This window comes from Rhizomicrobium sp. (assembly GCA_037200045.1).
Lineage (GTDB): Bacteria > Pseudomonadota > Alphaproteobacteria > Micropepsales > Micropepsaceae > Rhizomicrobium.
This window is the reverse complement of record JBBCHM010000002.1, coordinates 340,332-398,002: the sequence shown is the minus strand read 5'-3', so window position 1 is coordinate 398,002 and position 57,671 is coordinate 340,332. Positions and strand designations below refer to the sequence as shown.

The 57,671-nt window shown below is 64.4% G+C and carries 34 protein-coding genes, 1 tRNA gene and 1 pseudogene (1 of these 36 only partly in view); 18 read left to right on the top strand and 18 right to left on the bottom strand.

Annotated elements, in window-relative coordinates:
- Positions 1 to 10: 10 nt before the first annotated feature.
- From WDM86_17040 to WDM86_17015, 6 genes are all read right to left on the bottom strand, one after another.
- Positions 11 to 868 carry a sulfotransferase domain-containing protein gene (locus WDM86_17040; protein ID MEI9991732.1) on the bottom strand — a complete coding sequence of 286 codons (858 nt, stop codon included), beginning with the start codon at positions 866 to 868 and terminating at the stop codon, positions 11 to 13.
- Entirely contained in the window at positions 865 to 1,767 is a 903-nt protein-coding gene (locus tag WDM86_17035) for a hypothetical protein (protein MEI9991731.1), read from the bottom strand. Before WDM86_17035 ends, WDM86_17040 begins: the two co-directional genes overlap by 4 nt.
- Before the next feature lie 6 nt (positions 1,768 to 1,773).
- Entirely contained in the window at positions 1,774 to 2,199 is a 426-nt protein-coding gene (locus WDM86_17030; GenBank protein MEI9991730.1) for a lasso peptide biosynthesis B2 protein, read from the bottom strand.
- On the bottom strand, positions 2,183 to 2,470 hold the full coding sequence (locus tag WDM86_17025; GenBank protein MEI9991729.1) for a PqqD family protein: 288 nt from the start codon (positions 2,468 to 2,470) through the stop codon (positions 2,183 to 2,185). Before WDM86_17025 ends, WDM86_17030 begins: the two co-directional genes overlap by 17 nt.
- A 545-nt stretch (positions 2,471 to 3,015) precedes the next feature.
- Positions 3,016 to 4,923, bottom strand: a complete 1,908-nt coding sequence (locus WDM86_17020) for an asparagine synthase-related protein (protein ID MEI9991728.1) — start codon at positions 4,921 to 4,923, stop codon at positions 3,016 to 3,018.
- Positions 4,924 to 6,207: 1,284 nt separating this feature from the next.
- A complete protein-coding gene (locus WDM86_17015) occupies positions 6,208 to 7,113 on the bottom strand; it encodes a hypothetical protein (protein MEI9991727.1) in 906 nt (301 codons plus the stop codon).
- Between the two features lie 471 nt (positions 7,114 to 7,584).
- Between WDM86_17015 and WDM86_17010 the strand changes: the two genes are divergently transcribed.
- Together WDM86_17010 and WDM86_17005 are read left to right on the top strand one after the other, a co-directional pair.
- Positions 7,585 to 21,747 carry an MBG domain-containing protein gene (locus WDM86_17010; protein ID MEI9991726.1) on the top strand — a complete coding sequence of 4,721 codons (14,163 nt, stop codon included), beginning with the start codon at positions 7,585 to 7,587 and terminating at the stop codon, positions 21,745 to 21,747.
- Between the two features lie 5 nt (positions 21,748 to 21,752).
- Positions 21,753 to 23,525, top strand: coding sequence for a ShlB/FhaC/HecB family hemolysin secretion/activation protein (locus WDM86_17005; GenBank protein ID MEI9991725.1), 1,773 nt, complete (start codon positions 21,753 to 21,755; stop codon positions 23,523 to 23,525).
- A gap of 13 nt (positions 23,526 to 23,538) precedes the next feature.
- Here the strand turns inward: WDM86_17005 and WDM86_17000 are convergent.
- Both WDM86_17000 and WDM86_16995 read right to left on the bottom strand, forming a co-directional pair.
- A pseudogene (locus WDM86_17000) lies at positions 23,539 to 24,293 on the bottom strand (IS5 family transposase).
- A 123-nt stretch (positions 24,294 to 24,416) separates the two neighbouring features.
- The gene (locus WDM86_16995) at positions 24,417 to 25,034 is read right to left on the bottom strand and encodes a helix-turn-helix domain-containing protein (protein ID MEI9991724.1); all 618 of its coding nucleotides are present in this window, start codon (positions 25,032 to 25,034) and stop codon (positions 24,417 to 24,419) included.
- A gap of 435 nt (positions 25,035 to 25,469) precedes the next feature.
- Here WDM86_16995 and WDM86_16990 point away from each other — a divergent pair.
- Positions 25,470 to 25,544 (top strand) — tRNA-Val (locus WDM86_16990).
- 10 nt (positions 25,545 to 25,554) lie between these two features.
- On the opposite strand, the gene WDM86_16985 is transcribed toward WDM86_16990, so the two are convergent.
- The 3 genes from WDM86_16985 to WDM86_16975 form a co-directional block, all read right to left on the bottom strand.
- Positions 25,555 to 26,022 (bottom strand): hypothetical protein, encoded by a 468-nt coding sequence (locus WDM86_16985; protein MEI9991723.1) that lies wholly within the window; start codon positions 26,020 to 26,022, stop codon positions 25,555 to 25,557.
- A 422-nt stretch (positions 26,023 to 26,444) separates the two neighbouring features.
- Entirely contained in the window at positions 26,445 to 27,218 is a 774-nt protein-coding gene (locus WDM86_16980; protein MEI9991722.1) for a DUF6065 family protein, read from the bottom strand.
- Positions 27,193 to 34,947 carry an autotransporter outer membrane beta-barrel domain-containing protein gene (locus WDM86_16975; GenBank protein ID MEI9991721.1) on the bottom strand — a complete coding sequence of 2,585 codons (7,755 nt, stop codon included), beginning with the start codon at positions 34,945 to 34,947 and terminating at the stop codon, positions 27,193 to 27,195. The genes WDM86_16980 and WDM86_16975 overlap by 26 nt, the downstream gene beginning before the upstream one ends.
- A gap of 287 nt (positions 34,948 to 35,234) precedes the next feature.
- Between WDM86_16975 and WDM86_16970 the strand changes: the two genes are divergently transcribed.
- The gene (locus WDM86_16970) at positions 35,235 to 35,927 is read left to right on the top strand and encodes a 2OG-Fe(II) oxygenase (GenBank protein ID MEI9991720.1); all 693 of its coding nucleotides are present in this window, start codon (positions 35,235 to 35,237) and stop codon (positions 35,925 to 35,927) included.
- 47 nt (positions 35,928 to 35,974) lie between these two features.
- Here WDM86_16970 and WDM86_16965 read toward each other — a convergent pair whose 3' ends face one another.
- From WDM86_16965 to WDM86_16940, 6 genes are all read right to left on the bottom strand, one after another.
- A complete protein-coding gene (locus WDM86_16965; protein ID MEI9991719.1) occupies positions 35,975 to 36,277 on the bottom strand; it encodes a hypothetical protein in 303 nt (100 codons plus the stop codon).
- A gap of 14 nt (positions 36,278 to 36,291) precedes the next feature.
- Positions 36,292 to 37,359: an OmpA family protein gene (locus tag WDM86_16960; protein MEI9991718.1), complete on the bottom strand. Its 1,068-nt coding sequence runs from the start codon at positions 37,357 to 37,359 to the stop codon at positions 36,292 to 36,294.
- A 232-nt stretch (positions 37,360 to 37,591) separates the two neighbouring features.
- A protein-coding gene (locus tag WDM86_16955; protein MEI9991717.1) for an IS5 family transposase occupies positions 37,592 to 38,433 on the bottom strand; the annotation gives its coding sequence in 2 pieces (ribosomal slippage) (positions 37,592 to 38,046 and positions 38,046 to 38,433; 843 coding nt in all).
- Between the two features lie 249 nt (positions 38,434 to 38,682).
- The gene (locus WDM86_16950; GenBank protein ID MEI9991716.1) at positions 38,683 to 39,189 is read right to left on the bottom strand and encodes a response regulator; all 507 of its coding nucleotides are present in this window, start codon (positions 39,187 to 39,189) and stop codon (positions 38,683 to 38,685) included.
- Positions 39,189 to 39,836, bottom strand: a complete 648-nt coding sequence (locus WDM86_16945; protein MEI9991715.1) for a response regulator — start codon at positions 39,834 to 39,836, stop codon at positions 39,189 to 39,191. Before WDM86_16945 ends, WDM86_16950 begins: the two co-directional genes overlap by 1 nt.
- Positions 39,833 to 41,311, bottom strand: coding sequence for an ATP-binding protein (locus WDM86_16940; protein ID MEI9991714.1), 1,479 nt, complete (start codon positions 41,309 to 41,311; stop codon positions 39,833 to 39,835). Before WDM86_16940 ends, WDM86_16945 begins: the two co-directional genes overlap by 4 nt.
- 264 nt (positions 41,312 to 41,575) lie before the next feature.
- Here WDM86_16940 and WDM86_16935 point away from each other — a divergent pair, with 264 nt between their 5' ends.
- The 13 genes from WDM86_16935 (at position 41,576) to WDM86_16875 (ending at position 56,081) form a co-directional block, all read left to right on the top strand.
- Positions 41,576 to 42,697: a BamA/TamA family outer membrane protein gene (locus tag WDM86_16935; GenBank protein MEI9991713.1), complete on the top strand. Its 1,122-nt coding sequence runs from the start codon at positions 41,576 to 41,578 to the stop codon at positions 42,695 to 42,697.
- Between the two features lie 78 nt (positions 42,698 to 42,775).
- Positions 42,776 to 43,573 carry a hypothetical protein gene (locus WDM86_16930; GenBank protein ID MEI9991712.1) on the top strand — a complete coding sequence of 266 codons (798 nt, stop codon included), beginning with the start codon at positions 42,776 to 42,778 and terminating at the stop codon, positions 43,571 to 43,573.
- On the top strand, positions 43,570 to 44,496 hold the full coding sequence (locus WDM86_16925) for a transporter (GenBank protein ID MEI9991711.1): 927 nt from the start codon (positions 43,570 to 43,572) through the stop codon (positions 44,494 to 44,496). Before WDM86_16930 ends, WDM86_16925 begins: the two co-directional genes overlap by 4 nt.
- 70 nt (positions 44,497 to 44,566) lie before the next feature.
- Complete coding sequence (locus tag WDM86_16920) at positions 44,567 to 45,013, top strand: hypothetical protein (GenBank protein MEI9991710.1); 447 nt, start codon at positions 44,567 to 44,569, stop codon at positions 45,011 to 45,013.
- A 246-nt stretch (positions 45,014 to 45,259) separates the two neighbouring features.
- Complete coding sequence (locus tag WDM86_16915; protein ID MEI9991709.1) at positions 45,260 to 46,501, top strand: hypothetical protein; 1,242 nt, start codon at positions 45,260 to 45,262, stop codon at positions 46,499 to 46,501.
- Positions 46,498 to 46,941, top strand: a complete 444-nt coding sequence (locus WDM86_16910; protein ID MEI9991708.1) for a DUF202 domain-containing protein — start codon at positions 46,498 to 46,500, stop codon at positions 46,939 to 46,941. The genes WDM86_16915 and WDM86_16910 overlap by 4 nt, the downstream gene beginning before the upstream one ends.
- Positions 46,942 to 46,988: 47 nt before the next feature.
- Positions 46,989 to 47,558, top strand: a complete 570-nt coding sequence (locus WDM86_16905; protein MEI9991707.1) for a DUF202 domain-containing protein — start codon at positions 46,989 to 46,991, stop codon at positions 47,556 to 47,558.
- Between the two features lie 8 nt (positions 47,559 to 47,566).
- Positions 47,567 to 48,436: a hypothetical protein gene (locus WDM86_16900; GenBank protein MEI9991706.1), complete on the top strand. Its 870-nt coding sequence runs from the start codon at positions 47,567 to 47,569 to the stop codon at positions 48,434 to 48,436.
- Between the two features lie 147 nt (positions 48,437 to 48,583).
- Positions 48,584 to 49,567, top strand: coding sequence for an HAD family hydrolase (locus WDM86_16895; protein ID MEI9991705.1), 984 nt, complete (start codon positions 48,584 to 48,586; stop codon positions 49,565 to 49,567).
- A 74-nt stretch (positions 49,568 to 49,641) separates the two neighbouring features.
- Entirely contained in the window at positions 49,642 to 52,158 is a 2,517-nt protein-coding gene (locus tag WDM86_16890; GenBank protein ID MEI9991704.1) for a hypothetical protein, read from the top strand.
- A 67-nt stretch (positions 52,159 to 52,225) separates the two neighbouring features.
- Complete coding sequence (locus WDM86_16885; GenBank protein MEI9991703.1) at positions 52,226 to 53,629, top strand: DUF1254 domain-containing protein; 1,404 nt, start codon at positions 52,226 to 52,228, stop codon at positions 53,627 to 53,629.
- Positions 53,630 to 53,634: 5 nt separating this feature from the next.
- On the top strand, positions 53,635 to 55,083 hold the full coding sequence (locus WDM86_16880; protein ID MEI9991702.1) for a DUF1254 domain-containing protein: 1,449 nt from the start codon (positions 53,635 to 53,637) through the stop codon (positions 55,081 to 55,083).
- 11 nt (positions 55,084 to 55,094) lie between these two features.
- Complete coding sequence (locus tag WDM86_16875) at positions 55,095 to 56,081, top strand: DUF1254 domain-containing protein (protein MEI9991701.1); 987 nt, start codon at positions 55,095 to 55,097, stop codon at positions 56,079 to 56,081.
- A gap of 8 nt (positions 56,082 to 56,089) precedes the next feature.
- Here the strand turns inward: WDM86_16875 and WDM86_16870 are convergent, their stop codons facing one another.
- Entirely contained in the window at positions 56,090 to 56,692 is a 603-nt protein-coding gene (locus tag WDM86_16870) for a hypothetical protein (protein MEI9991700.1), read from the bottom strand.
- 683 nt (positions 56,693 to 57,375) lie between these two features.
- On the opposite strand from WDM86_16870, the gene WDM86_16865 reads away from it, so the two are divergent.
- Positions 57,376 to 57,671: the start of a sulfatase-like hydrolase/transferase gene (locus WDM86_16865; protein MEI9991699.1), read on the top strand. The gene runs 907 nt beyond the window's last position; the window shows 296 of its 1,203 coding nt (coding positions 1-296); the start codon lies at positions 57,376 to 57,378; its stop codon lies off the right edge, out of view.

Genomic DNA, 57,671 nt, shown 5'->3' with positions numbered 1-57,671 from the left:
TGCACTGTGATCACCTTCCGAGCATCGAATAACCCAACCGGTGCATCAGCGGTGCATGCGCCTCCTCTATACGGGCTACCTGTTCGGTGCTGAGAACGTCCTGCCAGCCGCCGACACGACCGGAGCGGAAGAAGGGCGCGCTGCGCGACTGGCGTTCGGCAAAACCTTTCTCGCTTTCCTGGCGCTGTAGTTCAGAGAAATCCGCATGGCGGATGGCACACGCGATGTCGTCGGCGGCGGCGGGGCGCTCCGCAAAGGCCAGCGCGGCGCTGAAATGCGTCATCGGATCGGCACGCAGCGCCTCATACCGCACGACATGCACGGGCACGTCCGTCTGGTCGATCCAGCTTGCGGCATGGCCGCTCCAGCCCAGCAGCTTCTGGCGCAATTGCTGCGGCAGGCCCTTGGACTTTCGGCTGAAGGCGCTGCTGGAATCGTTCATCATGGCGATGGCGCCGTCGATGTCGGTGTTGTTGTGATGCGACAGCGACACCGCCACATCGCGGGGATCGCGCACCAGATAGATCGCGGCGCGCGCGCTGCGTCCCAGCATCGGCTCGCCATCCGGCAGCGCGGTATAGGCATCATGCACCTTGATCCAGCGCTGCTCCTTGGCTTCGCTGGCGATGCGCTCATAGACATGCGGCCGCAAGCCGTCGATATCGTCATGCGACAGCAGGCCAGAATCCAGCATGGTGGCGGCTTCGAATTCATGGCGGCTGCTGGCGATGCCGCCGCGCTCGTCCAGGTTGTTGATGTCGGCGGGGCCGTTCTCGCCGGCGGCGAGGTTGGCCAGGAAAATCCGAAACCAGGTGTTGCCGGATTTGGGAAAGGAGGCCAGCCAGACGATCCCCGCGGGCGCGGTCACAGCGCGTCCCAATGGCGCAGCAGCGCGTCCACCGTCTCGCCCATGCGCGCAAAGCCCAGCGGCCGCGCCAGCCGGAAGACCCGCGTATGGCCGAACATCGCGCCCGCCTGCGCCAGCATCCGCGGCGCCGAGCCCAGCTTGCGCCGCAGGCCGGGACGATAGGCTTCGTATTCCAGCATGCGCATGGCGTCGGGCAGGTCCAGTTCCTCGATGCCGTCCCTCAGCGGCGGCCGGCTTTCGCGCAGCGCGTAGATCGCCGACAGGCGTGGCGCCTCGACGGCCACATCCTCGGGCGCGATGAAATACTTCTCCAGGTCTTCGCGCACCGCCTCTCCCTGGCGGCCGTCCAAGTCCAGTCTCTCGATCGACTGGCGCCACAGCTTCAACTGCCGGCCATCGGGCAGCACGACGGGCTGGCGCGCGCTGTTCAATCCCACCACGCAAATATCGTCGGTGACGAAGCTGCTGCCGGCTTGGCACAGCGCCGCGGCCAGGGTGGATTTGCCGGCGCCGGAATGGCCGCAGATGGCGATGGCGCGTCCCTCCCGCGCGACGGCGGAGCCATGCAGCACCAGCGCCCCGCGCTGATGCAGCAGAATGCCCAGCGCGCTGCCCAGTACGAAGGCGCTGGCATCGCGCGGCGTCGCGCCGTCCTCCAGCGCCACCGAGATGGACCTGCCGGCGGACATCAGGAAGCGGCCCACGCGCGGCACGTGCAGCAGAAACGCCGCGCCATCCATCTGCCAGTTCGGTCCCGTGGTGGAGGCGCCCGCCAGTTCCATCGGCAATGGCGCCAACTGCACCGTCACGTCCGGCTCCAGCGCCGGCGCGGCGGGAATGGCGCCGGGCAACTCCGTCTCCGAAGCGACGGAGAGCCCGCTGATCCTGTAGTGAAACATGATGCTCTAACCGAACTGCGCCATATGCGACATGCCCGGCAAGCCCTTGGCGCCCACGACCACCACGGCGCCGGTCGTCAGCCAGGCGTGGGCGCTGACCTTCTCATTCTCGATGGTCGCGCCGAGGTGAAACGCCGAGCCATGGCCGCGCCGCGCCAGCATCGCCTTGGCGGCCATCGCCTGGGGCAAGCAGACGGCATTCCACGGCACATTGCGCGCCGCGATGGTGACGGCGCGGCGCACGCGGCGGATCAGCAAGGCGTCGGCGCTGCCGCTATCGGGCGAACGTGACAGCCAGGGCACCAGGGCGCGGAAGGGTCGCGTCAGCACAAGCACCCGTGCGATGCCCAGAATCACCGCCGCCTCGCAGACCATCATCCGGTCGCGGCCGGGAAGGCGGCGGAAGGATGCGAGCTTACGCCGGATCGACATGCAGAATTCCACGATCCATGAGCTGGCCGACGAATTCCGTCATCGCCGTCCGGCAGGTTGCGGCATCAACATCGAATTCGTCCGTGATGCGTTCGCAAAGCTGGGCCACGGTCTGCGGCGTCTCCAGCAATTCCCAGGCCCGCGCGCCCACCGCGTTGAGGCTGTGATAGCGGTTGGCCTTCATGTTCAGGAAGACACCGCGGTCGCTGCCGACCGGCGTGTACAGAACGTCGTCACTGCGGCGCAGCGGCGTATCCAATGTGACTGCCATGCCCTTTGTGCCTTATGCCCTTCATGTTCCGCATCGCTTATCACGGTACAATTTTTCGCCGGAAAGAACAGGCCGGATCGCCGGAGTTCGGCCGGGCCGCGCGAGATTGCGGGCCCGTAACGGAACGCCATGCCGCGAACCGTGCCACAACTCCAGCGAGCGGTGCGCAACACCCTGGCAGCCGCGTGCCTGCGCATTATCCCCGCGGAACACGCGGCAATATGCGTCGCCGGATGGATATGCCGATGGATATTTTGTACTGTAAGTAATGCGAATAGGATTGATGGGATGCGTCGCATGACTGACGAACCGATTGCACAGGACGGACTCAGGTCGAAGCGCCCGTGGGCCGCGCCCGCTATCGCGGACGAGACGCCGGATGCCGGGCGTGGGACAAACAAGACGTCCAACAGCCAAGCTTTCGATGGCCATTTTACAGTGACGATCAACTTCGCCACCGTCTCATAACCCCGAGCCTTTTGCCCGCTGGCTGCCGCCATCTCCAGGCGGTGGACAAGGATAGCCGTCAAGCACACCGCCCAAGATCACGAGCCTCGGCGGTTGTCGCCGCGGAACCATTCGATATAGCGCGCCGCGATGAAGGCCAGTTGCGCTTGGCGCGTGTCGAACTCGCTGCCTGAGTTGTGGTCGTCCGCCGTGCGCCGGGTCAGCATGGCGCGCATGCGCGGGAAATCGAAATAGCGGTTCAGATATCCCGCCTGCTCCATGCGGTCGATCTCCGCCAGCACAAGCGGCTCGACCCGCTTGGCCTGGATCAGGAAATCCGGCCCCATGTCGTCGTTGCCGGGCAACCGGTCCTGGTATTCCGGCGGATACAGGTCTTTCAGCGCCTGGCGCGCCAGCCAGCGCGTCTTGCCGTCCTTCACGTACAGGTCTTCCGGAATCGCCAGGCCGAATTCCACCACCCGCTTGTCGTGGAAGGGCTGGGTGAATTCCAGCCCGTGCTGGGCGCCGGCGATGGAATAGCCTTGGGCCGGGAAGTTCTGCTGGCTGCACAGGGTGCGCACCATGCTCTTGCCTTGCGGCGCGGACGGGCGATATCCGGCGCCGTGGCGGGCCTTGGCGTTGTGGGTGGCCTTCACGGCCCGCGACAGCGGCAAGGTCGGGCCGAACAGCGCCAGACCGTGGCGCCAGCGCGTGCGCAGCCGCATCACCCAATGCGGTATGGCGCGGTCGGCGACGTTGCGCTTGAAGTTTCGCAGCGGCCCCAGCCGCATGTGCCGGCCGGTGGCGCGGAATTCCGATACGAAGCGGCGCAACCGCCCCTTCGCCAGCAGGCGCAGCAGTGCATTCTGGCCGCGTGGATTGACGGTATAGTCGCCGCCATGCCCGTCCATCACGATGCGGCCGCCGGCGTTGCGGATCTCCTGGAACAGGGCGTGGGTGACATAGCGGTTGGGGCTGTGGCGGCCGTCGAAGCTGAGAAAGCCGTCTTCCATGAAGCTGAAGATATCGAGCCCGTCGCGGGTGACGTAGCGCACCTCCAGATGCGGCATGACGCGGCGGCACATCTCCACCCATCTGCGGGCATGGTGGATGGTGCCGCGGTAGTCCTCCGGCATCACCGAGCAGGCGGAAACGAATTTCAGCCCGTTGGGCACCACCGCGGCGCCCGACAGGGCGCAGATGGCGCTGGAATCGAAGCCGCCGCCATTGAACAGCCCGCCGGCATGGGTGGCGCGGCGCAGGCGACACTGCACCGCTTCCGCCAGCACCTTGCGATAGGTGGCGATGTAATAGGCTTCGTCCTTGGCCAGATGTTCGGGGCCGGCATGCGGCAGCCAATAGCGGCGCGTGGCGATGGTACCGTCGGCGGCAAGCTTCAGGATCGAACCGCCGGGCAGGGCGCGAATGTTGTCATAGTCGGTGGTGCCGGGCTCTTTCTCTTCCATCAACAGGCCACGCATCACGCTTTGTTCGTTCAGTTCGCGCGGCACGTCGGGCAGCGCCCACAGGCCCTTGATCTCGGCGGCGAAGGCGAAGAAGCCGGCGCCCTGAGTATAGAAGACATGCCGCTGGCCCATATGGTCGCGCACCAGCGTCAGCGTGCGGGCGTGTGCGTCCCACACCGCGAAAGCGAAATCGCCGATCAGATGTTCGGTGCAGGCCTCGCCCCATCTGCGCCAGGCCGCCAGCACCAATTCGCTGTCGGGCATGTCCTTGATGTCGAGAGCCAGCAACGCCGTCAGTTCTTCGCGGTTGTCCAGCCGCACATCGGCGACCAGGCTGAGATCGCCGTGATGCAAAGGCTGGGCATCCCGTCGGTCTTCGCGCGTGATGCGCATCATCAGATGCGCCAGCGCCGCGGGGCCTTCCACCGAGACGCCGATCCGGTCGGGCCCAAGATGGGCCATGCGCCGGGTCTGGCGCTCCAGGTCGGCGGACGCCGCGTCGCGCCCGTCCAGCCGGATGATCCCGCAAATGCCGCTCATATGACGTCCCTCCAATACGCGGCCTCTGCCAGAAGGCGCTCTGGCGTACAAGCCGACCAAGGAAGGGGCTTATTTCGTCCAAATGCCGCTCTGCACGGGGGGGCATGCTTTCGTCGGTGCCATGCGGAGCCCTGATGAACCGAGCTTGCGCAGTCTCGGTTGTCGCCAGGCCGCCTGGCGCGTTCGATGTCCTAGATCTTGGAGAACAGCAAATTGCGCTCGTCGCGACGGCTCACATATCCCGTGACGCGACCGCTTGCGTCGCGCTGAAAGGCGATGCTCCTGCGCGGCGAGCCTGGCGTGAAAGACATCCCGGACCTCCGCGGCCAGCCGAGCGATCGGTTCGCCGGACGTCGACGCGGCGAATTCGTCTCCCTGCCGGAAGATGGTGACGGTCCGGTCGGAGCCCGCGGAATAAACGCCCGCATAGCCGTCCAATTCCTTGGGCGAGAGGCTCGCCACCGGCGGATCCGCCGGCAACTGCCGTCCCTGGCTCGCGATCATCTTCCGCGCCGCGCCGCGCCGCGTTTGACCCATGTCTCGATCGAGCGATATATCTGATGCAGGATTTGCCCGTAATAGGGCGTATCTCGATCGTGCAGAAATGTCGCGACGGCGACGTCGCCCGAATGATGGACCATGAAATCCCGTGGTCTGAGCGGCGCCGGCCAGTTGGGTATGGCGCTCAGCCCTATAACCGAACGCGGCTCGAGGCCCGAGAACAGGCGTTCTGGTGGCACGCAAGTGTAACGCAACTGGGGCAAAAACCAGCCTTTTCCAGCCCGCTCGTGCACACGATAGCCAGCGTACGCCATTGGAATCGTTGAATGGCCTCTTCGTTGACATGTTAGGGGTCACAGGTTCGATCCCTGTCGCGCCCACCATTTCAATCACTTAGTCAACTTTTTGCACCGACAGACACCAGCTGCGGCTGGCTCGGCAGGGACGATTTTGCGCTTCGTCATTTTCGCGTCGATGTCCGCCATAATCCGGTCAACGGCGATCCGCACCGCGCTCAGATAGCTCGGATCGTATTTGGCGTAGATCTCGGTCGTCCGCAGACCGGGGTGTTTGTCGCGCTTTCCTGTCGTACTAGGTCCTTTGCCGGCCGCCTTTGCTGTCTGGCCGTTCGGAGATCCACTGCTCTCCGATTTCGAAGAGACGGTCTCCAAATCCGCGCCTGCTTGGCAGCTTGCATCGGAAACGGCTCAATGTCCGCGATCACCTGTTCCGGCTCCCGCGGTGCATCGATGATATCGGCGATAAAGGCGGTCCACTGGCTGCCTAGTCCGTCGCGCGATCATTCGCGTCGTTCATTGCCTGATAGGCGCCTGCGGCGATCGAGAGAAATACGCTCGCGTGAAACAGGAGCAGGGCTTCGCGCAGCTTCTCCTCAAAATGCCCCGTCATCTCGTCGGCATCGCGCCGGAGCAGCTTCTGCTTCTCCGCGTCGCGCAGCAGACGAAGCACATGCGAGCGGGACACGCCGAATTTGCGCGCCAGCGGCGCCACGGCCATGCGGACGGGGCCTTTGGGCGGATAGGCGTCGTCTTCGGCGCCGGAAAGCGCGATCTCGTGCAGGATCGCGGTGCCGAGGTCGCGCGTCGCGAACAGATGCAGCGGGCCCGGTTCGGCTCTTTTGACGATGCGCGAAAGGCCGCGGCCGCCATTGAGTACGAGGTAACGGAACACCACGGGATCCTTTATTGCTTCGGCAGCCGCAACCGCTTCCGGTTCGATGATCCCAAAGGCGAGCAATTCGTTGCCCAGCAATTCGGTGAAGGCCGTTTTCATCATGGGGCTGGGAACGTAACGCCGCGTCCGTCTGTCGGTGGCGTTGGCGTCGCGCGTGACGAAGCCCAATACGCGCAGCCGCAAGAGGATGGCGGCTGCATATCCCGGACTGGCCAAGCCGAGTTCGACACACACATCGCGGATGGCTTTCAAGGTCAACCCGCCGCGCGCGTCGAGATAGAGTACGAACACGCCATACATCAGCCGGCGGATGTCCTTGACCGTGCGCGATATCAGGGGATTGCCGGTGTGGCGTGCAACCGCGGTGCGCGCGGATTGCCGCGTCGCTTCGATGAATTTGGAATGGCTCGAAAGCCGCGCATAGGCGGCGGGCTCTATGTCATCCCTGTTCAGGATGGCGGCCGCCCAATAGGCTAGTCCCGATAAACCCGACACCTATATACGGGGCCCCGAATCTCCTGATCGCCGACCGGCACACGCATTCGTCATAGGGACATCATACTGACGATTGGCGACCGGGGAAACACGGCGCGCCGGCCCGGAAATTTAATGTTTGCAGAGGCTTGGCGTCGCCGTCGCCGTGCGAACGATCACGCGCGGAAAATTTCTACCAAAGTTGGCCATCGCGCCCGGAAAACTCTCGCGGGTAATATGGAGTGTTTTTTCCAGAGGGAGCGTCGGCGGACGGACCGGGCAGTTTCGAGTGCGCGGCAAAACGCACGGCATCGCCCGACCGGAATCGACGATGCGGCCGAGCCGTGTTTCGACACGAGCTGCTCCGGCCGCGACCGTCGAAAAGGGAAAATCCTATTTGCGCAGATTTCTCGTATATGAGAAAACTGACGGAACGGTAGCAGAGCCTTAAATGCCAGGAGATCTGATCGGCGGGCTTGTGCGGGTAAGGGGTTGAGTTTGGGCAAGCCGGGCAAGGCGTTTCGACGTGGCGTGGCGAGACTATCGATCGCCTCCATCATGTTCTGGAATACCTTCGAAAGCACGCCGGTGCTTGCCGCCGGCGCGTTGCCGTCCGGCGGCCATTTCGTGGCGGGCCAGGGCGCGATCAACTCCGCGACCAATGGGCTTGTCGTCAACCAGACCAGTTCGCACGCCATCGTCAACTGGCAGAACTTCTCGATCGGGCAGGGCAACACCGTCCAGTTCAACAACGGCACCGGCGCGACGCTGAACCGCGTCACCGGCGGCAATCTTTCGCAGATCGACGGCCTGCTGAAGGGAACCGGCTCGGTCTATCTCATCAATCCGCAGGGCATCGTCATCGGCGCAGGCGGCAAGGTCGTCACCGGCGGAAGTTTCGTCGGCTCGACGCGCGACGTTTCCAACAGCCAGTTCCTGTCCGGCGGCGCGCTCAGCTTCAGCGGCACGTCGAATGGCAACGTCACCAACGGCGGCACGATCACCTCCGCCAATGGCGACGTGGTGCTGGTCGGAAGATCGGTGACCAACACCGGCACCATCAAGGCCGCCAACGGCACGGCGGGCCTGGCGGCGGGCGACCAGGTCGTGCTGCAACCGGTGAACGGCGATCAGCGCATCGCGGTTTCGGCCGGCAGCGGCAGCGTCACCAATTCCGGCGATGTCAGCGCCGCGGCAGCGGAACTGAAGGCGGCGGGCGGCAATGTCTATGCCCTGGCCGGAAACAGCGGCGTGGTGCGCGCCACGGGCACGGCGACCATCAACGGCCATGTCTGGCTGACCGCCAATGGCGATGTCGGCGTCAAGGGCGCGGTCGCCGCCACCAACGCGGACGGATCGGGCGGCGCGGTCACCGTGCGCGGCAATAATATAAGCGTGTCGGGCCAGGTCGCGGCCTCGGCCACCGCGCCCGGCAAGACGGGCGGTACTGTCAGCGTCATCGCCACCAACACCACGCAACTCAGCGGCACGATCAAGGCCGAAGGCGGGCGGGGCGGGCATGGCGGCTCGGTCGAAACCTCGGGCGCGCATGTCCATGTCGCCGACAGCGCGCATGTCTCCACGCTGGCGCCGGGCGGCGTCACCGGCACCTGGCTGATCGACCCGGCGGATTACACCATCGCGGCTTCGGGTGGCGACATGACGGGCGCGGTGCTGTCGTCGGCGCTGGAAAGCAACGACATCACGCTCGCCAGCAGCGACGGCACCGTCAACGCCAACGGCAATGGCGACATCTTCGTCAACGACGCGGTGAGCTGGTCATCGGCCTCCCACCTCACCCTGAACGCGGCGCGCAACATCGAGGTCAATGCCGGCATTTCCCTGGCGAACGGCACGCTGAACCTGAACGCGGCCGGCAATATCTTTGTCAACGCGGGCATTTCGCTGACGGGCGGCGCGCTGAACCTGAACGCCGCCTACGCCATTGACGTGAACAGCACGATCCATGTCACGGGCGCCGGGGCCGTCAACCTGTCGGCGAACAGCTTCGTGGCGTATGGGGGTACCGACTCGTATGGGGATAACTCGTCGTCCTTCCTGCCGAATATCCTTAACCTGAACTTCGCCGATGGCGCGTCGATCGACTTCGGCGCCGTCAACAACGGCGCCACGCTCTCCATCAACAATACGCCGTATAGGCTGCTCTATTCGTATGACGACATGTTTTCGAACCTTTCGGCTAACTACATATCCGCTATCGGCGCCACCGGCGCCTTCGCCCTGGCCACCGACATTCACGGCGGGACTTACGAGGATTCCAATTTCAGCCTGGCGCCCGGCGGCATTTTCGAAGGGCTGGGCCATGTCATGGATAGCGCCACCCTCAATTACGGCACGTCCGACCACTATTTCGGCTTCAATGACGGATTGTTCAATACCAACCAAGGTACCATCCGCGATTTCGCCATCACCAACGCCACGGTCAATGGCGCCGCATCCGGCGGGGGCGGCGGTATCCTGCTCGGAACATTGTTCGGCGGCCTGATCGCGAACGTGCATGTCACCGGAATCATCACCAGTAACGACCCCGTTGTCGGCGGCCTTGTCGGTGATATTGAGCTAGAAGGGGAGATCTACAACGCATGGACCGATGTGCCGATGACCCGCTCCTCCATGGCTCCGAGCCCTTACGGCGTGGCGGCCGCGGGCGGTCTGGTCGGGGAGGTGTACACATATCCAGGCCCCTATGGCGCGGTGTTTATTGTGAACTCCCACGCCCTGGGGGCCGTCACGGGCTATGGCGATGTGGGCGGACTTGTCGGCGCCAATGGCGGCGTCCCTGGCGATCCAATCAATCTTGCTGCCAACTCGCTTGGATACGCCCCGCTAAACTATTCGCCAGGCGAGCCAAACGTCGGGGCGGCGCTCATCAACGATTATGCCGCCGGCAATGTCACCTATGCCGGGACCGGGAGCGCCGGCGATACACGCTACGCCTCCAGCAATGTGGGCGGTCTCGCCGGCGTAAGCAGCACCTTTCTCCCCATCACCAATTCCTATGCGACGGGCAATGTCGGTGGCGGATACAATGCCGGCGGCCTGGTCGGCTATTTGTTTGAAGGCGGCATCACCAATTCCCATGCGACGGGCAATGTCAGTGGCGGGTTCAATTCCGGTGGGCTTGTCGGCTCTTTTGCCGGTAGTCCTGAGGCAATCATCGCGGCGTCCTACGCCACGGGCAATGTCACGGGCAACGGCGCCAGCGGCAGCGGCGCCGGCGGCCTGGTCGGCCGCGCGCTCCCCGTCCTGGGCGACTACGGCTACGGCGATTCCAGCGGCCAAAGTCTTATCGAGCAGTCCTATGCGCTGGGTTCGGTTTCGAACGCCGATTACGCGGGCGGCCTGGTCGGTTATATGACGACCGGCAGCGTAGATACCGGCAACGGCTTCCTCGCTGTCATCGAAGGATACGCGGCGGGGTCGGTGACGGGGGCCACCGCCGCCGGCGGCCTCATTGGCTATTACGCCGCCCAGCCCAACCTACTGTATGGAGCCTCTTTCCCCGGCCTCATCGTGGCTCAGTCGCTTTCCATCGGCGCGGTGCGCGGCAGCGGTTCCGTGGGCGGCGCGATCGGCGCCGTGAATATTACCTCCGAGCTTGGCAGTTATTGGGTTCAGGCTGTTTTCGACTCCGATACCGCCGGCACGGCCAATGGAATTGGCGCGATCTCGGTCGCCAACCCGAGCTCTGTCTTCGCCAACACCGTCACCGGCCTTCATACCGCCGTTCTGCAGAACGGTACGCTGCCGGACATCCTGGGTACGCCGCTTAGCTACGATTGTCTTAGTATCCCTTGCGGCGCGGCGGACTGGGCGGCGCAGAGCGGGGCCTTTCCCTACCTGACCACCTTCTTCCCCAATGGCGTGCAGGCGATTTCGGGCATGGCCTATAGCGATGGCGGGGCCACGCCGCTTGCCGCCGGCACGGTTTCGGCGCTGGCCGATGGCAAAAGCCTTGGCCAGGTCTCGACCGGCGCGAACGGCTATTACTATTTCGCCGCGCAGCCGGGCGCGTTCGCGTCCGGCTCCGCCCTTCTGGTCAGCACCGCGAACGGCGCGCGGGTGGATGCGCTGACCAGCGGCGCCAATGTCACCGGCTTCGACATCTGGGGCAACACGCTGATCGCGCCGACCAGTCTGACGACCTATTCGGCGGCAGTGGGCGAGGATCATTCCGCCCTGCTCAACGCCGCCGACGGCAACAACAGCCAACTCACCGGCGCCATCAACAGCCTTGCCTCTCGCGGCTTCGTCGCCGGCGGCGATTTCGCGGTGAACGGATCGCCCGGCCTGTCGAACGGCCTTTATGTGAAAAGCGCAGGCAGCATCACGGTCTCCGATCCGCTCACGCTCACCGGCAACAACCTGATGCTCGACGCCGCCCAGGCGCTGGACATCAACGCGCCCATCACGGTCACGGGCAGCGCCATCAACCTGACGGCGGGCAGCAGTGTCGAGGTGAATGCGGGCATTTCGCTGACGGGCGGCGCGTTGAACCTGACCGCCGCCAGCGCCATCGACGTGAACAAGACGATCACGGTCACGGGCGCGGGGGCCGTCAACCTGATGGCGGGATATTACGGCCCGTCGATCCTGAACCTGAACTTCGCCGACGGCGCGTCGCTCGACTTTGGCAGCACCAACTACGGCGCCACGCTCACTATCAGCAACAGGCCGTATACGTTGCTCTATTCGTTTGACGACATGTATGCGAACTTTTCGGGTAGTTACGTCCTATCCATTTTCGGCGCCAGCGGCGCCTTCGCCATGGCCACCGACATTGATGGCGGGACTTACTACAATTCCAATTTCGGCCTGGCGTCCGGCGGCATATTTGAAGGGCTGGGCCATGTCATGGACCACGTCACCCTCGATTACGGCGATTACGGCCCATCCAGCAACTATTCGGGCAATACCACCGGATTTTTGTACAATGATGGATTGTTCAATTCAACCTCCGGCACCATCCGCGATTTCGCCATCACCAACGCCACGTTCAATGGCGACCCCAACATAATAGGGCTTGGGTACCCAAATTACGGGTCAGCCGGCATCCTGGCCGGCTTCATGGAGGGCGGCCTGATCGCGAATGTGCATGTCACCGGAACCATCACCAGCAACGACGTCATTGTCGGCGGCCTGGTCGGTTTGATCGAGTACCAGGCGAATATCTACAACGCATGGACCGATGTCCCGATCACCCGCGCCTCCATGAGCGCGAACGACACCCCCAACTACTCGGCCTTGGCCGCGGGCGGTCTCGTCGGGGCGGTGGGGGGATACGCGGAGTTGAATGATGTGCATATCGTGAACTCCCACGCCCTGGGGGCCGTCACGGGCTATGGCGATGTGGGCGGACTTGTCGGCGCCAATGGCACCGGCTTTCACGATCCAATCAGCTATGCCACCAGTGACGGCTCTGACTTGGGCGGGGCGACGCTCGCCAACGATTATGCCACCGGCAACGTCACCTATGCCGGGAGCGTCGGCGACGCGCGCTACGCCTCCAGCAATGTGGGCGGTCTCGCCGGCGTAAGCAGCTACGTCCCCGGCTACGGGATCGCCAACTCCTATGCGACGGGCAATGTCGGTGGCGGATACAATGCCGGCGGCCTGTTCGGCTTTATGTATGATAGCTCCATCAGCGGTTCCCATGCGACGGGCAATGTCAGCGGCGGGTTCAATGCCGGCGGGCTTGTCGGCTCTACTTATGGGGCAGGCTACGTGTATGAGGGTCAAGCTGACACCGTCACCAACTCCTATGCGACGGGCAATGTCACGGGCAACGGCGCCAGCGGCAGCAGCGCCGGCGGCCTGGTCGGCGCCCTGGTCAGGGAGGAACACGGAGGAGACCCCTATAGTTTTATCGCGCTGTCCTATGCGCTGGGTTCGGTTTCGAACGCCGATTACGCGGGCGGCCTGATCGGTTCTCTGGTCGGCGGCGGCACCTTCAATCTCGAAGGAGGATTCGCGGCGGGGTCGGTGACGGGGGCCACCGCCGCCGGCGGCCTCATCGGCTATTACTCCGACCTGATACCCAGCATATATGACACCTTTTACGTGAGTAAGTCGCTTTCCATCGGCGCGGTGCGCGGCAGCGGTTCCGTGGGCGGCGCGATCGGCGCCGTGAATGAGACCAATCCTTCTGACGTTTATGGCGTTCAGGTTGTTTTCGACTCCGATACCGCCGGCACGGCCAATGGAATTGGCGCGACCTCGATTGCCGGCTATAACCAAGCTAACACCGTCACCCCCCTTCATACCACCGATCTGCAGAACGGTATGCTGCCTGGCCTGCTGGGTACTGCGCAGGTGGGTTGCGATGTCACTTGCTGGACGGCGCAGAGCGGGGCCTATCCCTACCTGACCGCCCTCTTCCCCAATGGGGTGCAGGCGATTTCGGGCATGGCGTCGGGCAGTTCGGTGGGCTTGTCCATCGGCGGCACGTCGCAGGGCCAGGCCAGCACCGGCGCCAACGGCTATTACTATTTCGCGCTGCCCGCCGGCACGCTGTCCGGGCCGGGCAGCCTGTCGCTCCTGACCGACACCAGCGGGGCGCTTCTGACCAGGCTGAGCGGGCAGACGGCGGGGCTGGACATCGCGCCGGATGCGCTGACCTACACCACTGCCAGCACCAGCTATGCCGCCTCCTATGGCGCCGACCGCGCGGCGATGCTGGGCTGGGCGGACACGCCGGCCTATGTCTCCGGGCTGGACACGACCCTCACCGCGACGGGCGCGAGCTTCGCGCTCGATCAGGCGGCGACGCTGAGCGGCGGGCTGACCGTCAAGACCACAGGCACGACGCCGGTCACCGTGACCGCGCCGGTTTCCGCCGCCTCGGTGAAGATCGTCAGCGGCGGGGCGATCACGCTGGACAGCACCATCGCCGCCAGCGGTTCGGGCGATGCCGTGGTGCTGGATGCGGGCACCGGCTTCGTCAACAACACCGGCGCGGACGCCATCGACCTCACCGGCGACGGCCGCTGGCTGATCTATTCCGGCGCGCCGGGCAGCGACACCTTCGGCGGTCTCGACAGCGCCAATACCGCGGTCTGGAACAACAGCGGCACCGCCGTGACGCAGACGGGCAACCGCTATGTCTTCGCCAGCCAGCCGACGGTGACGGTTTCCGCCGGACCGGTCTCCAAGACCTATGGCGACACCTATACCTTCACCAGCGCGGATCTGAGTCTCAGCGGCCTGGAGGCCGGCGTCGCGGGCGCCTATCTGGGCGATACGGCGGCGTCGGTCTTCGCGTCGCTGCCGACACTCTCTTCCACGGGCGCGGCGGCGACGGCGAATGTCAACACCTACGACATCACGCTCAGCGGCGGCGCGGTCACCGGCGGCTATGCGCTGGTGCTTGGCAGTCCGGGAACGCTGACCGTCGGCCAGCGCGCGCTGACGATCACCGGCGATCCCCTGTCGCGGCTTTACGGCGATGCCAACCCGGCGACCTGGACGGCGAGCGGCGACAATCTGGTCAATGGCGACACAATCGCGTCGGTCGATCTGGTGAGCGGCACCGCCACGGCGGCGAGCAATGTGGGCAGCTATGGTTATTCGATCGATAACGCGGCCTTTTCGCACGGATCGGCGTCCAACTATGCGATCACCTATGCCGATGGGAGCCTTACCATCAATGCCCGTCCCATCACGGTGACGGCGGATGGGCTGACCAAACTCTATGGCGACGCCAACCCGGCGCTGAGTTTCACGACCACCAGCCTGGGCGCGGGCGCGGCGGTTCTGGGTTCGCTCGCTACCGTAGCCGGCGACACCACCGGCGTGGGCAGCTATGCGATCACGGCGGGCGGCGTCACCGACACCAACAACCCGAACTACACCATCACCTATGCCGGTGCGGATCTGACGATCACCGCCCGCCCGATCACGCTGACCTACACGGCGGACGCGGCGCAGATCGTCTATGGCGACATACCGTCGGGGCTGAGCGGGACCGTCGCCCTCACCAGCGGCAGCTTCGCGGGCAGCCAAGGCCTGGCGGACGTGGTCTCCGGCGCGGCCGGCTTCGCCACGGCGGCGGACGGGACCAGCAATGTCGGCCATTATGCCATCACCGGCTCGGGCCTGGCCGCCTTCAACACCAACTACACCGTCACTCTCGACCAGGCTGCCGGCAACGCCACCGCCCTGAGCATCACCGCCCGCCCGATCACGCTGACCTACACGGCGGCCGCGGCGCAGAGCGTCTATGGCAATATGCCAACGGGGCTGAGCGGGACCGTCGCCCTCACCAGCGGCAGCTATGCCGGCAGCCAAAACCTGGCGGACGTGGTCTCCGGCGCGGCCGGCTTTGCCACGACGGCGGACGGGACCAGCAATGTCGGCCGCTACGCCATCACCGGCTCGGGCCTGACCGCCTTCAACACCAACTACACCGTCACTCTCGACCAGGCTGCCGGCAACGCCACCGCCCTGAGCATCACCGCGCGTCCGATCACGCTGACCTACACGGCGGACGCGGCGCAGAGCGTCTATGGCGATATGCCAACGGGGCTGAGCGGGACCGTCGCCCTCACCAGCGGCAGCTTCGCGGGCAGCCAAGGCCTGGCGGACGTGGTCTCCGGCGCGGCCGGCTTCGCCACGGCGGCGGACGGGACCAGCAATGTCGGCCACTATGCCATCAACGGCTCGGGCCTGGCCGCCTTCAACACCAACTATGCCGTCACTCTCGACCAGGCGGCCGGCAACGCCACCGCCCTGAGCATCACCGCCCGCCCGATCACGCTGACCTACACGGCGGATGCGGCGCAGAGCGTCTATGGCGACATGCCGTCGGGGCTAAGCGGGACCGTCGCCCTCACCAGCGGCAGCTATGCCGGCAGCCAGAGCCTGACGGACGTGGTCTCCGGCGCGGCCGGCTTCGCCACGACGGCGGACGGGACCAGCAATGTCGGCCGCTACGCCATCACCGGCTCGGGCCTGGCCGCCTTCAACACCAACTATGCCGTCACCCTCGACCAAGCTGCCGGCAACGCCACCGCCCTGAGCATCACCGCGCGTCCGATCACGGTGAGCTACACGGCGGATGCGGCGCAGAGCGTCTATGGCGACACGCCGTCCGGCCTGACGGGCAGCTATGCCCTTACCAGCGGCAGCTTCGCGGGCAGCCAAAACCTGGCGGACGTGGTCTCCGGCGCGGCCGGCTTTGCCACGACGGCGGACGGGACCAGCAATGTCGGCCACTATGCCATCAACGGCTCGGGCCTGGCCGCCTTCAACACCAACTATGCCGTCACTCTCGACCAGGCGGCCGGCAACGCCACCGCCCTGAGCATCACCGCCCGCCCGATCACGCTGACCTACACGGCGGATGCGGCGCAGAGCGTCTATGGCGACATGCCGTCGGGGCTAAGCGGGACCGTCGCCCTCACCAGCGGCAGCTATGCCGGCAGCCAGAGCCTGACGGACGTGGTCTCCGGCGCGGCCGGCTTCGCCACGACGGCGGACGGGACCAGCAATGTCGGCCGCTACGCCATCACCGGCTCGGGCCTGGCCGCCTTCAACACCAACTATGCCGTCACCCTCGACCAGGCGGCCGGCAACGCCACCGCCCTGAGCATCACCGCCCGCCCGATCACAGTCACGGCCGATAGCGGCCAGAGCATGGTCTATGGCGACACGGTTCCGGCGCTGACCTATACGGTCGGCGGCCTGGTCAATGACGACAGCCTGAGCGGCGCGCTCGTGACCTCGGCGACCTCGACCTCGAATGTCGGCAGCTACGACATCACGCAAGGGTCGCTGACGGCCTCCACCAATTACACGATCACCTCCTACACCGGAGCCAATCTGGCCGTGACGGCGCGGCCGATCACGGTGACGGCGGATAGCGGCCAGAGCATGGTCTATGGCGACACGGTTCCGGCGCTGACCTACACAGTCGGCGGCCTGGTCAATGGCGACACCCTGAGCGGCGCGCTTGCAACCTCGGCCACCTCGACGTCGAATGTCGGCAGCTATGGCATCGCGCAAGGGTCGCTGGCCTCCGGCAACTACACGATCACGTCCTATACCGGGGCCGATCTGGCCGTGACGGCACGTCCGATCACGGTGACCTACTCGGCGGACGCGGCGAGCAGCGTCTATGGCGACGTCATCGGCAGCCTGACGGGCAGCAGCGCGATCACCGGCGGCAGCCTGGTGAATGGCGACAGCCTGGGCGGGGCGGCGGGCTTCGCCACCTTGGCGGACGGGACCAGCGCTGTCGGCACCTACGGCATCACCGGCTCCGGCCTGACCGCCAGCGGCAACTACAGCCTGACCAGCGCCCAGGCGGCGGGCAACAGCACCGCGCTCCAGATCACGGCGCGTCCGATCACGGTGACGGCGAATGCGTTGAGCAGGAGTTATGGCGCCGCCAATCCGGCGCTGACCTTCACGACCACGAGCCTGGGCGCGGGTGCGGCGGTTCTGGGTTCGCTGGGCACCGCCGCCGGCGACACCACCGACGTGGGGACATACGCCATCACGCAAGGCGGCGTTACCGACGCGAACAACCCGAACTACACAATCACCTATGCGGGTGCCGATCTGACGATCACCGCGCGCCCGATCACCGTGACGGCGGATGCGCTGACCAAGGCCTACGGCGATGCCAACCCGGTCTTGACCTTCAGGACGTCCGATCTGGGTGCTGGCGCAGCGCTGCAGGGCTCGCTCGAAACCGTGGCCGGCAATACCACCGGCGTGGGTGCCTATGCCATCACACGGGGCGACGTCACCAACGCCAACAACCCGAACTACGACATCACCTATGTCGGCAACGACCTGACGATCGGTGCTCGCGCGATCACGGTGACGGCGAACACGCTGACCAGGACCTATGGCGACGCCAATCCCGCGCTGACCTTCACGACCTCCGATCTGGGCTTTGGCGAAGCGGTGACGGGCTCGCTCGCCACCTCGGCCGGCAACACCAGCGGCGTCGGCAGCTATGGCATTGCCCAAGGTTCGGTCACCAACGCCAACAACCCGAACTACACCATCACCTATGTCGGCAACGACCTGACGATTGGTGCTCGCGCGATCACGGTGACGGCGGATGCGCTGACCAGGATCTATGGCGATGCCAACCCGGCGCTGACCTTCACGACGTCCGATCTCGGCTTTGGCGACGCGGTGACGGGCTCGCTCGCCACATCGGCCGGTAACACCAGCGGCGTCGGCAGCTACAGCATTGCCCAGGGCTCGGTGACCAGTCTCAACAACCCGAACTATACGATCAGCTATATCGGCAACGATCTGACCATCGCACCGCGCGCGATCACCGTGACAGCGGATGCGCTGACCCGGACCTATGGCGATGCCACCCCGGCGCTGACCTTCACGACCTCCGATCTGGGCTTCGGTGCGGCCGTTCAAGGCTTGCTTGCCACATCGGCTGATAACACCAGCAACGTCGGCAGCTACGGCATCACCCAGGGCTCGGTGACCAGCCTCAACAACCCGAACTATACGATCAGCTATATTGGCAACAGTCTCGCCATCACGCCGCGCGCGATCACCGTGACGGCGGATGCGTTGACCCGGACCTATGGCGACGCCAATCCGACGCTGAGCTTTACGACGTCCAGCCTCGGCTATGGCGCGGCAGTGCAGGGCTCGCTCGATACGAGCGCGGATAATACCAGCGGCATTGGCAGCTACGCGATCGCGCAAGGCACCGTTACCAACGCGAACAACAGAAATTACGACATCACTTATGCCGGCAGCGAGCTGACCATCACCGCCCGCCCGATCACGATCACGGCGGACGACCGGACCAAGATCTATGGCGACGGCAATCCCGCGCTGACGGAAACGGTCGGCGGCATGGGGCTGGTGAACGGCGACACGCTCGCCGGTTCGCTGGCGACGTCGGTTGACGGCGCGACCGGTGTGGGCGCCTACGCAATCACGCAAGGGACGCTCGCGGCGTCCTCCAACTACACGGTGGTGGGCTTCACCCCCGGCACGTTGTCGGTGACGGCGCGCCCGATCACGATTACGGCCGACGACAAGAGCAGGACCTATGGCGACGCCAACCCCACGCTGACGGAAACGATCGGCGGCATGGGGCTGGTGAATGGCGACACCTTGACCGGCTCGCTGGCGACGACGGCCGACAACACCAGTGGCGTGGGCGACTACGCGATCACTCAGGGGTCGCAGCGCGCCTCCGCCAATTATGACGTCACCTTCGTCGACGGCCTGCTCAGCATCGGCCAGCGCGCGCTGACGATCACCGGCGATCCCCTGACGCGCCTCTACGGCGACGCGAACCCGTCCACCTGGACGGCGACGGGCGACGACCTGGTGAACGGCGATACGATCTCATCGGTCGATCTGGTGAGCAGCACCGCCACGGCGACGAGCAATGTGGGTAACGGCTACAGCTATTCGATGGACAACGCGGCCTTCTCGCACGGCTCGGCGTCCAACTATGCGATCACCTATGTCGATGGCGGCCTGACGATCAATGCCCGCCCCATCACGGTGACGGCGAATACCCAGACGAAGACCTATGGCGATACCAATCCGGCGCTGACCTTCACGACCACGAGCCTGGGCGCAGGTGCGGCGGTTCTGGGTTCGCTGGGCACGGCCGCTGGCAATAGCAGCGACGTGGGCAGCTACGGCATTACACAAGGCAGCGTCACCAGCGCCAACAACGCGAACTATACGATCAGCTATATTGGCAACGATCTGGCCATAACGCCGCGCGCGATCACCGTGACGGCGGACGCGCTGACCAGGGCCTATGGCGATGCCAACCCGGTTCTGACCTTCAGGACGTCCGATCTGGGTGCCGGTGTGGCGGTCCAAGGCTCGCTCGACACGGCCGCTGGCAGTAGCAGCGACGTCGGTAGTTACGGCATCACCCAGGGCTCGATCACCAACGCCAACAACAGCAATTATGCGATCAGCTATATTGGCAACGATCTGGCCATCACGCCGCGCGCGATCACGGTGACGGCGAATTCACAGACGAAGACCTATGGCGACACCAACCCGGCATTGACCTTCACGACCTCCGATCTGGGTGCTGGCGCGGCAGTGCTAGGCGCTCTCGACACAGCCGCCGGTAATAGCAGCGATGTCGGCAGCTACAGAATCACCCAGGGCTCAGTCACCAACGCGAATAACGGCAACTACGACATCACCTATGTCGGCGCGAACTTGGACATCAATATTCGCCCGATCATCGTGACGGCGGATGCGCTGACCAAGACCTATGGCGATGCCAACCCGGTGTTGACCTTCACGACGTCCGGCCTCGGTTATGGCGCGGCAGTGCAGGGATCGCTTGACACGACCGCGGATCACACCACCGGCGTTGGCGCCTACGGCATCACGCAAGGCTCGGTTACCAACGCGAACAACAACAACTACGCTATCACCTATGTCGGCAACGACCTGACCATCACGGCACGGCCGATCACCGTGACGGCGGATGCGCTAACGCGGTCCTATGGCGACGCCAACCCGGCGCTGACCTTTACGACCTCCGATCTGGGCGCCGGTGTCGCGGTGCAAGGCTCGCTCGACACCGCAGCCGGCAACAGCACCGGCGTGGGTGCTTATGCCATCACGCAGGGCGACGTCACCAACGCGAACAACCCGAACTATATCATCTCGTATGTCGGCAGCGATCTGACCATCGCCCCGCGTCCGGTCACGGTGACGGCGGATGCGTTGACCCGGATCTACGGCGACGCCAATCCGGCGCTCGCCTACACCGTCAGCAACGGCAATCTGGTGAACGGCGACCTGTTCAGCGGCGCGCTCGGCACGGCCGCGGACGCGACCTCGAATGTCGGCTTCTATGCGATCACGCAGGGCACGCTCGCGGCTTCGCCGAACTACACGCTGACCTACGTGCCCGGAACGCTCGCGGTCACGGCACGCCCTCTGACGGTGACCGCCGAAGACGCCAGCCGCGTTTATGGCGGCGCCAATCCGGCGTTCACTTACACCATTGGCGGCGATGGCCTGGTCAATGGCGATACGCTGTCCGGCGCGCTGGCGACGGTGGCGGACTCGCACGCCGATGTCGGACGCTACGCCATCACGCAGGGAACGCTGGCGGCTTCCGCGAACTATGCGTTGGCTTATGTTCCGGGCACGCTCGCCATAACGCCGGCAGCGCTGACCATCCAGGCCGATGACATATCGGCCCCGACGCTAGCCACGGCCCGTGCGACCGCAACCTATCTGGGCCGCGTGGCCGGCGACGACAGCTCTGTCGTGATGGGACTGCAGTTCGGCTTCTTCCCGATCACCGGCGATCCGCGAGACTACGACATCGTGCCGTTTGGCGCCTCGGCGCAGAATTACGACATCTCCTATCTGCCGGGTCTGCTGACGCTCGCCGCACAGCCGCCGTCGGTCTTTACGGCACCCATCATCCTCAAGGGCGGTCTGGGAGCATTGCCGATGGTCGTGGTGACGACCGGCGATGCAGCCTTCACCTTCAGCGATGTCGCAACCGCCGCGATTGATGACTCGACCGACATGGTGCTGTTCGGGACCGCTCTTCCTGGTCGGATCGGCGACTTTAGCCAGATCATGATTCCCGATTATTCCAACGCTACCGACGACGGCGATCGTCTGGTGACGCAGTAAGTCCCATGAAACGTCCCCTCAAATCCTTTGCCGTCGGTGCGGCCTTTGCGGTGGCCGTCAGTTCCCCGTCATGGGCACAGGATTTCCAGCAAGTTGCACCCAAGCAGATCCCTGCGCAAAAGCCCGGCACGGTGCAAGTGCCGCCGGCACCGGCGGTGCCGGCCGGAGCCGCCGATACAACGCTTCTGCCTGCGTTGAAGGGCATACGTCTCGTCAACAGCGTGCAGCAGATCGCACGCACGGGCGCGCAGGGCGTCGGTTTGCAAGTGACGGGGTTGCCGCTGCTGGACGAGCCCGAGATCCGAAAAAAGCTGTGGTTTTTCATCGGCAAGCCGCTGGCAAAAAGCGACCTGGCGCGCATTTCCAAGATCATTGTCGACTGGTATCGCGCGCATCACCTCCCCGTCGTCGATGTTACCTATCCGGAACAGGATTTGAGCACCGGCATCTTGCAGGCCGTCGTTTCCGAATACCGAGTCGGGAAAATCAAGGTCGAAGGCAATCGCTGGTTCGACGGCCCCATGCTTGCAGACGAAATGACTCTGCGGCATGGCGACCGGATCGATTTCGATTGGCTCGGCAGCGATCTGAACGGACTCAATCGAAATCCATTCCGGCAAGTCAACGTCCTGCTGGAGAAGGGCGACGACGTCGGCTACACCGACATCGCATTGCAGGTGCAGGACCAGTTTCCCCTGCGCGTCTATGCCAGCTACGACAATCAGGGTCTTCCGGTCACCGGGCGCGAGCGCTACAGCGCTGGCTTCAACTGGGGGAATGTCTTCGGCCTCGACCAGCAGTTCTCCTACCAGTTCACCACGAGCCCGGATTTGTGGCGTCGGCGCGACCGCGGGCCGGGGCTTTCGAATGCCCCGCGGTTCGCGGCACATTCGGCGACCTATTTCATCCCGCTGCCCTGGGGCGACGGGATCGATCTGTTCGGAAGCTATGTGAAGCAGGTGCCCAATCTCGGCCCGGATTTCGGACAGCAAGGCGATAGCGTGCAGTTGAGCGGGCGTTACGATGTGCGCCTGCCATCGCCGAACGGTCTGGCCCAAGGGATCAAGATCGGCTTCGACTTCAAGCGCTCCAACAACAATCTAGCGTTCGGCGGCGTTGAAGTTTTCGGCAGCGCGACGGAAATCGACCAGTTTCTTCTGATCTACGACGCGACGCGGCCCGATAAACACGGCCAGACGGCTCTTGAGAACACCTTTGTCTATAGCCCCGGCGGGTTCGGGCCGAGCAACCGCACCGCGGTATTCCGCCAGTCCGGCGTCAACGGCGCGTCCGCGCAATATGTCTATGACAATCTGGAGGTCACGCGCGTAACCAATCTGCGCTGGAATATCAGCTGGGTTGTGCGCGCCACCGGCCAGGTCTCTGGCGGTGAGCTTCTGCCGAGCGAACAGTTGGGCGCGGGCGGCGTGGACAGCGTGCGCGGCTATGACGAAAGAAGTGTCAGCGGATCGCAGGGCGTGTTGCTCAGTACCGAATTACGCAGCCCGGCATTCCACCCGTTGGGCAATTTCGCAAATCTCGGCGTGGACGAGCAGGCACAGGTACTCGCGTTCTGGGACTATGGCGACGTCGCTTACAAACATGTGCAGCAAAACTTGCCCAAGAGCGCCGAGCTGCAGAGCGTCGGCTTTGGTGCACGCTATGGCATCGGCAGCTATCTCGACGCGCGCTTCGACTACGGATGGCAGCTCGAGAGGGTGCCCGGCGCAGCCAGGCTGGGCAATCTGGCGACTGTTTCCGTCACGCTTTCCTATTAGGCTGAATCGACATTCATCGCATCCAGATCATTGCGGCTGCGAGGTGGATGAATGCGAGGAAGTTGGTGTCGCGGCGGTCGTATCGGGTTGCGAAGCGTCGGAAGTGCTTGAGTTTGTTGAAGCAGCGCTCGATGCGGTTCCTGAGTTTGTATTTGTGCTTGTCGTATCCGAAGGGATGTTTGCGGGTCGGATTTGACGGGATGACGGGCTCTGCGCCGATGGCCTGGACGTCGTCGCGGAAGGCGCGGCTGTCGTAGGCGGTATCGGCCAAAAGAGCTTTGGCCTTGAAGCCTTCGATCATCGCCGGCGCCTGAACCAGATCGTGCTGCTGGCCGGGCGCCAGCCTGAAGCGCAGAGGCCTGCCCAGCGTATCGGCGAGCATGTGGATCTTGGTGGTCAGTCCGCCTCGCGAACGCCCCAGAGCCTGGTTTTGGTCCCCCCTTTTCCGGTTGCTGCCTGCTGATGGGCGCGAACCAGGGTCGTGTCGAGCATCAGATACTCGTTTCGTCGGTCGGCGGTCAGAACCTTGAAAATGCGCTCCCAAACGCCTGTCTTGGCCCAGCGGGCGAAGCGCTGGTGCACGCTCTTCCACTTGCCGTAGCGCTCCGGCAGGTCGTGCCAATGCGCACCCGAGCGCAGCACCCAAAGGCAGCCGTTCACGAACAGCCGGTTATCCGCCGCGGTGCGGCCCGGATCGCTCTTCTTACCCGGCAAAAGCTCGCAAATCCGGTCCCACTGCGCATCCGTCAGCTCGTACCGCTTGACCATCCATCTGCTCCGAATCACATGATCCGGACCAAAATGAATCACCGACCATCAGGATTGAGAATCCTGAATGTCGATTGGTCCTAGTGCCCTACGGCACTTCACGCCGGCGATGGCGCGCCGCGGTCACCGCGCGGCGCAGCCATACAATATGGCGTTGCACATTTCGCGATAGCGTCGAGCAAGAGCGCTGTTGCCGACGGACGGCCGGGTTTGGTTGACGCCCCGCGCGCCATCCGCCAGCAGGCGGGCGACAGCCCGTGCGGTTACCGTTCTTTCCAGCCGCAACAGATTCTTGTCCTGCAGATCGCGCAGCAGTCTGGCGAGTTCGTCATGGGTGCGCCTGGCGAATTCGGTCAACACATCCGCGCAGACGCGGAAGGCCGCGTCGTTGATGTCCTTCGCAAAAGGCGAGGCGCTCAGATCGCGCCGCGTGTTTCCATATCGCACGTCAATCCATTCGACGACGGCATCAAGGGCGGTTGCGCGTGGCTTCTCCAGCGCCTTCTGGGCCGCGCGATAGCCGGCGTCCAGTGCCTCGGTGTTTTCCAACCGGATCATGGCGCGGAACGCTTCTTCCTTGCTGCTGAAATAGTAATAAAGCGCGCGCCGCGTGAGGTCGCATTCCTTCGCGAGCGTGACCATGGTCATGGCCTCGAACCCGTGCCGCAAGAACGCGTCGCGCGCGCGCGCGGCCACCTTCAAGTGCGAAGCCAGGGTAAGGGCGATTGTCTTTTTTCTCATATCGGGCATTCCTGCGAAAAGTATAATTTCGTATTTTAAGAAAGTCTTGGAAATTGGTGGTTGCGCACACGCCTAGAAGCTCTGTCCGTCTTCCAAATACCGCAATGCAGCATTCTCTGGCTTGATAGAGCCGTCAGTGGCTACCTGAAAACGAAGAGCACGAACGTCGGCTGACAGCATGAGACGGCTGTTCTAGTGGCACGTAAGTGTAACGCAAGGGAGGCAAAAAATGGCTGTTTCCTGCCCATTTCTGCACACACCGGCTTACTTAAGCCATTGAAAATGCTAACTGCCCCCTCCGTTGACATCGACTACATCAAGGCAGTCGTTTCAACGCCTTAGGACTAGGGTCGGAACGCTTATGTAACGCAATGGGTTTTTTGAGGTTTGGCCTTCTTTGGGCCGGTTTGTCGGTCCAGTTGAGACTCGATAATTGGGCGGTTAGTTCAGCGGGAGAATGTCCCCTTGACATGGGGAAGGTCACAGGTTCGATCCCTGTACCGCCCACCATTTCAATCACTTAGCAAAAATATCGTCCGTCTATAGTCTCCCAAAATTGATCGGAGATGAACGATGCTGCGGGACGCGTGGGCCCTACTCTGGGTAGGAAATGGCCGCTGCTAATTCGACGGGGATTCGCACCATTGCGAACACATACGAAGCCGTCGTCCCGGTCCGTAGGTGACATTGCAGCATTCCGGCTCACGATGGGCGGGCCGACTTCGAAGGCGATAGCCCATCCCGTTCTCACGCCCCCCATCGCCACGAACTGCGTCGCGAAAAAGCCGATGAACAGGAACAGCCGTCCGTAATAGCTCTCCAGCGCGGCCACGAGTGGCGGGGTGAAGGCGAGTTCGCGCGTCCGCGCGTTCCAGCGCAGATAGCCCGCGCGATCGGCATCCTGCAGCAGGGTCGGAATGTGAATGCGCGACACACCGAGGCGCCGCGCGAGCCCGGAGACCGAGATGCGGAAGGAATACGCCTGCATCGCGCCCTGGTCGAGCTGCAGTCGGTAAAGAAGCAGCAGGCCGACTGTACGAGTTGTTCAGACTCGTGGGCGCTGACATGGAGCCTTCAGCAGAGCCGCTTCGGAACCCATGGCACCTTCACGTCGACAACGCTCTCGCCCGCAGCCTTGGCTTTAAGTCGCAAATCCGGACCGTCTTCCAAGCCGCCGAGGAACGCGCGTTATGAAGCTCATGGTGTGCATGAGAAGTATTGATCTCTGACGGACCCGGCCATGCCGGTCGAGCTCCGAGATTTGAGAATGGCGGTTAGACGATTTCCCCGGGGGCGTAGAGGCTTCATCTGGCTGGAAATGGTGGCAGGACTCTGGAGATAAATGGTTCTCAGGTGTTTTTGCACCGCGCTCATGACGTCCTCGATCGCCGCGACTGCTTGAATGTGAAGTCATCGCTCGAAATTCCTAAGTCTCAGCCGGCTCCGATGATCGTCGGCCTCAGCTTCTGCGCCGTCGGGATGCTGGCCGCGGAAGTACATCTTCTGCCAGCGCTCCTGAACCGCCTTCGATCCCGGCACGTTGAGATCGCTGTTGAATTTTAGGCGGTTGTCCGACCACTGACGATAGCGGCGGTCAATCTCCGGCGCCTGCGACATTGCGACGATCCGGGGCTCTATTTGCTCGAGCGCGCCGCGGCGGACAGGAAAGAAATGGCAGATCGGCTCGTCCTTTTCGAAGCGCACGGGTGCGTCGCTGCGCGTGAACATCCAGTTCATGGTGAAGGAATACGCCGCCCAATCGGTTTCGACGATGCCAGTCAGGGGCGCCACTGCGTCCTTGGGCTGGTTGACCGGACCTGTGACATAGAGATCGACGCCCGGCTCGGTGCGGAATACGCACGGGATGTGGAACGTGATGATGCCACTGCCGAAATGCGACGAGGCCGTGGGCACACTTGCATCGTCCGGCGTTAAGGTGATGGCATCCTTTCCCGGTGTGCCGTTCCAGCTAGCCGTGAAGCCGGACGCGCAGAGGATCTCCCAGCCATGCGCATTGGCGATATTGAGCGGCAGGCAGCGATAGGCATAGCGCTGGTGTGTTGCGTCCATCCACGCGCGCTCCTGAGGCGCCGCGCGGATTATTATCTGGTGACCGTCGATCAGATAGCAGGTGAGTCGCTCCGGCCTTGAAGCAGGCTCACCACGAATAGCGGATGCCGACATTGCCTTCGATCGTCCTCTGGTAGTTGCCGCTGATGTCGAACGTGTAGCTGACGCGGGCATAGACGCTCATGTCGTCGCCGAGTTGCGAGGTTGTGCCCGTGGCGAACTGCACATCGGTGTTTCCGAACGGCACCGGCACGGGAATGGTGTTGTTGTATAATGTGATGTCGGTGCCCCCGAAGCTGTGCCACAGATCGGCCTCGAAGAATGGCTTCATGTGCTTGTCTTGGAGCAGCGTGTTGTCTTCCAGCCGCGCGCCGATGCGCCCGAACCACGCGTCCGCCGGCATGAAGTTGAGCGTGGTGTAGGGGTCGCTGGCCGGATCGAACGCAAGGCTCGAAAAAACGATCTGCGCCATCGGTTCAAGCGTGAACTCCGGATCGATCTGGAACGGATAGCCGCCCTCGAGCGAAGCGGTGATGCCGGTGCCATATATGTTGGTGCCGATGCCGCGCGCCGAGCGCGGCAAAGCGGTGAACCACGTTCCCATCAGGACGGCATCGGTATACCAGCCATTGTCGCCCAAATGCGTGAATGTGCCGCCGACGGTCACCGCGTCCATCGGCAACGAGCCGGCGATCTGGTTGGGGATGTCCAGGATCGTGCCGCGCACCGTGCCGTTGGCGTGCGCATAGGTGAAGAACATCCCGGCGCGGTTGGCGCGATCGGCGGTCACGGCGAGATCGGTGCCGAACTGCATCGCGCCGATCGTACCGCTGTAGCTGGGCGCAAGCAGGCCGGTGAAGGATTGATCCAGGCCGATGCCGATCAACCGGCCCCATGTGGCGTGGTCGTCATCCAGCAAATACTGATCGCCTTGGCGCTCGTGGAAGGTACCCAGCAGCAACAAATCCATCTGCCGCGCCAGCAGCGCGACCTTGGAATAGAGCGGTGCCTCCATCCGATAGAGCGGCACCGGCGGTGGCCCGGGTGGAGGAGCCGGTGGTGGTGACGGCGGCGGAGCCGGTGGTGGCGATGGCGGCGGAGCCGGTGGTGGCGATGGCGGAGGCGCCGGCGGCGGCGCGGGTGGCGGAGCCGGTGGTGGTGCCGGGGGCGGCGGAGCCGGCGGAGGTGCTGGCGGCGGCGCCGGTGGCGGCGACGGACAAGTTGGGCCGACACAAGGTGGAGGTGCGGGTGGCGGCGCCGGCGGTGGCGGTGGCGGCAACGGCGGTGGCACGGGCGGAGCTGGCGGAGGTGCCGGTGGCGGCGCGGGTGGCGGAGCCGGCGGAGGTGCCGGTGGGGGCGCAGGCGGTGGTGCCGGTGGCGGAGCCGGCGGAGGTGCCGGTGGGGGCGCAGGCGGTGGTGCCGGTGGTGGAGCCGGCGGAGGTGCTGGTGGGGGCGCCGGCGGCGGCGCGGGTGGCGGAGCCGGTGGAGGTGCCGGCGGTGGCGAAGGCGGCGGTGCGGGCGGAGGTGACGGTGGTGGTGACGGCGCGACGTCTCTCAGGAACCAATCGTTCTCCGTGCCCGGCGTGACGCCGCCGCGGAACAGCAGATATTCGAACGGGCCCGCTGCCACGATCCCGCCCAGGGTGAACGTACCCGGCTCGGTCGTGGCGCCGTTGGTCGCGGTCACGACCTCAATGCCGTTCTCGCGCGTAAGCCCGCCCGGCCCCCCGGCATTCGTGACACGGAGGGTCGTGCTGCCGGTCGCGGTGCCGGAATCGACCACCAGCCTGTCGGAGGGCGAAGTGTCGTCGCCGAGATATGTGTGGAGTCCGAGGGTGCCGCCCTGGCCGACATAGTTCTTCGTCGTCAGGGTCTTGAACGCGCCTCCGACAGGCGGCGTGAAGGCGATCAGGCCGGCATTGGTCACCTGTTGCGTCACGGTGGAGCTCGCCGTCACGTTCCAGGTGCTGGCGTCGACGGATACGTTCGTTATGTCGAAGGCCGCGCCCGTCCATTCCGAGCCGCTATCGAGGCTCATATTGGCGACGCTGGCCGGTGCGTCGAACGCATCGCCGGTCAACGTGCTGCCGGTCGATGCGGTGAATTCGAGATCGGTCGGCTGGCCGGTCGCGTGATCATAGGCCACCAGCAGGGCGCCGTCGCCGGAGACGGTCGCGCCGTCCGACACGGCGACATTGGCCGGTCCCCGCACGCCGATGGCGGCTTCATCGCTGGTGAAGCTTCCGCCGGAGATGCTGACATTGTTGACCAGGGCCGGGGTGGCATTGTCCGAGAAGAGCCCGAACGTATCGGTGCCGGTAGCCTTGACCGTGGCGTCGGTCAGGTTGATCGTGCCGGGACCGTTGAACGTCGTAATATAGAGGGCGGCCCCGCCGCCCGTCGTCGATACGGCCGTTCCGTTCGCCGCGATCAGGCCGTTCGAGTTCGCTTCCAGCCCGAAAGAACTATCGCCGCTGGTGGTGACCGTCCCGTCGGTGAGATTGACGGTGGCGAGCAGTCCGGCCGTCGCGCTCGCATAGGCGCCGACGCCCCTGTTGGAGGTGACCGTCACATCGGTTCCGTCGCTCGTGATCGTCGCGGAATTGGCGAGCAGGCCGCCGATCGGCAATCCGCTTGTCACGCTGAAGATCGCCCCCAGGGACGGGCTCGCATTCACCAGCGTGGCGGTCGCCAGCGTGTAATAGGTCGGATTGGCGTTGGCGTTGATATCGATGGTGCTGTTGCCGGACAGCGTGACATTGGTGCCGGGCCTCGCCCACACGCCTGCGCCCCCGCCCGGGCCGTCCACCACCAGATCCTGCACGGCAACTGTGGCGTTGTTGATCGCGACAAGCCCGCTGCCCGCTGCCTGACCGGCCGCCGGCACGGCGTTGAAATGAATCGCGAGCCCGTCGAGCGTGCCGGGCGCGACGGTCGTATTGTCCACGGTAAGGCCAATGCTGTTCGATCCGAACATAGAGAGAGTGAGACTTCCTGCGTCCGCGCGCACCTGTCCGCCATCGTGATCGTAGATGCCCATGGCGCCGCGGCCACCCATCGCCACAAGCACCGGACCGGTCGTGGTTACGGTGCTTGCCGCGCCCGACGCGCCGAGGCCGACCGCATTGAACCCTGTCGTGAAGATGCCAGCCGGGGCAACCGTCAGGTTGATCGTGCCGCCGCTCTCGGCAATCGCGCCATGGCCGAGCGTCGTGGCACTGACGCTCGTATTGTTGATCGCGATATTGGTCGCATTGATGGTGCCGCCGATCGCCGCAAGCGCCGCGCCCAGGCCGTTGGTTCCTGCCACGACATTGACCAGCGTGACGGTGCTGCCCGCGCCGTTAGCCAGGACCGCATGCCCCGCGCTCGAGACGCGCGAGCCGTTCGGCAGCGGGCCGGTGAGCGTGACGGCCCCGCCGTTCAACGCGTCGATACCGACGGAAGTGTTCTGGAAGCCCGAGCCCTGTCCCGGCGAAAGGCCGACGATGATCGTTTCGTCGTCGGCAACGATCCGCGAACCGGCGCCGTTGGCGCGCAGTCCGTCGCTGGCGGTCCCCAATGTATTGATGGTGCCAGGAAGGCCGGTGGGAGTGGTGGTGGCCGGATCGACGTTGAGCCAGATCGTGCCGCCGCCGGTGCTGTAGGCTCCATACGCTCCGCTGGCGTTGGAGGATACATACTGGCTGGAATTGGTGGCCGGCGTGGTGCCGTCGGCCTGCACGGGCTGGCCGCTCGTATTGGTCTTGACGCCGGTGTAGATGGAATCGCCCGACGAGGTGATGATCGAAAGCGGACCATCCGCGGCACCGGGCGTGGTCGTCGCCGGCGCCGGCGCGACGCCCGGATCTTCCGGCTCGGCATCGAACAACCCAAGCGTAGTGACCGCGACCGCGCCGTCCGCGAACAAGCCGTCCGATCCGATACCGGATGTGACGATCGTCGACGTGCTGGTGCTGATGAAGCCACCGGTACTGGCATGCGCGCCATGGCTACCGGCGCCCGTGGTCGTCACCGCTTCGTTCACGGCGCGCAGGATGCCTCCGCTCTGGTCCGCCGCCAGCCCGTCGCTCGCCGCGCCCAGTGTCGTGACCGTGCCGGTGCCGGCGGCTGTTCCCGTGTCGGGGTCGAGGTTGAGTGCGACGAGGCCGCCGGAGGCGCGCGCGCCGGTCGCGCTCTGGTTGCTCGTGCGTATCGTCACGCCGCCGGCGATCACGCGCGCATTCGCGCCGTTGGAGAAGATGCCGACGCCTTTCGACCCGTCCGTCGTGATCGACCCCCCGGTCATCCTCAGGGTTGCTCCGCCATTGGCGGCGGCGCCATAGGCGCTCGTGCCGTGCGTGAGCAGCGTGGTATCGACCAGCTCCACCAGCGATGCCGAGGCCGCCCAAGCCCCGAAGCTGCTGGTTCCGCTGGTCTCCGCGCGCGCGCGGGTGGCGAGGACGGTCGCGCCCGACTGGCCTTGGATGCCGTGGGCCGAATTTCCAGAGGTGGTGACGCTGAGATCGGTGACGACGGTTCGCGACCCCACACCCGATGCGCGCACGCCGATGGCCAGGTCGCCCAAGGTCGTGACCGAGCCGCCGGTCGCGGTGAGTTGCCCGCCCATATAGGCGTTGATGCCATAGGCGCCGTAATTGCCGCCGCCGAAGGCGGCGCTGCCCGCCGTGGTTCGTACGGTGACATTCGTCAGGTCGATCGTGCCGCCATAGGCGTAGGCCGCCACGCCGATCGTGCCCGAGGTCGTGATTGATCCGCCATTGAGACTGACTGTGCCACCTTCGGCCATGAGGCCGTAGGATCCGGTGTCGCCGGTGGACGCGCCGCTCGTCTGGACGGTCAGGCCTGTGCCGGTAATCGAACCGGCTGCGTAGGTGTGCAATCCATCGGCCAGGGTTCCGCTGGTCAGAACCGTTTCGTTGGCGAGGTCGACAATGCCGGCCAGCGCGCGCGCACCATCACTCGACTCCCCGAGAGTCCGCACCGTTCCGCTTGCGCCGGTCGGTGTTCCAGCCGTGTCGAGATTGATCCAGACCTGACCGCCGTCCGTGACATAGATGCCATGCGCCGTCATCGCTCCCGAACTGACATACTGGCTGGGATCGGTGGCTGGCGTGACGCCGTCGGCCAACACCGGTGTCCCGGACGCGTTGGTCTTGACGCCGGTGGAGATGGAATCGCCCGATGATGTGATTACGGAGCCGGCACCGTCAGCAAACAATCCGTAGGCGTTGTCACCCGACGTGATGATCGTGGTCGGATCGATCGCGACCAGCCCGCTAGCGCTGGCCCAGACGCCTGCCGCTCCCGATCCCCGCGTCGTAATCGCCAGATTTGCGGCCGTAACCTGCGCGCTGGCGCCCGTCGCGAACAGGCCACCCGCGTTGTCACCCGACGTCAGGATCGATGCGCCCGTTATTGTAATCGTTCCGCCGGCATCGGCTTCCGCACCATGCGCCCCGGCGCCCGAGGTGGCGATGGCCGTCCCGTCGGCGGCAAGCAGCCCTGGTGCGGCCGACGGGCTTGTGGGGAAGGTCCCCTGGTCTGTCGGGTCTGAATCCCCCGAGAACAGGCTGGCGCCGAGGCCGACACTGGGATCTTCGGCCAGGATGCCGACCGCATCCGACCCAAGGGTGGTGATGGATCCGCCCGCGATCCGTATCGTCGACCCGGACGAGTAGGCGCCGATCGCGTCCGAACCTGTTGTATTGACCGTTGCTGCCGAGGCGGCGATCAGGCCACCGCCGGCCGCAAGCAGGCCATAGGCGTTGCTGCCGCTTGTTGTCACGCTGCTGGAGGTTCCGGTGGCGATTTGCGTCGCGGGATCGACATTGGCGAATACTTTGCTTCCGGCGCCGGACGCGCGCATCCCCACGGCAAAGCTGCCGTCGGTGGTCACCGACCCGCCGCGAACCGCGGCCTGGCCCGCAATCTGGGCATTCACGCCATAAGCGCCGTAGGATACACCACTTATGGCAACCGACTGCGCCATGGTGCGCAGGGTTACGTCCGTCAAAGATACCTGTCCGCCGAACGCGAATGCTCCGGTGCCGATGGCACCCTGTGTCGTGATCGAACCGCCGGTCAGGGTGACCGAGGAATTGCCGTCGGCCTGGATACCGGTCGCGCCGGCCGTACCGCTGTTGCCGCCCTTGGTCAGAAAGACCAGGCCCGATCCGGTGATCTGGCCGCCATTGGTGGCCTGGGCGCCGATGGCGCGAACACCATTGGTCGTCACCGTTTCATTCGCCGCGAAGATCGCGGACCGTGTCCCGCTTCCGACGCCATCCGCCATGAAACCATTGGCGTTGAGGCCAAAGGTCAGCACCGAACCTGACGCGCCAGTCGCCAGCTTGTTTGCGGGATCGACATTGACATTGACCAAGCCGCCCACGACCGCGTCGATGCCGAATGCACCGGCCTGGCCGGAGGCGACATATTGCGCCGGTCCGCTGGCAGGCGTGACTCCGTCCGCGAGCACTGGAGTGCCGCTCGCATTGGTTTTCACGCCCGTATAGATGGTGTCGCCCGAAGACGTGACTTGCGATGCGTTGCCGCTGGCGCTCAATCCGAACGCGCTAGCTCCCGAAGTGGTGATGGTAAAGCCGCTGGTCGTGACCGAGCCGCCGCTTATCGCAAGCGCGCCATGAGCGGTTGCGGTGGTGACGATGGTTTCGTTGGCGCCGACGATCCTGGAACCCGCGCCATCGGCACGCAGGGCGTGGCTGAAATCGCCGAATGCCCGTATGGTGCCCGAAGCGCCTGTCGGGGCAAGGCTGACGGGATCGACGTTGAGAAAAATCGCACCGCCGCCCAATGCGTAAGCGCCACTGGCGCTCGTGGTGCCCGATGGAACAAATTGGCTCGGATTCGTGGCGAGGGTGGTGCCGTTGGCCAGCACGGGCTGTCCGCTGCTGTTGGTCTTGACGCCCGTGTAGATGGAATCGCCGGATGAGGCGATGATCGAGGCCGCGCCGTTGGAGGACACCCCGTAGGCATTGTTGCCGGAGGTAATGATCGTGGCCGAGGCGGTGTCAACACGCCCGCCGTTTTGCGCGAGCGCGCCGAGGCTCGCGCTCATGATGGTGCCAGTGCTGAAGGCGATGGACGCACCCGCATTGGCCGCACGCAATCCAGCGCCTGTCGCGCTTACGGTCACGCCCTGGGCAATAATGCGTCCCGTGGTCCCGCTTGCGTTCAGTCCGTGGTCGTTCGTACCGACGAGTGCAGTGACCGAGCCACCCGTGAGGCTGATCGTCCCGCTGTCGGCATTCACGCCGATGGCATTGGAGCCCGTCGCCGTCGCGTTGACGTTGAATGCGCTGAGGGCGCCACCGGTTAAGATACGCAGGGCGCTGTTGACGCTGGTGACCGAGCCGCCGGTGAGGGTGATCGACGCCCCACCCTCGGCACTGGCGCCGAAGGAGCCGAAATTCGTCGCGTTGATCGTTGCACCGGTCGCCAGGATCGTGGAGCCGGCCCCCGATGCGAGAAGGCCGATCGCATTCTGGCCGGTGACGCTGATCGCCGTTCCGCCGGAAATCGCGATGTCTCCATCCGACGTGGCGGATACACCATGGGCGCCTGTCGCGCTGGTTCCTATGGTGCCGCCGGTGAGATTGACCGCGGCGCCGTTTTGCGCGAGCGCACCGAATGCGTTGACGATGCTCGATGTCAGCGACAGATTCGTGCCGTTGATGACGCTGCCCGCGTTGTTGGCGAACAGCGCGGAGCCGTTGGCGGCGGGTGTTGCGCCGACCGCGCTATAGCTCGGGCCCGGCGCCGTCTGCGTCGTGCCATTTGTCGCGGCGAACTGCTGCGCCTGGGCCGGCGAAACGGTCATTGCTGCAAGGATCGCAAGTGACGCGGTAGAGCGTAAAAGAGATTTAAGATGCAAGCCGTTCGCGCCGTGACGAATGCCGCGCGCCTTGTGAGTCCCCGTTAAACGGTCGGGATTGCAATCGTCACGTGGCGCATTCGCCATGAAGGAAGACCCGCTGGTTGCGAAGCGATGCCTGTCTTCGCCAACGCACGGTCGCGCCAACCTCCCGGGACGTTCTATTGGACCTTGGTCCACTGCCTCAGGTTGTAGGCCGATGCGAGTCTCTCGGGTCGCAAATGGAGACGGCATTGAGCGAAGCACTTGTCGAGCGCTCGCCCGTTGTCTTAATGCCGCGCAGGGGTGAGACCGAATGGTGGCGCGGCGATCCCCGGCTGCTGCGCTTGCATCAGGCGCAAGACGGGGACGGCCCCATCATCGTGCGCCGCCATGTCCTGTCATCCAGGCAATGTATGACGCTGATCGCTTGCTTCGAGCGAAACCGCGAAACCTGTGCGACGAAAGACGGCCCTTCCTATTGGGCGGGCCGCTATATCTGGCAGAACATGCTGCCCGAAAGTGAAACCGACGCGCTCCGACTGATGCAGCAGGTACGCCTCCTGGCACAACTCGTGCTCACGCATGCGGCACGTCCGACACAGACGATCTATTCGGATACGGCGCAACTGGTGCGCTGGCACGAGGGGATCGAACTGACGCCGCATGCCGACAATATGGAGCCCGACGGCGCTCCGAACGCGACGCCTCACCGATGCTTCTCGTCGCTCCTCTATCTTAACGACGACTATGAAGGCGGCGAGACGTTCTTCCCCGGATATGCGATACGGTTGAAGCCCGAAGCCGGCATGCTTGTGCTTTTCGGCGCCGGGCCCGAATTCGTCCATGGCGTGACGCGCGTCCGGCGCGGGCTGCGCTACACCTACGCCGGGTGGTTCACATATGATGCGTCGCACGAAGACGCAAACGCAAAGCGAGTGTTCTGACCCGCTTCCGGTTTCTCGCTATACGCACGTGACCTGCAGCGCGTGGATTATGTGTGCCACACCGCATCCGCCGGATCGCCGTCGTCGGAGTGGTCGTCACAGTCCTGACCGGCGTCACATGAGCGGTTGGCGCTCTGCTCGTCGTCGCCATCGGGATCGACCACGAAGCGGGGATCGCCGGAATCGTATTGCGGTACGTCGGTGCCGGCCAGTTCGGGCCGCGCCGGCTCGATCGTCACGCGCATATAGGCCGGCTGACCCGGCTGCGCGATCCAGTAGCCGGCCGTGGCGGAGATTGCGGCGACCGCCGCGCTCAGCAATATCGTCCGTATGACAAGGCGATCGCTCATGTTGACCTCCGTTGCTAGCCGCCCAGATCGATCACGGCGCGCCGGTTCTGCGGTTCGCGCACGCCGGGCCCGGTCTGCACGAGTGGCTCGGCAAAACCTTTTCCGACCGTCGCGATTTCGGTTTCGCCGAGGCCGTCGGCGACCATTTGCGCCTTCACCGCACCAGCGCGCTTGAGTGACAGCGCCATGTTGTACGTCTCGGAGCCGACGGTGTCGGTATGGCCGGTGACCACTACATGCACGGCGCCCTGGGCCTTCGCGGCGGTCACCGCATCGGCGACGACTTGCTGCGCCTGTTCGGTCAGGTCGGATTTGTCGAAGTCGAAGAAGATGATGAAGGTCTTCACCGGCGCTGGCGGCGGAGGAGGTAGCGGTGGGGGAGGCGGCGGAGGTGGCGGTGGTGCAGGCGGTGGCGCGGCGTCGGCCATCGGATACCAGCGCAGGTTGATCATCACGGACTGCACGTCCTTGTCGCGCAGTCCGAATGGCGAGACGGCGTTGAAGGCATGGCTGCTATCGTCGATCGACTGGTAACGATAGTCGGCCTGCAGTTCGAAATGATCCGACAGCGCGAAGGTGAGGCCGCCGATAGCCTGCCACGTGAATACCGTATCGCCCCCGCTGACACGATTGGCCGACGCGTCGGTGAAAGAGGGATCGAACATTGCGCCGCCGATGCCGGTCCCGAGCGTCAGCGCGATGTGCCGCGTCAGCGGCAGATCATAGAACACATTGCCGAAGAACTGCGTGACGGCGGTGTCTCCCGTGAGATTGGTCGCGCCAAGCCCGTTCGGGAGCAATTGCCGTGCGTCGTAATCCGCATAGCGCAGCTCGAATTCGGTGCGGATCGGCAGGCCGAACTTGTAGCCGAAGGCGAGATCCACCGCGGCCGCGTCGCCGAAGGTGAGCTTGCCGCTGGCAGGGCCGGCGGGCGGCCCGAGCAGGAAGTTCGAGGATTGTAGCTGCGACCATCCGGACCCGAAGCCCAGATACCAGCCATGCGGCTCGGCCGCGGCCGCGGGAAAGCCGAGCAGCACGGCCAGCGCCGTGCCGGCGGTTGCGGACAAGATGCGAGACGTCATGCCGTTCTCCCCGTCAGCAACGGATGGCCGATGGGGCTATCCGTCGATCATGCAGGTCTCTTCCAAGACCCGTCGCAATGGTCGGCTTACGAGTGAAATGCTCAATTGGACCAAGGTCCAAGCTCACTCACAGTGAGGCTTGTGCGGTATCCCATGCGTCGGAACTGTCAAGAAACCGGCCATTGCCGACTGTGGCGGTGCCGTACTTAGAGCCGATCCGGAAAGAACTGAATCATTTTGAGGGATTTGCGGCAAGTCGCTTGAGCATGATGCGGATCATGGCGAGGCGGATGAAGGCCGCGACGGTTGTGGCGTAGCGCTCGAAGTCGCGCGCCAGGCGTCGGTTGCGGCTGATCCAGGCCAGGGTGCGTTCGACGATCCAGCGTTTTGGCATGACCACGAAGCGGTGGGCATCGCTGCGCTTGACGATCTCGATGACCCAGGTTCCGGTGGCGGCGACGGCATCGGCGGTCTTTTTGGCGTTGTAACCGCCGTCGGCGAAGATACGTTCGATGAAGGGAAACGATCGCCGCGTCCGCTTGTCGAGGACCAGCGCTGCGCCGTCGCGATCCTGGATGTCGGCGCTGTGGACGGCGACGCTCAGCAACAGGCCGAGCGTATCGACGAGGATGTGCCTCTTGCGGCCCTTGACCTTCTTGCCCGCGTCGTAGCCTGAAGGATCGAGCAGAGCCCCCCTTTGAGCGCTCCCTTGGCGCTCTGGCTGTCGATGATGGCGGCGGTGGGGCTGGCCTCGCGGCCTTGGCTCTCGCGCACTGCCACATAGAGCGCGTGATGGATGCGCTCCAACGTCCCGTCCCAGTTCCACAGTTCGAGATAGTCGTGAACCGTGCTCTTGGGCGGAAAATCCTTCGGCAGCGCCTGCCATTGGCAGCCCGTCCAAAGCACATAGAAAATGGCGTTCAAGACTTCACGCACATCCGTCGTGCGCTTGCGCCCGCCGCGCTTGGCCGGGGGTATCAACGGCGCCGCAAGTGACCATTCCTCATCCGTCATGTCGCTGGAATAGCGAAGACCATTGCGTCTCGCCGACAGCCGGTGCTCCGGCTTCCACATCGGGTGCTCCTGTTGCGAATCAGCACCCACAACGGAATCACAACCGATTCACCCGACTCAACTTCTTTCCAGATCGGCTCTTAGGCTTGGCGACAACGCCGTCAGCGAAATGGCGACGAATGCCCCTAGCACTAGGTCCCGCAACAGCACTCTCGGTCGTCGCCGGATCCGCATCGCATGCTCCCTTCGGGCACGCGATGGTAGGGCGGTGATGCCGACCTTCCATTGGACATTGGTCCAATCCTGCGCTCAGAGCGTCGGCCGGCTCGCCGTCATGGCTTCGCGGATCGCATGGAGCAGCGTTTCGACATCCAGCGGCTTTCGTACATAGCCCAGGGCGCCGGCGGACAGGCAGGTTTCGCGCGTTCCGGGCCCATCATGCGCCGTCATGATGACGACCGGCAGAACGACGCCGCGCTGCCCGAGATGGCGCATCACGTCGATTCCGTTCATGCCCGGCATCTGCAGGTCCAGCACAAGGCAATCGAGCACATCACGCTTGAGGAAATTGAGCAGTTCTTTGCAATTTGCGAAGGTTTCCGTCTCCAAATGGCATGCCTTCAGCAGCCGCGAAATCGCGAGGCGAACCGATTGATCGTCGTCGAGGATAGCGATGCGCAGCGGAACGATTTCCATGGCGGAGACACAAAGGTGTCGTTTCGAGACCATGGGCGATAGCGGCAATTGCCGGGCGGCAACATTGGACTTAAGACGCACAAGGGCGCCGGGTCCGACCGCAATCGGCAGGAATTGCATCATCGCGGCTGACGTCTCTTCGCGAGGCTCATCTGCTCGGCGATCTGCACCAGTGCTGCAACGGAACGCACTTGCATCTTCTCCATGATGTGCGCGCGGTGAACTTTGATGGTCTTCTCGACGGTACCCAGATCGTGCGCGATCTGCTTGTTGAGGCGGCCGGCGATGACGTGTTCCATCACCTCGCGTTCACGCGGTGTCAGCGCGGTGTAGCGCACATACAGGCCGTCCAGCATCTTCTTTCGCTGGCGCGCCGCATGGTCGAAGGCGAGGGCCGCTTCGACCGCGCGGATCAGCAAATCGTCCTGCACCGGCTTGGTGAGATAATCGATCGCGCCCGCCTTCATGGCGCGGACGCTTGTCGGAACGTCATCGCAACCCGTCAGGAAAACCACGGGGCGCGGCATGTCGCCCGAGACAAGCGCCTCTTGGAGCGCCAGCCCGTCCAGACCGGCCATGCCGACGTCGAGGACCGCGCAGCCCGGTGCGCCGGGATCGTGCTGTGCGAGAAAATTTCGCGCGGAGTCATAGGCCTCGACGTCGAAACCAGCCGCGCGCAGGAGGCGGCTCAGAGCTTTCAGGATGCTGTCGTCGTCGTCGATCAGATAGACGCAGGGATTTTTATCCGCGGCGGGCAGCGCACTCATTGGCGTTTCTCCTCCAGAACGGGAAACTGGACATGGAAGGTCGCGCCGCGGCCCGGATTGTTGGTGGCCCAGATCCGTCCACCATGGGCGTCTGCGATCGCCCGGCTGATCGAAAGACCCAGCCCAAGGCCGTGCGGCTTGGTGGTGACCAGCGGATCGAACAGTCGCGCCAGCAGATCGGTTGCTATGCCCGTGCCGGTATCGGAAATGGCCAGATGGATTTCGCGGCCGCCGATCATGTCGGTGGCGATCAGCAGCGTTCCGCCGTGCTGTTCGGCCATGGCCTCGGAAGCGTTCGCGATCAGGTTCAGCAGGAGCTGCTGGAGCTGGATCTGATCGCCGCTCAGGAGCAGATGTCGCGCTGCCGGCTTATGGACCACGGTGATCCCGCGCTGCGTCAAGTCGGCCAAGGACAGCTCCAGGGCCGCGAGAACCGCGCCGTTGAGATCGACGGGCCCACGCTCGAGCGACTCCCTCTTCAGCAATGAACGCAGATGCGCGATGACCGCACCGGCGCGCGCGTCGTCGTTCACGATGTCCGAGATGGCATCACGGAGCTCTTTGAAGTCGATAGGATCGCGGTCAAGCAGCCGCTGGGCGGCCTGTGCGTTGCTCATGATCGCGGTCAAGGGCTGCTTGAGTTCATGGGCCAGCGCGCCCGACAGCTCGCTGAGCACCGAGACGCGCGAAAGATGAAGCAAGGTCACGCGTTGCCGTTCGATCTCCGCCTGCATCTCCTTGGTATTGGTGATGTCTGCGACCGTACCGGCGAGTTCGTAGTCTAGGCTGACACCGATGCGGCGTGCCCGCCCGCGCATGCGCAACCAGCGGGTCACGCCGGCTGGTGTCACGAATCTGTAGACGATCTCATAGGTTCTGCTGTCGTTGCGGTCGTCGCCGATCGCGCGATTGATGGCATCGCCCACCGCAGCACGATCGTCGGGGTGGATATACTCGCCGAAGGCCTCGGGCGTTGCGACAAATCCAAGCGGCAAATTCAGAAGATGCAGGGCGAAATCCGACAGCCAGATGAGGCCGGCCGGCCTGTTCCAGCGCCAAAGGCCGACATCGGCACAGTCCAGCGCGACCGTCATCCGGTCCTCGCTTTCGCGCGACAGGCTTTCGGCGGAGCGGCGCGACCGGTTTTCGGCGCGAACCATGGCGATCAGCACGCCCTCGATGATCAGCGCAAATACGCAGACGACGACCGGCCAGTCGAGAGGAGGGTCAAAGTCGGACGCTTGCTCTGGCATCGCATCCAGATCGAAAATGCCGATCAGTGCGGCACCGACCGTGATGAAAATGAGAAGCCCCAACAGAAACAGCACCGCACCGGACTCGGGCGGCGCATGCGACGCGGCAACGGACTGGCCGCCATCGAAGAAGCGTCGCGCGCGAAATTCCGCGATCTCCTTCCAGGACGAAGCTGCGGCCTCCCGCCATCTCGCCGTCCACCGAAGCGCGTGCTTCGACATTGCCTCCCCGCTGCTGTTTTATTTTATAGGGACGTCCCGACGCCTGAACTCCACGCTGGCTTGACGTGTGTGTTGTACGCCATTCGCGCGAAACGGGAAGACAGATTTGAGAGACTTGTTAATCATCCATTAAATCTGTGACGACGTTTTCGTTGCTTCCTTGTCGCCAACCAGCGCGTTTAGCGGGACTCGCTTGGTCGTGAACGGATGCTCCACAGGCAACCTCAAGGCAAGCGGGGCTGGAAAACGTGGCGCGCTCTGACAATGAGCTTCTGCGCCGCCCTTTTCTTTGGCTGTCCGGCTGCGGTCGCCAGCCAGATTTCGGGCGGCAATCAGCCTGAAACGCTCGACATCGGCGACATCGACAAGGCCAAGGCGTTCAACGTTTTCGACAGCGCGAGCTTTCTGGTCGTTCCGATGCCGCTGTCCAACCCGACCACCGGCTCCGGCGGCGCGCTCGTCGGCGCGATGTTCTTCAAGATGGACGAAGTGTCGAAGCCATCGACCGTTGGACTGGGCGGCTTTTACACGAGCAATGGAAGCTGGGGCGGCGGCGCGATGGCCCAGCTCGACTTCGACGCCGACCGCTATCTTGCCAAGGCTCTGCTGGGTTACGCCGACATCAACTACGACTTCTTCGGGACCGGTTCGTCCGCGACGGGCCGGGCGGTGCATCTCGACCAGAGCGGCAGCATGGTCAAGGGCGAGTTCCAGGGACGTGTCGCGCCGGATCTCTATCTCGGCGGAAGCTTGCGCTATCTCAATCTGCTCACCACGTTCGACAATCCGGCGCTGGCCGGCAGCCTGCTGGGCGATATGGTTCCGGTGCCCAAGCTCCAGAACAAGGTCTACACGCTAGCAGCCGATCTCACCTACGACTCGCGGGATCGCAGCTTCGGACCGAAGGCGGGGCAGCTGATCGAGGCGGAGTTCTCCGCCAACGGCCGCCAGTTCCTAACCAATTCGAGCTATTTCAAGACGACCGCCTCCTACAATCGCTACGACTCGCTGGACGATGCTCTCGTCCTGGCATCGCGGGTCTCGTTCTGCGATGCGACCGGGCAAGTACCGATCTTCGATCTCTGCATGTTCGGCGCGAACAACGATCTGCGCGGCTATGCCGTCGGCCGCTTCCAGGATCGTGCCATGCTGGCGGGCCAGGCGGAGCTGCGCTGGCATGCCTTCTGGCGCATCGGCTTCGTCGCCTTTGCCGGCGCGGGCGCCGTCGGGCATTCCGTCGACTCGTTCAACCAGGCGCTCTACAGCGCCGGCGGCGGCATCCGCTTCCTCGCCTCGCGCGACTACGGCGTGAATATCGGCATTGACGGAGCCGTCAATCGCAATGGCGAATCCTCCTGGTACATCCAGGTCGGCGAGGCATTCTGAGCGCGCTTGGACCTTGGTCCAATTGAGACATTGGCCGTCACGTTCCCAACTGGTGGGCGAAACCGGGCGGGAGACCGCATGCGCTTCGTCTTGCTTATCGCCTTGCTTGCCCTGCTCGGGGGACCGGCTCTTGCCGAGGACGATCCGAGCAAGCTCGCGGAGAAGCTGTCGAATCCGGTCTCGAACCTGATCAGCCTGCCGTTCCAGTTCAACTACGATTGCTGTTATGGCCCGAAAGACGCGGACCGCCTGGTTCTGAACATCCAGCCGGTCATCCCGATCAAGCTCAACGCGAATTGGAATGTCATCGTCCGTACCATTCTGCCGGTGATCGACCAGGAAGAAACCGCACCCGGCCTCGGATCGCATGTCGGATTGGGCGACGTCACGCAAAGTTTCTTCTTCTCGCCCAACCCCGCTCCGGGCGGTTTCGTGTGGGGTGTGGGTCCGGTCTTCCTCTGGCCGCTCGCGACCGATCCGGCGGTCGGCAGCCGCGAGTGGGGCGCCGGCCCGACGGCTGTTCTGGTCAAACAGCAAAACGGTTGGACCTACGGCATCCTGGCCAACCATATCTGGTCCTATGCCGGCGAGGCCAAGCGGCCCAATGTTAGCGACACGCTGGTGCAGCCCTTCTTGGGCTATACGTGGCCCGATACGACCGGCGTCTCCCTCAACTCCGAAGCCAGCTATGACTGGATCGGCGACCAGTGGAGCGTCCCGCTCAATCTGTCCGTGAGCCACATCTTCAAGCTCGGGAGCCAGGCGACGAGCTTCCAGCTCGGCGCGCGCTGGTATCCCGCGACCGTCGAAGACGGCCCGCGCTGGGGCCTGCGCTTCAACGTCGTCTTCCTGTTTCCGAATCGAGGGCCGGCATGATGCGCAAATTCGCGATCTTGGCCGCGGCACTCGCGGCGGCCACCGCGGCATCGCCGGCGCGCGCCGTGGAGGCCGGACTCAGCCCCTATCCGAAAGGTCTGGCGGGCTTTATGTCCGGCTATGTTCCGCCGCAGCAGGGCCTCTACCTCGGCGATATCTATTACTACTACAACGGATCGGCCGGCGCGGACGTGCGGGGCGGCAAGGTCGAGCTCGACGTCTCCGTGACGCTCAACGTCGACCTGCTCGAGGCCACCTACGTCACCGACTGGCATCCCTTGGGAGGAACTTACGCCGTCGGTGCGGCCGTCGACTATGCCTGGGCCGGACTCGATGCCACCATCGCGACGCCGCTCGGCAGCAAAGCGGTTTCGTTGAGCACGGATGGCTTTGCCGATTCGCTCATCATTCCCGCGCTCATCGGCTGGCACGATGGCAATTTCCATTGGAGCACGGCGTTCTACGTCTACGTTCCGACAGGGGCCTATAATTCGAGCGAGCTCAGCGTCGGCAAGAACATCTGGGCCTTCATGCCGCAATTCGCCATCACCTATTTCGATCCGAAGAGCGGCTGGGAGGCATCCGCCGCGTTCACCTATGTAACGATGACGACCAACGGCGCCACGCAATACGCATCCGGCGACATCGCGCATCTCGATTGGGGTGTCGGCCTGCACTTCGGCAAGGGCTGGGAAGCGGGCGTCGTGGGCAATGTCGTGCAGCAGGTCGGCGCCGATCGCGGCGCCGGCGCGCAGCTCGGCCCGAACAAGGCGCAGAGCCTCGGTATCGGACCATCGGTCAGCTACAGCACCGAAATCGGCCATACGCCACTCAGCTTGGGTGTGAAGTGGGAGCATGACTTCGACGCGCACAACACATTCGAGGGCGACATGGTCGGCGCGTCTGTGACGGTCGGACTTTGATGAAACTCACCCTGGCGCAGCCGCATGCCTTCCCTCCACGGCGGTCGCGTCCTTTTTGAAGGATAGTGCCATGCGCTCCATTCTCCCGAAACTGGCCCTTGCGATGTTCCTCGCCGTTACGCCCGCGGCTGCCGCCAACCTCGTTCCCTCCGGCACGCTGGAGATCGACCAGACGCGCGTCGGCTTCCTGCTCAGCGCCAATGGCGGCGGCGGCGTACTGCATTATCGCGGACACGACTATCCCTTCTCCATCGGCGGATTGGGCGTCGGCGGCATCGGCGTGACGCGGCTGAAGGCGTCCGGCCGCGTCTACAATCTCCCCGATCGCGCGTCGTTCTCCGGCGCCTACAGCCTGCTGCGCACGGGTTACGCGGCCGGCGATACGGGCAGGGGCAAGCTCTGGCTCAAGAACGGCGATGGCGTGGTATTGGAGCTCAAGGGCTCCAGCAAGGGCATTGGCCTATCGCTCGGCGCCGACGTCGTCGACATCACGTTCAAGCACTCCGCATCGCGCTGAAGTTGGACCTTGGTCCAATTGAGCGCGGGGCGTCGCGAATGCCTACTGTCCCGGCATGGCGAACCTTGAAGGCTCACCCCAGCCCCGAAGCCACAAGCTCCGTGCAAACGGCAATGCCAACGGATTCGCACTCGTTCGGAAAGGAGATTTACATGTTGCACACCCAAGATGTGACAAGTCCTTTCGTGAACGACTCAGCCTCCCCCCACGCGAGTCCGTTGGCGTTCCGCTTTCGATCGAACCACCATGCTCCCACGCGCGCGATCCGCTGAGCGCGCCGGGGAAGAGCGGCCTTTTGCGGCTTTCCATGTCTCGCCCGCAGCATCGGATCGCGACGACCGCGATCTGTTCGACGGCGGCCCACCGATCGGTCTGCAGATGCGCATCGGCTTGCTCGCGCCCGGCCGTCCGAACATCCGCGGCCGCGCTTTGCTCGCGGTCTTGCTGGGCTGGGCCGCACCGTTCCTGATCACGCTGATCCAGGGCGCAGTCCTGCACGACCGCAGCTTCACGTCCTTTGTAGCCGACTACGGCATGTATGCGCGCTCGCTGATCGCGGCGCCGTTGCTGGTGCTGATTGAGGGCGTCTGCTTTCCGCGCCTGAGCGGAATCGCCCGGCACTTCCAGGATGGCGGTCTGATCCGCGACGCCGACCTGCCGCGCTACCGCCAGGCACTCAGCTCCACGCGGGCGTTGCGCGATTCGATGCGGCTGGAATTCGGGCTTGTGGCGGTCGCAATCGGTCTGGTCGTCGCGATAAATTGGGCGGTGCCGCAACAGGCCTACCAGGCCTGGCACCGGTTGCCCCACTCGGAATCCTATTCGCTGGCCGGCTGGTGGAACGCGCTGATCAGCGTGCCGGTCTTGATCATGCTGCTCCTGGGATGGCTTTGGCGTCTCCTGCTATGGACGCGCTTTCTCTGGCTGATGTCGCGACTGGACCTGAAGATCATCGCGGCGCATCCCGACGGCGCGGGCGGCCTCAAATTCATCGGCCTCTCCACACAGGCGTTTTCGGTTCTCGCCTTCTCTAGCGGTGTGATCGTAGCGGGAACGATCATGAACCATATCGTCCATGATGCGGCACCCTTGATGGCCTACCGTGCCATCATCGTCGGCTTCGCGGTGCTGATGATCGGGCTGCTCGCTGGCCCCTTGCTGGTCTTCAGCCTCAAGCTGCTGGATGCGCGCCGGCGCGGGATTTTCGAGTACGGCGCGCTGGCACGCAGCGTCGGCGGCCTGATGGAGCGGAAATGGTTCCGCCGGCGCGAGGATGCTGACGCCGAAGCCCTGTCGGTCCAGGATTTCTCGGCGACCACCGATCTCTACTCGGTGACCGCGAATGCCTATGCGATGAACATCGTGCCCGTCGCCTGGGTCAGTCTGATTCTGCTGGCCTGTGGCGCGCTGCTCCCCTTTTTGCCAGCCGTATTGATGTCGGTGTCGCCGGAAGTTCTCTTCCGCAAGCTGACATCGCTGTTCCTATGAGCGCCGCGATGGATGCAAGGGTCGCGGACGATCGCTTCATGGTTGAGCCGAGTGTCGGCAATCACTTCGCGTGGATCCGTACGCGGCTCGCCGTGGAGCGGACGTTCATGGCCTGGATGCGCACCTCGGTATCGCTGATCGGCTTCGGCTTCACCATCGTCCAGTTCTTCCAGCACCTGGAGGATGCCGACAAGGGCGCCCCCATGCTCCATCCGCAGGCGCCGCGCGACTTCGGACTGGCGCTGATCGCAGCAGGCGTTGTGTCGCTGGCGATCGCAGCATGGCAGTACCGCCGCACGCTCGCCTATCTGTGGCGCGGCCGATTCCGGCCGCTTGCCGGCCTGGACGAGAAGCCACACCAGACCCCGGTCTTCATCGGCGCGCTGGTGATCATGGCGATCGGCGTTTTCGCCTTCGGTTCCGTCTTTTTCCGGTTGTGAGCACGATGTCCCAGGGAAGTTCCGTCGACGATATCTTGACCGCGGACATGGCGGCCAACCCCGGCCTGCCGCCGCTGCCGCAGATCGACGGCGCCGATCCTGATCGCGCCTCGGTGGAATATTCGCGACACCGCACCAAGCTCTCGACCCATCGCACCGCATTGTCGGAGCAGCGCACGACACTGTCTCGGCAGCGCTCGGAGATGTCGAGCCGGCGCACCGGCATGTCGTTTCAGCGTACCCGCATGGGCGCCGAGCGCACGCTGATGGGCGTGATCCGGACGTCGCTGTCCCTGATCAGTTTCGGTTTCACGATCTATCAGTTCTTCGAGCATCTGGCGGAAAAGAACGTAATTGGCGGCGGCAGCAATGCGGCGCGCAATTTCGGCATGGCGCTGGTCTGGCTGGGCGTCGCGATGGTCGCTGTCGGCATCGCCTATCACGTGCAGTTCATGATCGGCCTGCGCCGCGAGCGCATCGCTATGAAAGCGACGGACCTCGTCCACGCGCAGAGCCACTTTCCCTATTCCTTCACGCTGCTCGTCGCGGTGCTGTTGCTCCTGCTCGGGATCGCAGCCATCGCAAGCCTGACCTTCCGCGTCGGTCCGTTCTCGTAGGAGATGCTATGTCGATCGTGATCATCCTTGTGCTCGTGCTCAAGTTCAGCATCGTCCTCACCGTATTCGCCGTCGGTCTCGATGCACGACCGGAGGAAACTGTCTTTCTCCTGCGCCGTCCCGAAAAGCTCGTGCGCTCGCTTGTCGCTATGAACCTGGTGATGCCGCTGTTCGTCATGGCCCTGGTCGCCATCTTTCCGTTGCCGGTCGTCGTCAAGGTGACGCTGGTGGCGCTGTCGGTTTCTCCAGTGCCCCCTTTCCTGCCGGGCCGCGTCCTCAAGATGGGCGGATCGGAGTCCTATCTCATCAGCCTCCTCGCCATCGCCGCTTTGCTGTCGATCGTTCTGGCGCCGGTCATCGTATCGCTATTCGGCGCCGTGTTCGGCGTGGAGACGCACACCGATGTGATCAAGATCGCGCTCTCGGTTGCGATTTCGGTTCTCGCGCCGCTCGCCGCCGGCGTGTCGATCCGGCAAACCTGGCCGAGAGTCGCTGACGCTGTCGCCCGGCCGATCGGGACGACTGCCGCGGTGCTGCTTGTCGTCATCAGCCTGATCGGGCTGGTGGGGCTATGGCCGCTCATCGCTTCGCTGATCGGCAGCGGAACGGTATTCGCCTTTCTCGCCTTCGTCGTCGTCGCGCTTCTTGTAGGACATATGCTCGGTGGTCCCGAGCCTGACGAGCAGACGGTGCTGGCCTTTGCAACCGCATCACGCCATCCCGGCGTCGCGATTGCCATCGTCGCCGCCAACTTCGCGGACACCAAGCTCGCTGCGGCATCGGTGTTCCTCTATCTGATCGTCAGCATCCTTGGAGCGATCCCCTACACGCTGTGGCGCAAGCACCATGATCGCGGTGTCCACGCAGCGGCGGAGTAGGCCCTTGGTCCAATTCCGCGCCGGGCGGCGCAGCGCAAATGTCGCCATGGAAGATGGGAGGCACGCTATGGCGCGGCAGCATTTGAACTATGAGCTGTTCGGCATTCTGTTCGTCTGTGGAATCTGCGTCGCACTGATGGGCATTGGATGATCGCGCGCCTCGTCGTCTTGGTACTCCTCTTCGCGGCTGGCACTGCGCAGGCGGACCCGCTTGCATCCTGGAACGACGGAGCGACGAAAACCCGCATCGAGAGCTTCGTGGCGGCGGCGGTCACGCCCGGCGGCCCCGGGTTCATCGCGCCCGACGATCGTGTCGCGGTGTTCGACAACGACGGAACGCTCTGGGCCGAGCAACCGGCCTATTTCCAATTGCAGTTTGCTATCGACCGCATAAAGGTGCTGGCGCCGCAGCATCCGGAGTGGAAGACCGAACAGCCGTTCAAGGCCGTTCTCGACGGCGATTTGAAGCGGGTGGCTGCTTCCGGCGAGAAAGGGCTTGCCGCGCTCGTCATGGCCACGCACACCGGCATGACCACCGGCCAATTTGCGGCCGCGGTCACGAATTGGCTGGCATCGGCGCGTCATCCGACTCTCCGGCGCCCCTATACCGATCTCGTCTACCAGCCGATGCTCGATCTGCTCGTCTATCTGCGCGCCAGTCGCTTCAAGACGTTCATCGTCTCCGGCGGCACGGTCGACTTCATGCGCGCCTTCGCGCAGACGGTCTATGGCATTCCGCCCGAACAAGTGATCGGCACGACATTCGCCACCCAATACGTATTGGACGCGGACGGCACGCCCGCGCTGGTCCGCCAGCCCCGGATCGACTTCATAGATGACGGACCGGCCAAGCCGTCGGCGATCTATCGGATCATCGGTCGCCGTCCGGTCTTCGCCTTCGGTAATTCCGATGGCGATCGGGAGATGCTCGAATGGACGATGGGCGGCCCGGGGCCGCGGTTTGCGGGCCTCGTGCATCACACCGATGCCGTGCGCGAGTTCGCCTATGACCGTACGTCCAAAATCGGCCGGCTCGACAAGGCGCTCGACGAAGCGCTGGCGCGCGGCTGGACCGTCGTCGACATGCGGCGCGACTGGCGCGTCGTCTTCCCGCCGACTGCGGCGCGATAGGCGATTGGACCTAGGTCCAATCGAGCGGCTGCGCATCACTGCCTAGTTTCGGCCCACATCTGGGAGGCCATAGGATGAGCAAGCTGATGTGCGTGGCGATCGCCGGCCTCCTGACGATTTGTGTCGTGCGGCCTGCCGATGCGAAAGCGCCGCAAGGATCGCCGCCGGCGGTGATCCCTGCCGGTGCGCCTCCGACCATCGATGCGCGCCCATGGCCGCGCCACTACAGCGTCGGCGGGACGGCTTTCGCACTCTACCGCCCGCAGCTCGAATCCTGGACCGACAATTTGCTGAAAGCCCGCGCGGTCATGACGGTGAAGACCGGCACCGCGAGAGGCGCCGACGGCAAACCCGTCGATCAGCAGACCTTCGGTGTCGTCTGGCTGCACGCCCGCACCGAGACAGACCGCGACGCGCGCGAGGTCACGCTGACCGACATCGGCTTCGACCGCGTGAATTTCCCAACGAAGAAGGACCAGGAGACGCGCTATCTCGGCCTCCTGCGGCAGGTTGCGCCGACGACCGATCTCGTCGTCGGCCTCGACCAGATGGAAGCGGCGCTGGCGTTTGCCACCTCCGCCAAGGTCGATTCGGTCGCGGTGGACAACACGCCGCCCGAAATCCTCTTCGCCTTCGAACCGTCCGTGCTGGTGCCGATCGACGGACCGCCTGTCTGGAAGCCGGCCAGCATCGCCGGGGTCGAGCGCGTCATCAACACCCGCGCGTTGCTGTTGCGTTATCAAAACAGGATCTATTTCGGCTACGGCGCCCATTGGGCGAGCGCGGCAGCGCTCGATGGTGCCTGGACGAGCATCGCCGGTGCGCCGCTTCCACTCGTGCAAGTGATGCAGAGGGCCGTCGCCACCAATCAGGCGCCTGCAGCGAAGGACGTCCCCGCCGACATCGCGTCGCTGTTCAGGGCGGGAAAGTTTCCCGTCGTCTATGTCCGCACCCGTCCAGCCGAGCTGATCCAGCTCGAGGGCCAGCCCCAATTCGCGCAGCTCGCGGGCACGGCGCTCACCTATGTCAGCAACACGCCGGCCGATGTCTTCGTCGCGCCCGACCGCTCCTGGTACGTGCTCGTATCCGGGCGCTGGTTCGCCGGTCCGTCCTCGAAGGGACCATGGCGTTACGTAGCGCCGAACGCGCTGCCGGCGGATTTCGCGAAGATCCCGTCCAACAGTCCCAAGAGTGCCGTTCTCGCCTCCGTGGCCGGAACGCCCGAAGCGCGCGAGGCCGTGATCGCCAATTCAATCCCGCAGACCGCGACGGTTGACCGGACCAAGGTGTCGTTCCAGTCGCACTATGACGGTCCGCCGAAATATCAGGCGATCGCGGGCACGACGATGTCCTATGCCCTGAACGCCTCGGTGCCGATCATCCAGGTGCCCGGCGCCAGCTACTATGCGTTGTCCAACGGCGTGTGGTTCATCTCCGAAGGCGTCAACGGCCCGTGGGGCGCGGCAACCCGCATCCCCGCCGCGATCTACACGATTCCCGCCGCATCTCCCGTGCATTACGTCACCTATGCACGCGTCTATGGCGCGAACGGCAATGCGATCTATGTCGGCTACACGCCGGGCTATTACGGAACGGTCGTGTCGAACGGCGTCGTCGTCTACGGCACCGGCTATGCCTGCAATTCGTGGGTGGGGAATGTCTGGTACGGATGCCCCGCCACCTATGGCTATGGTGCGGCCTTCGCCTATGGCGCCGCCGTCGGCTGGGCCATCGCCTTCGGCTATGGCTGGTACGACCCATGGTTCGATCCCTGGTGGGGACCATGGGGCGGCTATTATCCCGGCTATTACCATCCCTGGGCCTATGGCGGCGCCATTGCAGCGAACGTCTATGGCCGCTGGGGCAATAGCGTCGTCGCGGGAACCGCCGCGGCCTGGGCCAATCCGCGGACGGGCAATTACGGACGCGGCGCGCGCGGCGGCTACTACAATCCCGTCACCGGCGGACGCGGCTACGGCTATGGTGCGCGCAACACCAACATCTATACCGGCCGAAGCACGGCCGCCGCTGGTGGCATCCGCTACAACCCGCAGACGGGGCGCGTCGTCGCCGGTGCCGGCGGATCGGCCCGTAACATTTATAATGGCAACGCCGCCGCGGGCGGAAGGCGCACCGTCATCAACACCGACACCGGCCGCGTGATGCGCGAGGCGGGCAGTGCAACGCGCACAGGCAACGGCGCCACCGCGGCGGGCGGCTTCGCGACGCACGGCGCGGGCGGCAACGCGGCCGGCGCGGGCTATGTCCACTACGACCGCGCGACCGGCAACGTCAGCCACGGCGGCGCCGTGGACGTGAACGGCAACATCTACGCCGGCCATGACGGCAACGTCTATCACTACGACCGCGACAACCACGACTGGGAAAAGGCCGGCGGCGACGGTCGTTTCACGCGCGCCAGCCAAGCCGATCCCTCGCTCGATCGCGAGCGGGCGGCGCGTGATCGCGGGGTGGAGCGCGAGCAGGGCCGCGCCACCGGTGGGGGGCGCCAGGGCGGTTTCGGGGGCAGCTTTCGCGGTCGTGCGGGAGGCGGCCGCAGCGGCGGCTTTCACGGGTTTCGCGGCCGCTAGCACAACGCCCACGCGCGTGCGCCCGTGCATCTGCCTGCCGAGACTCTATTGAAGAAGGAACGATGCCATGTCCCGCAATTCCGTCGAGCCTCGCAGCACGGGCGCCGCAAAGGCGGCGCTCCTCAAACTGGGAGAGTGGTCGGCCGAAGAACTCGGCCGCCGCAGTATGACGCGCCGCGCCGTTCAAGCCGTGATCTGGGGCATCCCCGTCGTGAACTTCGATCTCATGTACCAGGCGATGGTCCGCGACGCGAAGGGCGGGCCGAACCGCATCGTCTACTGGTCGCGTCTCTTCGACTGGAAAAACCAGACGCTGACACCCAATCCCGACGCGATCTATTTCATGCCGCTCTTCGATACGCGCAACGGTCCGATGGTGCTCGAAGTGCCGGCGGCCGGCGAAGGCTCGATCACCGGCAGCGTCATGGATTGCTGGCAGGCCGCGCTCGAGGACGTCGGTACCGCGGGCGTCGACAAGGGCAGGGGCGGCCGCTACGTCATCACGCCGCCGGGCTATGACGGCCCTGTGCCGTCCGGTGCCATCGTCCTGACGTCGGGCAATTATCAGGGCTACGGCCTGCTGCGCTCGATCCTGAAAGGCGGCACCGAGGCCGACATCGCCAAAGCCGTCGCCTATGGCAAGCAGATCCGGCTCTATCCGCTCGCGCGACCGAATCCGCCGGAAACGCGGTACGTCGATGCGATCGACGTGCTGTTCGAAGCCAATATTCCCTACGACCTGCGCTTCTTCGAGTCGCTGCATCGCATGATCCAGGCCGAACCCTGGCTTGAGCGCGACCGCGCGATGATCGACGTGCTGCGCACCCTGGGCATCGAGAAGGGTAGGCCGTTCACGCCCGACGGTCCGACCGCCGACATTCTCGAAACCGCGCTCGAAGAGGCGCGGGCCTGGTTCGACCTGCAATACGAAACCCGCTTCACGCCGCACGCGCCGGGCGCGCGCTGGTTCCTGCCCGCCGATCCGGTCCTGGTCGAGGCCGTCGCCGACGGCTTTGCGAAGACGGACGTCTATCCCATCGACGGTCGTGGCCTAGCCTACTACTACGCGTTCAGCAGCATCCGCCACATCGGCGCCGGCCAGTACTATCTGTTCGTCACGCGCGACAAGGACGGCGATCCGCTCGACGGCGCACGCCGCTATCGCCTGACCGTTCCATCCGATCCGCCGGTGCGACAATACTGGTCGGCGACGGCCTACGATTTCGCGACGCATGCCCTGATCCGCGGCACGGTGCATTCCAGCCGCTCGTCGCAGACCATCGGCCTCAAGACTAGGCCGGATGGCGCCGTCGATGTCTTCTTCGGGCCCAGACCGCCGCCGGGCGAGGAAGCGAACTGGGTTCCGACCGCTGCCGGCGTCCGCTTCGAAGTCCTGTTCCGTTTCTACGGACCCGACAAGCCTCTGTTCGACAAAACCTGGATCCTTCCCGACATCGAGAAAGCGAGTTGATCGACATGGCGACCTCCACACCTCTCTCCCGTGCCCGCAAACCCACCGACCCGCATGGCTGGATCGGCACCGACACGGTCAAGACCCGCTTCGGCGATTTCGAGTTCAGGAACGGCTATCCGACGCGCGAAGCGGCCGACGCGCTGCTCGACCAGCTCACCTTCAACCGGGCCATCGAGGTCTATCTCACGCAGATTCCCGGAGTCTCGATCATGGCCGAGCACCGCGGCCTGGAGGCCTTCGGCGCCAAGCGTTCGCACCAGATGATCATCTGGGAGACGCTGATGGATGCGCAAACCATACTCCTCACCGCGAACACCGAGACGGTCTATGCGATCGGTCACCTGCGTCTGAAGGACGACGGGCCCGTCGTGATCGAGGCACCGCCCAGGATGCTCGGCTTCGCGATGGATGCGCGCCAGCGCTATCTCGTCGACATCGGCCCCCTGGGCCCCGACAAGGGCAAGGGCGGGAAGTTCATCTTCCTGCCGCCCGGCTATGACGGCGCCGTGCCGGATGGCTATTTCGTCGTGCGCTCGCCGAGCTATGTCATCGGTTTCGGCATGCGCGGCTTCAAGGTGGACGGCCGGACCGACCAGGCCGTTGCACTGATGAAGCAGACCAGGATCTATCCGCTGGCCGCCGCCTCCCATCCGCCCGTCACGGAGTTCTTCAACGGCTCCGGCAAGGCCATCGACACCATCCATCCCGACACCGTCGCGTACTTCGAGATGCTGGCCGAGCTGGTCGCCACCGAGCCGGCGGACCTCTTCACCTCCCTCGAGCGGTTCCACATGCAGGCCATCGGCATCGAGAAGAGCAAACCCTTCGCACCCGATACCAAGGCTCGCGCCCTGCTCGGCGATGCGGCACGGGCCGCAAGCGCCATGGCGCGGAGCATCAGCTTCGCCTCCCGCGCGGCCGACACCTATTATTATGACGATCGCCACTGGCAGTATGTCGGTGACGTGCCCTACACCTTCGAGAAAGACGGCATCGTCCAGCTCGACCGCCGCGCCTATATCCACTACATGGCCCTGGGCAACTCGCCGGCCATGGCGGCGAAGAACATCGGCCTGGGCTCGTATTATCTGTGGGCCTATCGCGACGCGGACGGCGACTTCCTCGACGGCGCCGTCGGCTATCGCCTTCGCATTCCGCCCGGCGTGCCGGCCAAGGATTTCTGGTCGGTGCTGGTTTACGACGCGCTCAGCCGCTCCGAGCTTCAGAACGGCCAGAAATTTCCTTCCGTCAGCAAGTACACCGATCCGAAGATCAATGCCGACGGCTCGGTCGACGTCTATTTCGGGCCGGCCATGCCGCCGGGCCAGGAAAGGAACTGGATTGAGACCGTGCCCGGCAAGGGCTGGTTTCCGATCTTCCGGTTCTACGGCCCGCTCCAGCCGCTCTACGACAAGAGCTGGAAGCTCAATGACATCTCGAAGATCGCCTGAAGGAGATCGCTATGCCCGCCAACGCCGCACAGTCCTTCGTATCGACCGCACCCGTCCCCGTCACCGCCGATAATTTCGTCCGCGCCGAGTCGGACCGTTATTTCGGCGCGGTGGTGAAGCAGGGTGGCTTCGGAAAGCTCTTCCACCGCCGCGTGCCCGCGCCGATCGACGACCAGGACGTCGTGCGGATGAACCGCGACACTCTATACTCCAGCATCGTGGTCGATCTCGACGCCAGCCCCGTGACGATCACGCTGCCGGACCCCGGCAAGCGCTTCATGTCCATGCAGATCTTCGACGAGGACGAATATGTCGTCGAAGTCGTCTACGGCGCCGGGCGCCATACCTACAACAAGCGGGACATTGGGACGCGCTATCTCATGGCGGGATTCCGCACGCTGGTCGATCCGGACGATCCCGAAGACCTGAAGCAGGTCCATGCCCTGCAGGACGCGATCCGCGTCGAGCAGAGCGACATCGGCCGTTTCGAGGTGCCCGCCTGGGACCCCGCGAGCCAGAAAACGGTTCGCGACGCGCTTTTGGTGCTGGGCGCGACGGTGCCGGATTCCAAACACATGTTCGGCGCGCGCGACGAGGTCGATCCGGTGCGCCACTTCATCGGCGCCGCCGGCCTCTGGGGCGGCAATCCGGAGAAGGATGCGATCTATACTAACGTCACGCCGGCGCGCAACGATGGCAAGACGGTCCATCGCCTCACCGTCAAGGATGTTCCGGTCGACGGCTTCTGGTCGATCATGGTCTACAACGCCGAAGGCTACATCCCGAAGAACGATCACAACGTCTATTCGCTGAACAACATCACTGTGAAGAAGGGATCGAACGGCGCGGTCACCGTCCAGTTCGGCGGCTTTGATGGCAAGACCGCGAACTGCCTCCCCATCGTACCCGACTGGAACTATACCGTGCGCCTCTACCGCCCGCGCCGCGAGATCCTGAAGGGGCAATGGACCTTCCCGGAGGCGCAGCCGCTGCTGTGAAACTGGACTTACGTCCAATGTCGCCCGCGCGCGCCGCGGCGGATAGTCGATCGAACCCGATGGAGACTGCGATGACCCTCGACAACAGCCGCGCGACACGATGGGCGAAAGCCGCGGGTGCCGCGATCCTCGCGGCGGCCCTCGTTACCTCCCAGGCCGATGCCGGAACGCCGAACGGCGACGAGGCTATGGCGATCCTCAAGCGGATGACCGACTATGTCGGCGCGCAGCACACGATCTCGGCTCGTTACGACAGCGACATCGAGATCGTGACTCCCGATCTGCAGAAGATCGATTTCGCGAGTTCCGGAACGATTCTCCTCAGCCGCCCCGACAAGGCCAGGACCACCCGCACCGGCGGCTACGCAGACGTCATGCTCAATTTTGACGGCAAGACGCTTTCCGTTCTCGGCAAGAACCTCAATGCCTATACGCAGATTGCGGCGCCGGGGACGCTCGACAATCTGGTCGATCACATCCGCGACACGACCGATGCCGCGCTTCCGGGAGCCGATCTGTTCCTGAAGAGCTCCTATGCCGAACTGTCCGATGGCATCACCGACGCCAAGCATGTCGGCCGCGGCGTCGTCGCCGGTGTCGAATGCGACCATCTCGCGTTCCGCACCGCCGATGTCGACTGGCAGCTCTGGGTCCAGGTCGGCGACAAGCCGATTCCGCGCCCGGCTACGTCCATCACCAGCAAGACCGTGGCGGCGGCGCCGCAATACACCATCCAGATCGAGACTGGCACACGGACGTGCCGCTCGATGCCGCGGCCTTCACGTTCGATCCGCCGCGGGGCGCCATGCGGGTGCCGCCGGACAGGCTCTCGCAGATCGACGAGATTCCCGCAGGCGTTTCCATCGGTGGACGGTGAGGACCATGACCAGAACATTCCCACGCTATGCGCTCGCTTTCGCTCTGGGCTTCGCGGCTCTAGCGGTAGCGACGGCTTCGTCTCCGGGCCGTTTCTGTCGTCCCGCGCAAGCCGTGATCGGGCGGCCGCTGACACCCCTCAGCTATGCCGGCGTCGCGCGACGCACCACGCGCCGTGCGTATTACGCTGGCGCCGCGACGGGAGCCGCAGTGGCGGCCGGCGCGGCCGTAGCGACGGGTGCCGCCATCGCGGCCAGCCGCTATTACTCCTATCCGCCGCGAGCGAATTGCTACCAGGTCGTCAACAGCTACGGGCCAGGTCCTCTATCAGTGCCCCTGAGCGCCGGTTGGACTTAAGACCAATCGATAGCCCGGCAGCGCCTCGATATTTTCCGCGCGAACCCACACGGAGCCCGTCATGGCCGCAGCAAAAAAGCCCAACATCCTCTTTATCATGGCCGACGACATCGGCTGGTTCAACATCAGCTGCAACAACAACGGCATCATGGGATATCGCACGCCCAACATCGACCGCATCGCGAAAGAGGGTGCGAACTTCACCGACTTTTACGCGCAGCAGAGCTGCACCGCCGGCCGTGCCGCCTTCATCACCGGGCAGTCGCCGATCCCGCACCGGCCTCACCAAGGTCGGAACGCCCGGCGCGACACTCGGCCTCTCGGCGGAAGACCCATCGATCGCACAGTTTCTCAAGG

Coding starts and splice junctions, on each gene's coding strand:
- WDM86_17035 (MEI9991731.1), bottom strand. CDS start 1,767: ATGTTTCACTACAGGATCAGCGGGCTCTCCGTCGCTTCGGAGACGGAG.
- WDM86_17030 (MEI9991730.1), bottom strand. CDS start 2,199: ATGTCGATCCGGCGTAAGCTCGCATCCTTCCGCCGCCTTCCCGGCCGC.
- WDM86_17025 (MEI9991729.1), bottom strand. CDS start 2,470: ATGGCAGTCACATTGGATACGCCGCTGCGCCGCAGTGACGACGTTCTG.
- WDM86_17020 (MEI9991728.1), bottom strand. CDS start 4,923: ATGAGCGGCATTTGCGGGATCATCCGGCTGGACGGGCGCGACGCGGCG.
- WDM86_17005 (MEI9991725.1), top strand. CDS start 21,753: ATGAAACGTCCCCTCAAATCCTTTGCCGTCGGTGCGGCCTTTGCGGTG.
- WDM86_16995 (MEI9991724.1), bottom strand. CDS start 25,034: ATGAGAAAAAAGACAATCGCCCTTACCCTGGCTTCGCACTTGAAGGTG.
- WDM86_16985 (MEI9991723.1), bottom strand. CDS start 26,022: ATGCAGGCGTATTCCTTCCGCATCTCGGTCTCCGGGCTCGCGCGGCGC.
- WDM86_16980 (MEI9991722.1), bottom strand. CDS start 27,218: ATGTCGGCATCCGCTATTCGTGGTGAGCCTGCTTCAAGGCCGGAGCGA.
- WDM86_16975 (MEI9991721.1), bottom strand. CDS start 34,947: ATGACCGTTTCGCCGGCCCAGGCGCAGCAGTTCGCCGCGACAAATGGC.
- WDM86_16965 (MEI9991719.1), bottom strand. CDS start 36,277: ATGAGCGATCGCCTTGTCATACGGACGATATTGCTGAGCGCGGCGGTC.
- WDM86_16960 (MEI9991718.1), bottom strand. CDS start 37,359: ATGACGTCTCGCATCTTGTCCGCAACCGCCGGCACGGCGCTGGCCGTG.
- WDM86_16950 (MEI9991716.1), bottom strand. CDS start 39,189: ATGCAATTCCTGCCGATTGCGGTCGGACCCGGCGCCCTTGTGCGTCTT.
- WDM86_16945 (MEI9991715.1), bottom strand. CDS start 39,836: ATGAGTGCGCTGCCCGCCGCGGATAAAAATCCCTGCGTCTATCTGATC.
- WDM86_16940 (MEI9991714.1), bottom strand. CDS start 41,311: ATGTCGAAGCACGCGCTTCGGTGGACGGCGAGATGGCGGGAGGCCGCA.
- WDM86_16935 (MEI9991713.1), top strand. CDS start 41,576: ATGAGCTTCTGCGCCGCCCTTTTCTTTGGCTGTCCGGCTGCGGTCGCC.
- WDM86_16930 (MEI9991712.1), top strand. CDS start 42,776: ATGCGCTTCGTCTTGCTTATCGCCTTGCTTGCCCTGCTCGGGGGACCG.
- WDM86_16925 (MEI9991711.1), top strand. CDS start 43,570: ATGATGCGCAAATTCGCGATCTTGGCCGCGGCACTCGCGGCGGCCACC.
- WDM86_16920 (MEI9991710.1), top strand. CDS start 44,567: ATGCGCTCCATTCTCCCGAAACTGGCCCTTGCGATGTTCCTCGCCGTT.
- WDM86_16915 (MEI9991709.1), top strand. CDS start 45,260: ATGCTCCCACGCGCGCGATCCGCTGAGCGCGCCGGGGAAGAGCGGCCT.
- WDM86_16910 (MEI9991708.1), top strand. CDS start 46,498: ATGAGCGCCGCGATGGATGCAAGGGTCGCGGACGATCGCTTCATGGTT.
- WDM86_16905 (MEI9991707.1), top strand. CDS start 46,989: ATGGCGGCCAACCCCGGCCTGCCGCCGCTGCCGCAGATCGACGGCGCC.
- WDM86_16900 (MEI9991706.1), top strand. CDS start 47,567: ATGTCGATCGTGATCATCCTTGTGCTCGTGCTCAAGTTCAGCATCGTC.
- WDM86_16895 (MEI9991705.1), top strand. CDS start 48,584: ATGATCGCGCGCCTCGTCGTCTTGGTACTCCTCTTCGCGGCTGGCACT.
- WDM86_16890 (MEI9991704.1), top strand. CDS start 49,642: ATGAGCAAGCTGATGTGCGTGGCGATCGCCGGCCTCCTGACGATTTGT.
- WDM86_16885 (MEI9991703.1), top strand. CDS start 52,226: ATGTCCCGCAATTCCGTCGAGCCTCGCAGCACGGGCGCCGCAAAGGCG.
- WDM86_16880 (MEI9991702.1), top strand. CDS start 53,635: ATGGCGACCTCCACACCTCTCTCCCGTGCCCGCAAACCCACCGACCCG.
- WDM86_16875 (MEI9991701.1), top strand. CDS start 55,095: ATGCCCGCCAACGCCGCACAGTCCTTCGTATCGACCGCACCCGTCCCC.
- WDM86_16870 (MEI9991700.1), bottom strand. CDS start 56,692: ATGGTCGCATTCGACACCGGCGACGACGCCGCGGCCGACATGCTTGGC.